This window comes from Jeotgalicoccus sp. S0W5, assembly GCF_011634875.1.
Lineage (GTDB): Bacteria > Bacillota > Bacilli > Staphylococcales > Salinicoccaceae > Jeotgalicoccus > Jeotgalicoccus marinus.
In genome coordinates this window covers 115,343-173,013 of the sequence record NZ_SIRQ01000002.1, presented here as the reverse complement: position 1 = coordinate 173,013, position 57,671 = coordinate 115,343, and the positions used below count along the sequence as shown (strand labels likewise).

The following is a 57,671-nucleotide window of genomic DNA, read 5'->3' as shown; positions in this document are numbered from 1 at the left end:
CTTATTTGATAAAGACCTGCCCAACCCGCTGGCAAATATTGATTTAAGAAAATACACGACATTTCCGAATACAGCAGGGGCGAAAACAGTGGAAGAAACTGTACGCATCGCAGAAATCGCAAGACATGCGGGTGTCTGTGACATGATTAAAGTTGAGGTTATTGGTGATGATAAGACATTACTGCCTGACCCAATTGCGACATACGAAGCGTGTCAAATACTGCTGGACAAAGGTTATACAGTCTGTCCATATATTTCAAACGATGTCGTGCTTGCAAAAAGACTCGAAAGACTTGGTGTTCATGCAATCATGCCGCTCGCTTCTCCTATAGGTACGGGACGCGGTATTAATAATCCATTGAATTTAAGATATATTGTAGAACAATCCAGCATCCCTGTTATTGTGGATGCAGGAATCGGTTCACCCAAAGATGCGTGCTATGCTATGGAGCTGGGTGCAGATGCGGTATTATTAAACACCGCTGTATCGAATGCCAAAGACCCGGTTAAAATGGCAGAAGCGATGAAGCTTTCAATTGATGCAGGGGTACTGGGTTATGATGCAGGACGTATTCCGGTTAGGTATTCTGCACAGGCCTCAAGTCCTGCTGAAGGACTGGAGTTTCTTTAATGGAGAGATACGACAGACAAATGAAGTTTAATGAATTTGGAGAGAATAGTCAAAAAAATCTGATGTCAGCCACACTGATGGTGATGGGCGCCGGTGCACTTGGAACACACGTTTCTGAAATGCTTGTGCGTATGGGTGCAGGTAAACTCATCATCATTGATATGGATATTGTTGAAATGACCAACCTGCATCGTCAGGCTTTATATACTGAAAAAGATGCAGAAGATATGACGCTGAAAGTTAATGCTGCCAAAGAAAAATTGTGTCAGATAAACCGTAATGTTGAGATTGTACCGATCAATGCAGAAATAAATTCCAGTAACATCTCCGCAATCTTAAGAAAGTATCAGCCGGATATTGTAATTGACAGTATGGATCATTTTGAAATTCGATTTCTGATTAATGAAGCCTGTCATAAGCTTGATATCCCCTGGGTATATGGTGCTGCTGTAGGCAGTAAGGGAAGTGTCTACGGGATTGATTTTAAAGGACCTTGTTTAAAGTGTTTGATGGAGACTCTGCCATCGACAGGGGAAAGCTGTGCAATCAACGGTGTGCTTCCTCCTGTAATTTCCCTCATTGCCAGTATGGAAGTTTCTGAAGTCATTCGTTATTTATCAGGAAAAGGTTTTTCCAAGCAGCTCATTACTGTAGATACTTTTAAAATCGGCTTTCAAACGATAAATATAGATGAATTAAAGAATGAAGACTGTGTGGTCTGTAAGAATCGGATATATGAACAGTTGAATAAAAATATGCTGGCCACTGTACAATCTAATTGCGGAAGTGTATATACACTCAGGTTCGACGAATCGGTTTTCAATCAGGAGCTGCCCGGTAAAATTATCAGGGCAAGTGCGTTTGTTAAGTTATTGACTTATAAAAAATATAAGCTGACCTTATTTAAAGATGGCAGAATGAATGTTCATGGCATCTCTCGAAAAGAAGAAGCCAATGCTTTATATCAAGAAATGATTGAGAAACTGAGTGAATATCCTGTATAAAAATATAGTGTGAACTATCTCAAATAGATGAGTTTTTATGGTGTTTTAGAAATAGTAGACTAAGAATTAAAAAGGCATCAGTTATTTCTATAGGGTGTTGAATTAGGTGAAGATACGGTCATCAGAAGGAACTATTTATTACAAATTTCGGTGGAACGTTAAGAGAAAACCTCATCAAAAAACGATACGCCGAGAGTTACCACAAATAACCCGTAGTTCAAAGTGATACGTTTTGAAGCTTATCACCGTTGATGCGTGTTAATTATAATTTATGCATAATGAATATAGACTTAATATCTGATTGACATTAGGTCTCTTTTTAGAAATTATAATTCACTAGCCATCAATTCTGCTTAGTCGACTACATTATCTAATGCTAGTTTTGAAGATCAAGTGGATATTCCGTATTTTTTATGTAGTCTTCTTAAAGTAAGTCTCATCCTTACTTGTGAATACTCTCTCTTATGTCAATAAACACTCAAATTTTCTTTGATTATTTTATTCAGTTCATACGCAATTGGTCTTTGGGTGTCGTCGCTCATTACTTCTTTAGCAGAATCATGAGAAGATAGCGTGTCGTTGTTTGTGTTTGTATGGGCAAGAATTTTTGCACTTGCTTACTATTTAGAGCAAAAGTGCAAAATAGTTGGAAGAAGGAGTATAAGAAAGAATTCTATAAAAACTGTCTAAAATACTGTTGACATACCATATGTTTTAAAGATTATGGAGTGGGTATATATTACTATTAAAATCTTTAGGAGGAATTTATTTATGGCAAAAAAAATTGCTGTTGTACTAGATAATTATTTTGAAGACGTTGAATACACAAGTCCAGTTGAGGCTTTAAAAAACGAAGGACATGACATTACTGTAATAGGAAAAGAAACAGGTACAGTAAAAGGTAAGTCTGAAGATACTGAAGTAACAGTAGATAGAGCGATTAGCGATGTAAAACCTGAAGATTTTGACGCATTACTTATCCCAGGGGGATTCTCACCAGATATGTTACGTGGAGATGAAGAAGGTCGTTTTGGGGAATTTACAAAACATTTCGTTCAAAATGAAATGCCTGTATTTGCGATTTGTCATGGACCACAGCTATTAATCGATACAGACTTATTAAAAGGTAAAAAATTAACAAGTTTCTTATCAGTTCGTAAAGATTTGGAAAACGCTGGTGCAACAGTAGTAGATGAATCAGTTGTAGTTTCTGATAACATCGTCACTTCACGTACACCTGATGATTTAGAAGACTTTAACCGTGAATCTGTAAATTTATTAAAATAAGCATTTTTTAAAGAGGAGACTATCAGTCTTCTCTTTAGTTTTATATAAAATAGTCATCATTAACGCAAATGAAGATATTCGTAGTAAGATGATTGATTTTATAAAGATTTATGTTTATAAGTCAAGTTAAGAGGAATATTTTAGTATGCTTGTAAATAATATTTAGAATGGAGTGTTATTTTATGAAAGCAGTCACTTATCAAGGACATAAGAACATGAAGATGGAAAATGTTGAAGATGCTAAGATTATTGAAACAACTGATGCAATTATAAAGATAACAGCATCTGGGATTTGTGGTTCAGACTTACATTTATATCATCAAGGTGATTTATTCATGGAACCTGGTTTTGTAATTGGACATGAACCGATGGGTATTGTTGAAGAGATAGGAAAAGATGTAAAAAAACTAAAGAAAGGAGATCGTGTGGTAATACCTTTTAATATTGGGTGTGGAGAATGTTTCTACTGCAATAACGACATGGAATCTCAGTGTGACAATTCTAATGAAACACCAGCGAACTGGAAATTAGATAATGGTGGACTATTCGGTTTTGGTAATCTTCATGGTAATCACTGGGGAGGACAGGCAGAATACTTAAGAGTACCTCATGCTGACTTTTCTTCATTTAAGGTTCCTGATAACAATCTAAAAGATGAGCAAGTTTTATTCTTATCAGACGTTGTACCTACTGCTTACTGGAGTGTAGAACACTCAGGCGTTAAACCTGGTGATACAGTTATTGTATTAGGTTGTGGCCCTATCGGTTTAATGGCGCAGAAGTTTGCGAAACTAAAAGGTGCAGAGAGAGTAATTGCGATTGACAATGTACAGCATCGTCTTAATCACGCAAAAAAGTACAATGGTGCTGAAGTGTATAACTTTGATGAAGAACAGGAAATAGGTAAACTTCTTAAAGAAAAAACACGAGGTGGCGCAGATGTTGTTATTGATTGTGTAGGGATGGATGGACAGCAATCGAGTCCAGAACAGGAGCTATCTGAGCATTCTCAACAACGTGGAACAATAAGTCCAATACTTACTGCTACTGAATCAGTAAGAAAGTTTGGGACAATACAGCTTACCGGTATATATGGATCACCTGCTGATAATTTCCCTATAGATTTAATATTTAACCGTGATATTACAGTAACAAGTGGACAGGCTCCTGTTATTCATCTAATGCCTAAACTTTACGAGATGATTAAAGATGAAGTATTTGATCCTACAGAAATTATTACACATACTTTCCCACTTGAAAAAGCAGACGAAGCTTACAAAGTATTTGATCAGAAGAAGGATAACAACATTAAAGTTGTATTTAAACCAGAATAGACTATAAAAACTTTTGTTCACGACTATTAAATTATTGGGTATTATTATAGGTGATATGTATGACTAACGGATATTTCAATGATGATTTTGATTCAATTTTCAGAAGAATATTCCAATATATGCAAGAATCTGTCAATAGTGGTACTAAAAAATATTATATCAATGGGAAAGAAGTTTCTCCGGACAATTAGCACAATTACGAAAACAGTAAGGTGGAAATTCTGCCGAGCAAAACGCGCGTGCATTTCAACAATCTAATTCTCAAAGACAAAATGATGAAGGTAATTATTTAGATCAAATTGGCCGTAATTTAACACAAGAAGCACGCGATGATTTATTAGACCCAATAATTGGTCGTGATAAAGAAATCCAAGAAACTGCTGAAGTCTTAAGTAGACGTACTAAAAACAATCCTATTTTAGTAGGTGAAGCTGGTGTAGGTAAAACAGAACTTGCAAAGCAGTTAGCAATTGATTTATTCGGTAATAAAGATGCATTAATTCGCTTAGATATGAGTGAATATAGTGATCAAACTGCTGTATCTAAAATGATTGGAACAACTGCTGGTTATGTAGGTTATGATAATAATTCAAACACATTAACAGAGAAAGTTAGACGTAACCCATACTCAGTTATCTTATTTGATGAAATTGAAAAGGCGAATCCACAAATCTTAACTTTATTATTACAAGTTATGGATGATGGTAATTTAACAGATGGTCAAGGTAATGTCATTAACTTTAAAAACAGAATTATTATTTGTATTTCTAATGCTGGCTTTGGTGAAGGAAATGAAGAGTTTGATGATATTATGGATGAAATGAAAAAATTCTTCCGCCCTGAATTCCTTAACCGTTTCAATAGTATCGTTAAATTCGAGCATTTAGGTAAAGATGCATTACAAGACATCGTGAACTTATTATTAGAAGATGTTCAAAAAACATTAGATAAAAAAGGAATCACAATGGATGTTACACAAGGTGTCAAAGATTGGTTAATTGATAAAGGCTACGACGAACAAATGGGTGCACGTCCGTTACGTCGTGTTGTTGAACAAGAAGTACGCGACAAAATCACAGATTACTACTTAGATCATACAGACGTAAAACATGTAGATATCGTACTTGAAAATGATGAAGTAATAATTAAAGGTAAGTAAACTGGTCCACTTAATAAAGGAATTTATATTAAAAAAGAGTCTGGAACATAAATCTAGAACAGCAATAAGATAATTTTAAATACGAAATTATCTTATTGCTGTTTTTATAATACCTCACTTTCCAAAGGTAATGGCTCAGCCTTAATCATCGACTGCCACTACTAACTATCAGAAGTCTTGTCATAAAAAATCGCCTACTTTCTTTGATTTAACAATAACCTCCCCCATAGGAGTTGTCCAATCAAGTGTGGACAATTCATTTAATAAAAGCGTTAGGCTGTGAGTAGATGACACCTGTATTGTGCTGGGGTCATCTTATTTACTCCCCATTGATATCGCTGATTATTATACTTTGCTTATAAAAAGGTCGCTATTTTTCCAAAGCGACCACATCATTTATGGAGTTTATCATGGAATTCTTCAAAAATTATTAAAATAGAGTATTGGATTTATTTCTTGATGCTCACTTTTTGCAGATGATAAAAACATTACGCCAAGCAATTTTTATAGTGATAGTAGATAATATCAACCATCCTAATTGGATAAGTGGGTCAAGCATCATCAGGCGCCAGGTTCTTTCAGTCATTTAGATAACTTTACAGATGAAGAAAGAGAAATGAGACAACTCAGAAAAGAAAACGAACAACTTAAGATGGGAAATGACATTCTAAAGCAAGAAGTGCTGATCATGGGACGAAAATAGATGTCATTCTTGAGAATGCCAATAAATATTCAGTATCAGCAATGTGTAAAGTCCTACAAATCCCAAGAAGTACCTAATATTATGAATTGAATAAATAGAATGTTGATGATTCAGAGGATGTCATCAGCCATAAAGGCGTGGAGGATATTTAATACGAATCGTCAGTGTTTTGGAACACGTAGAATTAAACATGAGTTAGATAAACTTGGATTCCAAGTCTCTCGAAGACGCATCGGTCGAATTATGAAAGCAGAAAGATTGGTATCGTTATATACTTCATTGAAATATAGATCGTATCCCTCACAATCCAATGAACGGAATATCATGAATAGACTCAGTAGAAATTTTATTAGACAGGCATCGATGGAGGTACTCGTCAGTGATTTAACTTATGTAAAAGTGTCTGGCAAGTGGCATTATATATGTGTATTTGTTGACCTGTTTAATCGTGAAATTATTGGACATGATGCCGGTCCAAATAAAGATAGCCATCTTGTGTCAGCAGCACTGAGTACCATTAAGCATGATTTAAGACAGGTTCAAATGTTCCATACAGACCGTGGCAAAGAGTTTGATAATGTGCTTAATACATTTGGTATTTAAAGATTACAGAGCATGAAAGGCTGTCCCTATGACAATGCGATTGTTAAGGCACAAAAACTGAATTCATTAGACAGTATCATTTTATATCTCTACAACAGCTGAAAAGTGAACTGTTTGACTATGTGAATTGTTACAACAATATTAGACCACATGGTGCACTTGGTTACATGATACCAAAGGAGTATAAGAAAGAAGTCTATAAAAACTGTCTGGAATACTCGTGACATACCACATATTATGTTTACACAGAGATGGTTATGTGAATAAACAGTATAGGAGGTTTTTCATATGAATAATAAAGTTATTGAAAATAAAGCGATAAAAATTTTAGATTCTTCTAATCTAGGTGTTTTGTCTACCGCGCACAACAACATACCTAACAGTAGGTATATGATTTTTTATAATGATGGATTAACTCTGTATTCTAAAACTGACATTGATTCTAATAAAATAGAAGAGTTTAAGAATAATCCTAGAGCTCATGTTCTAATTGGATATAGTGATACCAATGACCATAGTTTTCTTGAAATAGATGGAGAAGTGTCAATTTCCGAAGATCCAAAGATTATTGATTGGATTTGGAACAATCAAGACAAAAGTTTCTTTAATTCGAAGCAAGATGATAACCTTTGTATTATACAAGTGAAACCTAAGATTATTAAAGTTATGAATAGTAATGACCTTGATTCACCAGAAACAATAGTTTTTGATTAGGTCCACCGTCTGTAAAAGCGTTAATTTTTTGTGTTATATTATAAAACATTAATTCCATTATTAGTAAAAATGCGGTGAATACGTTATTATTCATTTTTTTCTAATGAAATAAAATTATATAATGAACAGCTTATTAGATACGCAGGATATGGTGACATTGGCGATCCAATATCTAAAGAAATTACTGATTTAGCATGTAAAATCGGGTGGGAAAAAGAGAGAAAAGAATTTGATGTTTTACCACTAATATATAGCGCCCATCATCAACCTATAACTTATTATGAATACCCTCAAGGCATCATAAAAGAAGTTAATATTAAACACCACCATTATCCAAATTTAGAAAAACTAAAGCTTAAATGGTACACTGTTCCGATAATCTCTAATATGGATTTAGAAATTGGTGGGATAAAATACCATACTGCCCCCTTCAATGGATGGTATATGGAGACCGAGATTGGGGTCAGAAACTTTACTGACGAATACCGATATAACAAGCTTAAAGAAATTGCGCAAGCTTTTAACCTCGATACTTCTAAAAATTCAACATATTGGAGAGACCGTGCTTTAGTCGAATTCAATTATGCTGTATATCACTCTTTTAAAGATGCCGGTGTTTCGATAGTTGACCATATCACTGCATCAAAGCAATTTAAACAATTTGAAAAGAAAGAAGAAATCGCAGGAAGAGAAGTCACAGGTAAGTGGAGCTGGCTGGCCCCTCCACTATCTCCATCACTTACTCATAATTATCATAAAGGATTTAACAATACTGTTAATTCACCAAGTCTAATGTATAAAAATGTGAATAAAAAGTGCCCATTTTATCAATAATCATTCTTGTTATTTTTACAATGATTAACTCCCATAGATACGATAAGCCGTATCTATGGGAGCGGTAAGGTGAGAGATTATTGCTCTCTCACAACGTTATAATTGAATATATATAATTTGTCTAATTACTTGAAAAAATCTCGATATGTTCTAAATATAATACTGCTGGGTATATTTTATTCAAGTCAAACTATAGGATATTCACAATGAAAATTCTTGATATATCAGCACTGTATTTCTTGAGATTTTTTTGGCTTAATTAGTTCAAATAACAGAAGATATTAGTAATGTGTAAAAGATGACAAAGTCAATATGTAATTGATTTTGTCATCTATTTTATTAATCTATAATGAAAATTTTATAGAGTGCTTTCTAACACACCATCGACCATTTTATATACAGCATCACAATACTCTGTTAATCTTTCATCATGAGTAACAATGATACATGTCTTCTCCCTACTGATTGTTTCTTCTTTTAATATTTCCATTACTTTCATCGCATTTTCTGTATCTAGTGATGCCGTAGGTTCATCTGCAAGAATAATACTAGGGTTAGTGTATAGCGCTTTAGCAATCGCAACACGCTGTTTTTGACCCCCAGATATTTCACTAGGTAACTGATTTTTCACTTCTGCTAGTGATAGATTATTAAGCAATTTTTCTAACTCATCATCTGTCATGATATCTTTATTATACTTCTTTAGTAATTTAAACTGTTGCTGAACAGAAAGAAATGGCACCAAATTACTAGCTTGAAGGATAAAGCCAATCTCATCCATTCTGAGCTTAGCTAAGCTTTTAGAATTCATACCTGTGATTTTCTGACCATTAACAATTACCTCACCTTCAGTTGGTGTTTGTAAGGCACCAGCCATGGTTAAGAAAGTACTTTTACCAGAGCCTGATGGTCCAATCAGTGCAATACAAGCTCCCTTGTCAAATTCAACCGAAGTTTTCTTAACTGCTTCTATACTTTGATTACCATCCTTGAACACCTTTTTCACATCTATAAATTTAAGCATACTATCCGCCTCTCTTAACCGATCGCTTTTAATGGATCTACTTTTCTAACGCTGATAACTGAAAATAAACTTCCCAACATAGCAACAACAATCAAGACCACCATATAAATAATCATTGTTAAATAATCGAATTCTATAGGCACTGCTGGTGGAAGGAAGATACCAGTTAATAAGGTAAGCGCCAATCCAACAAGCGTACCAATCATAGTCACAATTAGTGTTTGACCTAATACTGAACGTGCTAAATAACCATTAGTAAATCCTTGGGCTTTCAAGACACCAAATAGACTTGTCTTTTGTAATGTAAGCACATATAAGAATATTCCAATCACCGACGACGATATGATAAATAAAAATATAATCATAAAGTTTAGCGTTAATTGTTGAGGTAAATATCCAGGTAGATTCTCTATATATTCATCTATCGCTAATACTTCCATATCATCACTTAATTCTACGTTTTTCCAATTACTGTCCCTAACAACAAGTGCATTTATTAAGTCCTCACTTAACATTGGATTTAACTTTTCTATGGTCTCATTATTGGAAAATAAAAGTGAGGAAGAACGATATTGTGCACTTTCTGTAAATCCTGTAATTTTCAGCGTCTCTTCACTATTTGATAATTCAAGCGTATCTCCAATAGAAAAACCCGATTCCTTTAAAGAATAGTCGCCAACAACTTCATTTTCATTTGTGAAAATCTCTCCTTCCACTAAATCAGGAATTAGAAAGGAGCCTTCATCTAGGCCAAATACAATAGCATTATCTTCAACTGCACTATTAGAAATAATAACAGCAAGCTCTTTTAAATTTGCTTGTTCTTCAAATTTGTCTTTAATATCTTCTATTTTAATCATAGATTGTTGAACATTTTGATTTGCATCTGCATTTATAACAATCGCATCAGCCTCCCATTGTTCCACAGCTTCCTTATTTAAATTCATTAATCCATTTGCTAAACCCGAAAGCAATAGTAGCAAGTAACTTATCATTATTACAATGCCTATAATTAAACTAAACTTTAACTTATTTCTTATAATCTCATTCCATGCTAGATACATTAAAACACTCATTTCATTGTGATATTTAATTAGCTTTAATTATTTAAACTCCCTCGTATTGCCAGTATAACTTTATAGTTTTATTATCATATATTTAAAATTGTAGATTCTTGGAGATACTTCACATCATACTGATTAGAAAGTTTAATAATAAATCGCTTCAATTCTATATCTTTTATTTTATCATCTAAGAATAATGTTCTTATTTTTTTATACTCATACTTTTCTGTTAATGTGCATATTCTCTTGAAGTATCCCCACATATGATCAAATGTATTCACAATAGATCCTTTAGTAGGCTCCTCTTTCTTCGCTTCAAAAATCATTGATTCCAATAAATCCATAGAAGCTCCTTTATTCATTTCTTCTCTTATACGATTATAATATTTTTGTGAGTGCCACATAACATTGTACTTCTCTGACGCCCATTTTTTCTCAATTACATGTCGACCTTTCATTTTAATATCTCTCCTTTATCTAAGTTTATATTACAACGTGGTGGCACCTTATCATTACTCCACTTTAAAAAAAGTAAAGACTCATAATGAGTGTAGGCCATTTCTCCGCATACTTTTGTATCTTGATAAACATAAAAAGCAGGTAAACTTCTTTCAGAAAAGAGATGTTTGTTACTGTAGATGATTCTTTCTAAGTCTATAAGTTTTTCTTTAAAATTTGTAGAACGTACGCCTCCTCTTCTTTTATGTTCTTGATCATAAGACTTTAAAAGCTCAAAGGCATCCAATAAATAAGGGTGACCATTATTGTAAATAAATTTGACGATTGGATGTGATAAATATCGAGTATTAGCACTAATAATATTCATTTCAGCGAGACAAACTCTAATAATTTGATAAAGTTCTAACACTTGTTTTGATAAACGTCTGTTATCCAGGAAACGTGCACTGATATCATGATTTTGATGTACTCTAAAAATTTGCATTATTTTCACCTTCTTAATTGTAATAAGCATTTTACTTTCTTTGATTTAACAATAACCTCCCTCAGAGGAGTTGTCTAATCAAGTGCAGACAATTCACCAACTAAAAATGTCACTTGTAAGTAACACTCAGTAATTAGCTCTTCGTCTGAGATTTATAGTAAATAAAGAATGAAAACTAGTAAGAATAAGGAGCAAGAATATGGATATAAAGAATTTGAAATCAATGGTTAGACCTTATAATAATAATCCTGAACACCCGTACTACCGTCCATTTGTGGTTAAAAATATTGAAGAAAAATATGTAGTTTTTTAGTGGGTATTAACCCAGCTACTCCTATTTATAATAAAGAAAAGAACTTTGCGACGTCATTATATCCGTTGCTTACAAGCCTTGCCAACGCTTTTGGTATTAAGAACTCTAGTATGTACTTTGAAGATGGGACACCAAATATGGAGAGATTTGATTTTATATCCTAATTATTCTGATATACGTAAATTATCATGCATTCCGCATAGAAAAACTTGTCTTATATTTTGATGACGAAATCGTATTATAAAGAATCAAAAAAGACTGCCTCACTTGCATACAGTAAGTGAGGCAGTCAGGTAAAATGTTTCGTTAACCTTATTTGACATAGAGTCTTAGATTATCAATGAATGGACAGATTTATATCACGTATAGTACCGAGGGACCGTCTTATTCCATGTTTTATAAAAGCATTGCTCATTATTACTATAACCCGTCATTTCATTGTACAGGTAATAGTTATCAGCATCACAACTCATAACACTTTTTGTTACGACGTTTGTATCGATATCGCTATCTTTCACTTGTACAGTCCAGTCACATTCTACTTTAGCGGATAGAGGGTCACCTTCTTTTATTGTATATACATTATGGTTAGTAGATCCATAAGTGATATTTGTTTCGGTCAAAGTTCGTAGCCCCTCATCAGAAAAGTCATCTAACACCCACTCATCTGTTGTAAGTTTCTTGATGACATTCCGAGTCCTATAACCATCCCTGATAATTTCCTTTTCAAGGGGTGTTGCAGTTTCGGACTGCTCATATTTCAATCTTACCTCATTGAAATCAGTGATAACAGGAAGTAATAGTTCTGAATGAGAGAAATCGACTGTTAGATCCACGATTTCCTTGTCTGGCCATATTTGAGGCCAATATGTTGGTGAAATTGATACTTCGATGCTATGCTCTGCTTCAATTTGATAGCCAATAACATCTAATGGAATTTCTACATCGATGTATTCACCAACAGTGAGATCCTCTGGGAATTCATGACTTTTATAATGGTTGAGATTGAGTTGACCTTTTGTTACGAGTGTCTTTTCACCTGTAGGGTGTACATCCGTCACTCTTACGTGAAGATTTGCTTTTTCCTTATCGGATTTTACTCTTATTTTTGCAATGGGCTGGCCAACGATATTTATTGCAGTATTCTGTTGTGGCAACATGAATGATGTAGCCAATGCATTGTCAATTAATTGATCATCTGGAAGATCACCTTCCTGACCAAATGGACAGAATACTCCAGAATAAAGACCATGTTGTTGACGATTCAATAATGGAACTTCACCGTTGATATTTTCCAAAATATCAATTTCACTTGTTTCTTCATTATATAAGTCTAGCCACTTACCTTCTCGGTAATCATAGGTGGTCTTAGGTTTTACACCATCCTGTACATATACGAGAAAGGCATCTTTATGTGCGTCTTGGTCCCCTTCATCAGTCATCCAGCGATCGAGCCATTCAATGACCTCTTGAAGATAACCCATTTGAGGTCCTGGTATGGCCATGTCTGGAAATTCATGTGCCCAAGGGCCAACGATTCCTCTTTTAGGGACATCAAGATTATCCATTAATCGAAATAGGGCATTTGTATATCCATCTGCCCAACCACTCATGGTTAGGACTGGTATTTTGATGGCACTGTAATCTTCACCTATTGAGCCGTGTTTCCAATAATCATCTCGTGTTTGATGTGACACCCATTCTTCGATGAACGGTGGTGTATTTTCCATACGATTGAGCCACATATCATACCATTTTTCTCCCACATACTTCGGGAATGGTGGTCTCGCGTTGTAAGCAAACATAGTTGATGCCCACCAAAGCATGTCAGAGGCCATCATTGTACCACCTTTATAATGTACATCATCTTCATAGCGATCATCCGTAGAACATAGAGTAATGATTGTTTTCAGTGCAGGTGGTTGCAATGCAGCAAGTTGAAGCCCATTGAAACCTCCCCAAGACTTACCAATCATCGCAACCGAGCCGTTGGACCATTCTTGGTTTTCAATCCAAGAGATTACGTCCAGTGCATCATCTTGCTCCTGTTTTGGATATTCATCTTCGATTATCCCTTCAGAATCTCCTGTACCTCTGATATCTACACGGATGGAAGTGTAGCCCATGCCAGCAAAATATTTGTGACGGATTTCATCACGAAGGGCAGTGAATTCATCTTTCCGGTATGGAAGATATTCAAGTACAGCGCCTTTTGTCTTTCCAGATGTTTTAGGTTGCCATAGTTTGGCTGATAATTTTATACCGTCTGACATCTCTATCCAACAATGGTTAATAATTTCTACTTCGTACGGAAAGTCTGTTCTTTCTTGAATTTTAGTATAATCAACGTCGAATACACCCAATTATTTATCCTCCTCGTATATATGATCGTCGTTCTTCAACCATTTCATCAATGAAATGATAAGCAGTATATAGATGATGACGACTGGTACCGCAACGACAACGGCTGATGTCTGTACTACGTTCAATCCTCCAATTAACAGTAATGAAATGGACAACAAGGCCATGATGAGACCCCAAAGAATTGTATGCCATGTCGGAGGCTCAATACCTTCGTCTACTTTTATTGATGCAGTTGAAGCAAGTATATAAGACGCTGAATCAAGCGATGTTGCAAGGAAAATGAATCCTAGAATGACAAAAAATAATATCGCAATATAACTCATCGGTAATGTTTCAAGAACATTGATGATTGTTTCAGCATCCCCAAATTCTGCCATACTACCAAGGACATCGAGTTCTCCTGTCTGTTGAAGATTCATCGTATATCCTCCGAAAATTCCGAAATATAGCCAACTACCGATAGAACCCCAACCAAGGATGTGGAGTATCATGCTCTTCAAAGTACGCCCTTTTGATATACGAGCAATGAAAAGTCCCATAAATAGTGCAGTAGCAGCGAACCATGCCCAATAGAATACTGTCCAAGATTGTGGGAATCCACCGCCGCCAATCGGGTCAGTATAGAAACTCATTCTCAGAAAATTCTGCGCCATGATGCCAAAGCTGTCTGTAAAATAAGTTAATATGAAACTGGTTGGACCCACTATTATGACGAATATGGCTAATATAAGTGCAAGATATACGTTGATGTTACTGAGCTTGCGTATACCTTTATCGAGACCTAGGGAAGCACTTGTAATATAAATGACCGACCAGATTAGCATTATAATGATACTAAGTGCAATTGACTGTTCCACACCTAGAAGGTGGCCAATTCCAGCGGACACCATCGGTACACCTAGTCCCAGTGATGTACCAAGACCACCGACAAGACTCCATATGACAAGTATATCGATGATCTTTCCGATGATACCATCTGAATGTTTACCAAGCGCTCCTCTTACAGATTGACTGACTTTAAGTGACTTGTTCTTTTTATTAAAAAAGGAATACGCAATGACTATGGTCGGAAATGCGTAAATACACCATGCAGAGATCCCCCAATGGAACATTCCATACGCGACAGACCATTCTGCTGCAGTGTCACTGCCAGATTCAAAACCGAATGGTGGTCCTTGGAAGTAGTACATAGGTTCAATAATCGACCAGAACATGATACTGGTACCCATACCTGCACAGAATAGCATCGCTCCATAACTAAAATTTCCAAATCTAGGTTTTCCCTCTCCGAGTTTTACTCTTCCATACTTTCCAAAAGCTAGCCATAAAAGCAACACGAAAAGACCAAACGTCATAAACTGGAATATCCAATCCATTCTTGAGTTGATACCAGACAAAATATTGTCTAAAAGCGGTTCAGCAGATGATTGGAAAATGATTAAAAGTAATGTAAGTATTAACAGCACGACAATAGATGGCCAAAAAATTAAGTGATCTAATCTTGCTTTTTCTTTCATCAAATCCCTCCGTAAATTATCTATGTTAATTTTCAGAAATGATAATTTCATCATTTTCTAGCACGAGTATGTTATGTAAAAAACTTAACATAAACATTAATTTAAGGAAAGGTAATGTGATATTTAAATGCCTTTACGTTTTTCAATCCTTCAAGAGTCTAGATATTATATAGGAACATAAGGAAATCTGTGAAGGTATTATTGATAGGCTGATTGAAGGAGAAAACAAAGCTAGAGACCTAGAATTATAATATAAACCTCTCCTCTTACTCATTCATCAGTCAACCTTTGATAAGTCATGATGCGGCCTCTAAAGCAACGGTACTTGTTTTAGGTAAAACATTGGCAGCTAAAGGATTGGAGCGTGGTATTACGGTAAATATGTTGGCGTTTGGTGCTTTCACAGCATTGTCTGGAAGTATGGAAAACGAAGAAGGAAGCGTCAGGGAGAACGAATTGGAGCTGAACTGCTTTCACCTGCTGTTTTGTGGTTATCTCACAAAGATAATCAATATAATGGTAAAATTTTCGAAGTGGCAGCAGGAAGAGTCGCTGAGAACTTCTTTGGTTCTAACTAAGGCTACTGGGATAAAGATCTTACAGTAGAAAAATTATTTGAAAATGAAGAAGCTATTCTAAATCAAGATGGATATAAGAGTTTAGAAAATACTGTTGATTTATCGAAATGAATGACTGAATATAACACGGGCTGGTAGTATATATACGAAGATACCAAGGTTTGAAAATTACATTTAAAGTCGTTAGACTACATTAATTTAGAAGGATTATTCTGAAAACTCAAAGTGACATTCAATCAAATTGTTAAACGTCCGCATCGAAAAATGATAAGCCGAGAGTTACCATAAGTGATATGTGTTTCACTATCTACAAGTCATAAAAATTCACAACACAAAAGACACTGGTGACCAGAGTTAATTTTTATCCAACAAAAGCTGACCACGGGTAAATAAACTGAGAAAGGTGATAATATGAACTTCGAATTATTTAAATGTCTTGCAAGAGGTTATCAGAAAATCATGAAACAGGCCGCGAAAGTGCTGGACTGGTCACCCCCTCTCCTCCTCCGTGGTGAGGGAATACTTGATATATTGCCAGATACACTATCTGCCAGAAATTATAAAAAAGTCTTGATTGTGACCGACAAAGGCATACGGGATCTTGGCCTGATGGACAATCTTCTGTATGGTCTCGAGGTAAAGAATATCGAATACATTATTTACGACGGGACGGTGGCAAATCCGACAGATCAGAACGTCAGGGAAGCCGCTGCCGAGTACAATAAAAATAGATGTACCGCGATTATCGGTTTTGGTGGGGGTTCTGCACTCGACTGTGCCAAAGGTGCTGCGGTCGTTGTAGGTACAGGCAATGCTGACCTGCATAAATATCACGGTCTTCTGAAAGTACGTAAAAAGCTGCCACCGGTGATTGCTGTGCCGACGACATCTGGTACCGGAAGTGAGGGCACGATAGCAACAGTTATAACTGATAGTAAGCGCCATATGAAATATGCGATATCCGATACGGTGCTGTTGCCGGAAATTGCAGTACTTGATGCGGAACTTACATCCAATTTACCGAAGACGATTACTGCGCACACGGGTATGGATGCGCTCAGTCATGCAGTTGAAGCCTACATCAATCTGAGCAATACAAAAGATACAAGGAAAATGGCAGAAGTTGCGGTTAAACTAATCTATGACAATTTGCCGTCAGCCTTCCACGAAAATGGTGATAGAATTGCACGTGAAAATATGCAGTATGCTGCTTACATTGCGGGACGCGCATTTACGAGAGCTTATGTCGGCAATATCCACGCATTGTCACATCAGATCGGTGCAAAATATCCAGTAACACATGGTGAATCGAATGCAATTATCATGCCTTACGTATTAAAGGAATACGGAGATACCGTACATGAGAATCTGGCCAAACTGGCTGATTGTGCAGGTGTGACTGCCCCGGGTGATACTGACAAGGTAAAAACAGAGAAGTTCATCGACAGTATTCTAGAGATGAATAAAAATCTCGGCATCGGTAATCATATCGCTGATATCAAAGAGTCTGATATCGATGAAATGGCCGGCTACGCATTTGATGAAGCGAATCCGAATTATCCCGTACCAGTGATTTTCAGTAAAGAGAAATTTAAAGAGATGTATATGAAAGTGAAGTCTGGAGAAATGTAATAAAAGCGTACTAGAGCCTTAGCTCTAGTACGCTTTTATTTAACTTGAGTACTTTCTTTTGCTTGTAACTCGTATTTGTTTAATTGCTAATGTGTCCCTATACATTAAACATATGATTCTGTTAGCTCTAAAAACTCTTCAATATCTTTATGCACTGAATCCAGTGCTTGTTGCCAGAAGTCTGGTTTTCTTAGGTCAACATTTAAGTGTTTTTCAGCAAGGTCTTCTGTAGTCATGCTTGCAGTATCACGAAGCAGTGCAATATAGTCATCTTCACGTAACGTTTCGTCTTCTAAGAAACGGTTGTATATACCTAAGCTAAAGAAGTATCCAAATGTGTACGGGAAGTTATAGAATGGGACACCTGTAATATGAAAATGTAACTTTGTTGCCCAGAACATTGGATGGTATGAAGAAAGTTCATCTTGAAAGGCTTCTTTTTGTGCTTCTTTCATCAGTTCTTTCAGTCTGTTACTATCTACAGTTCCTTTTTGGCGTTCATCATAGAAATTGCGTTCAAAGATATAGCGTGCATGGATATTCATCATAAAAGTCGCACTTCTAGCAATTTTTTCATCTAGTAAGTTGATTTTTTCTGCATTTGACGTTGAATTTTCAATAGTTGCGTTTGAAACGACAAGTTCTGCAAATGTAGAAGCTGTTTCTGCAACGTTCATTGCGTAACGTTGGTTGAATAATGGTAAATCACGTAAGACATAGCTATGGAATGCGTGTCCGAGTTCATGTGCGAGTGTTGACACATTGCTAGTGCTACCGGCAAACGTCATAAAAATACGCGACTGTTTAGATTCAGGAAGGTTTGAACAGTATCCACCAGGGCGTTTTCCTGGACGATCTTCCGCTTCAATCCACTGCTCTTCAAAAGCTCGACGTGCCATCTCTGACATTTTTGGACTAAATGATTCAAAGTTATCGATAATAAATTCTGCCGCTTCATTGTAGGTATACTGCTTGTTTTTATAATCACCCACATCAACACTTGCTGAAACATCAAGCCATCCTAATTGATCAACACCGATGAGTTGCGCCTTTCGTTCAAAGTACTTTTTGAAAGGTGCTTTATTTTTTGTAATAGTATCCCACATCATATCAAGTGTTTCTTCTTCCATACGGTTGTAATCTAGTGGTACTTTCATATAATCTTTATAATCGTGAAGTTCATAGTCGTTTAAACGGAATCCTGATAAATGATTGAGTGTTGTAGAGAATAAATCAGCTTTCTCTTCCCATGTGTTTTCCCACGTTTTTAAAAGTTTTTCACGAACTTTTGGATTCTCTTCTGACTTCATCTTGTTTTCAAATTGACCGGCTGAATAATAAACAGTTTCGTTATCTTCAGTTACTGGAATTTGAATAGAAGCGACGAGTTGATTGTACATATTCCCCCAGCCCTGTAAGCCGTCTAATGATAAGTGATTGATGATTGTTTCTTCTTCTGTGGATAGTAAATCTTTTTCTTTTTGTCGTTTTTCTTCTAACGGGAAATGCATCGGTTTAAAGAAATCATCCTCTAACAGCTTTGTAAATTGGTCTTCAGTCAGGGCACTGATCTTTTTATTTAATATAATGTTCTGTGATGAGAGATCTTTAACTAAGTTACGAACTGCATTTAAATTCTGCATTGCTTTTTGATCGGTAACATCAGCAGATACTAAACCATTCGAAAAGCTCCCCATCTCACCAAGTGCGTTTGAAATTTTTTCGTAGTGTTGTAAGATCTCCTTCAGTGACGTAAAGTCGTTAGAATGTTCGTCTAGCTCCCAATTATCGAGTTCTCGAGAAAAAGCTGTAATACTTTCCCCTATTTCTGATAACCGCTTTTGAAAATCTTTTGATGCACTTCCGCCAGGAAATACACTCTCCATATCCCAATTGTTTTTGTAGTTCATCAATTTCCTTCCTTTCTAAAGTAAAATTGGTTACTTTAATCATACAGGAAATCGATGTAGAGAAACATCAATCACTTCAATAATGAAAAAGACTACCTAACTTGCTTGAGCAAGGAAGGTAGCCATCTATTTATTTTTATGAATTATTCTTCATCTTCTGTGTAACCTTCTTCTTGTATCAGCTTTGCTGATTTCTTCCTGTGAGTTTTAAATATTAGTACTGTTTATTGTTGTTGAATAAAATCTTCTGTTGTATAAATATCAACATTTAAAAAGTCTAGTGCGCTGATGAATGCATAGTGTGCATCCTCTGCTTTAATAACATGACCCTGATAAGTTAACTCACGTGAAGCACATGCATCTTCAACGACTGATACTTTATAACCTAAGTCCGCTACAGTTCTAGCAGTCGCATCAATACACATGTGTGTCATCATACCAACAATCACAACATGATCTATATTTTGAGCTTGCAACTTATCGTGTAGTTCTGTATTAACGAAACTGTTAGGAAATTGTTTTACAATAAGCGTTTCATTATCTTGAGGCTGTATAACTTCTCTAATTTCTGCACCTTCGGTATCAGGAGCGAAGAAACCCATTGATTCATCAGGTGCAATATGTTGAACATGGTAAATATTTTCACTACGATTTTCTCTAAACCATGTTAATATTTTTTGGCATTCTCTGCTGCATTTTCAGGATTACTTAATGGATATTTACCACCCGGGAAATAATCATTTTGAATGTCGACAATAATTAAAGCTGTGTTCATGTTTATCCATCCTTTACTGAATTTAATGTTCAATATTTAGATTAATTGGAAAGATAATATGGTACTAACTAATGTTCAAGTGTGAATTATTGTAGTTGGTATAGTGTAATTCATTTTGATATAAAAAGACTTCCACAACAGCCTTGTTATGGAAGTCTTTAATTATATTAGGCCAACATACCGCCATCGATCTATTATTCGGGTCAGAGTTCAATCATTTTTCAAACACTGCATCAACCACTTTTTCTGAGGCTCTTCCATCATCCCAGCTACAGAATCGTTCATAAAATTCGTTGTAGCGATCCTCGTATTTTTCATTTACTGCATCAATGTTTTGGATTGCATCCATCACCTCATCATTGTCCATGAGCAATGGACCCGGAAGCTCGGTCTCCATATCGATGTAGAAACCACGTAGCTGTCCTTGATATTTTTCAATATCGTAAGTAAAGAATAAGATTGGACGTCTAAGATTCGCATAATCAAAGAATACAGATGAATAGTCAGTGATGAGAATATCAGACATCAAGTATAGTTCGCTCACGTCACTGTAACTTGAAACATCGTATGCAAAGTCTTCTAAACCTGTTAAATCCATGTTGGAGGCAACAAGATAATGCATTCTGAGTAGAATGATGTACTCATCTCCAAATTGTTCTTTCATTCTATGAAGGTCGAGTTTCAGGTTGAATTTGTACTTACCAACTTTGAAATATTCATCATCACGCCACGTTGGTGCGTACAGAATAATTTTCTTATCCGTTGGTATACGGTTTATTCGTTTCAATCTATTGATCGTATCTTCATCATTATGGTTCGTTAAAATATCATTTCTTGGATAGCCAGTTTTCAGCATGGTGTTATTGAACCAAAACGCTCTTCTGAAGATATCAGCAGAATACTGATTAGGCGCAATTAAATAGTCCCATTTATTAGTTTCACGGTTAAAGTTTTTCTTATATCGTACGGCATTAGTACCTGGCATGTGGACATTATCCATATCACCAGCCAGTCTTTTAAGCGGCGTACCATGCCAAGTTTGCAGATATGATTGTTCTGGTCTTTTAATATATTTGTTTGGCATTCTTACATTACTCACGATATATTTGGCTCTAGCAATATAGTAATAATATTTGAGAGTGTTTCGTTTAACAGTCTTAGGATTACCAGGTATCTTGTTCGAGTTATTCATCACCCATACATAAATATAGTTACTCTTGTTTTTAAGCATGTATTCATAAATATATTTGGGACTATCGGAGTAAGATTTCCCTTGGAAACTTTCGAAAACAACGAGCTTATCCTTGGGCTTCATATAATTGAATATACGTTTATAAATTAATTCTTTCCTGCCCTTTCTTGAAGAGATTCCATTTTTAATATCTCTAAGAAAATGGTTCAAATTACTAAGTTTTCGGAAGCGACGTTTGTTGTTAGATTTTATAACTTTCACATCATTTTTGAGTATGAAATCCTTGTTTTTCAGTCGATCCGGATCAATTTTATTTATACTCTCTACTAGACCAGAAAAGTAGTAATCGATTGTGGTATCATCTCTGAATTCAGTCACCAAACGTTTTCTATAGAAGTTAAGGAGTTTGTCATCTAGATATTTTCGTCCTTCTTCACTCATATTATCTGATCTCAGCTGATTATAGACGCCAAAGAGATCAGGTGTGAGTTGTTCGAGAGAAGACTGTCTAAGTGTCGGGTTGTTAATTGGGTCATTCCCTCTTCTTCTGAAATAGATTGCTTCCTCGGCGTAAGGGACTATATCAATTTCTTCCATCAATGGAACCATAAAAGTGAGGTCTGAATAAGTTTTAAATTGTTCAGAAAATCTTAGATTCATATTATCGATAAAATTCTTTGAAATCAGATAGTTGATTGCAGATTCTGATCTAAGCAGGTTGTATCTTCTAGTTGAATACATTTTTATTTTATTTGTACCGGGTAGTATAATGACGGAACTTGTGCTGAAATCCGTCGTTTTCATTCTTCCACGAATCATCGGGAATTCTCCGATGCTGTCATGTAGTAGTTGCAACATGTTCTCGGCAATATAATCGTCGCTATCTAGGAAATACAGGTAGGCACCTTTTGCTTGTTCAATTCCGATATTTCGCGTGGCACCGACATAAATATCTGCAGGCGTATTAATAAATCGATACCTGTCATCATTTAAGTACTCATCATTAACGATACTTTTTAATGTCTCTATATCTGAGTGTAAGACGAGCGCCTCGAAATTTGTGTATTCCTGGTTTCTTAGTGACTCTAAAGCTGTATTAATATATTTTTCATTATTTTCTGCTGGAGTGATAACAGAAATTAGGTTATTCATTGTGATTGTTCCTTTCTAATACTTCAAGTAACGTGTCTGTTAGAGAAAACCATAGTTTCTGGTAGATTTCCTTGCTAAATTTTGTTTGAATTGTATTTTTTGCTTCATTACCCATATCTCTTGTTTTTTCAGGGTTCTTTAACATGTGTATCATTTTTTCTGATAAAGCATCTATATCACTTTTGTCTATGAGGAATCCATTTACACCATCTTCAATCATATCAGATGGTCCATATCTTATATTATAACTCACAACTGGCGAGCTATTTGCCATGCTTTCCATGACTGCAAGAGAGAAACCTTCGGCATTGGAGGTTAGGACTGACAAACCACCGCTTTGGTATATTTTTTCAGGATGCTCAGTATAACCTTTAATCAATACATTATCACTGAGATCGAGTGATTTTATCAAGTCTGCATATTCATCTTTTTGATCCCCAGATCCCCAGATTTCTAATTTAGCTTCTGGAACTTCTGTGACCACTTTTTTAAATGCTTGGATGGTATGGTCTATATTTTTAATGCTTGCAAATCTTGATACAATTACGACTTTAGACAAATCTCTTTTAATTTGAGTACTGTCTTGTTTCTCATTAATAAAAATGGATTTTAACCCTTTTGGCTTAGGTGCTTTCGCTTCATAATAATTTGGAATGACATGAACTTTATTCTCAAGTCCAAAACGGTTAACGATATCATGCTTCTGTTTGTCTGTCAGCACAATCAATGCATCGACATTCTTTATATTTTCTATTGCATAGCCATTTCGTTTATTTAACTCAGAATCAGGATTATCTGGATTTTTAAGGTGATTACTGTGCATGCGGAGTGATCTTACTGTGTTTGGATGCTTTAGTTTAACAAGTAATTCATCCGTGCTACGTGTATCTGAGATTGCCATTATTCTTTCATTTGATTCGTTCAATACACTTTTTAGCCAGTGAATTTTATGAGGTATGGTATCTCCAGTTGTCTCACTGATTATATTATTATTTGAGCCTAAATGGATGACCCGGCTGATCTTTCCAGTTGAAGGATCTTTCCAAAAATTCAAGAATGCTTTTCCTGTTTTATCGAAAAACAATTGTTGTCTTACCTTGTTTTCTTCAAAGCTGAAATACTGCACCCTAGTCATATGACCATAGTAGTTGTAATTTTCTCGTTTCACTCTATAGCGATTTTCATTAAAGTAGTCAATGAAATCTAGAGTATCGTCCTTACGTAGAGCGATATATTTTTCATATAGACCATTATTATAAAGTCTATAGGCATTATGATTTTTTCTCTGAGATATGGCATAGTGTTTTTCGTAATCAGATAATTTCACTTTAACTTTACGCATATTGATTTTATCTTTATTTCCGTATAGTGCCTTATCTTCAAACATATTACGTATGACGACATTATTACTTACTTTGCCCATCTCTTTGAGTTTTTTACAGATGATAGGAAAGCGCGGTTCATAGTTGAAAGTTAGTATCTGGGTATCATAACCAGCATCTGCAAAGGTACTCGCTTGTCTTAAAGATGCATGCGTGAGGCCACCTCTATTAATATCTATGGAGTTTAGCAGAATTATAATCCTAGGTTTCATAAAATCATCCTTATCTGATTCTCGTTCATTAATATACTATATTACTCTGATTATATTATAATCGTAAAATTTAAATGTGTATTTGGGTAAAAATGAGCGCTTCAAACTTACTTATTATTAAAATATGCTTGATAAATGTTAACACATTATACAATGTTTAATACCCTAAAAAGGAAAAGAGCAAGCAATTTCTTAATCAATTAATGATTAGAAACTACTTGCTCTTAAAAATTTTAGAAATATAGCTTAATTTAAGATGATATTACGAATTTTTGTTAGATTTTTTACGTCTAGAAAACAGAAGAATTGAGCCTAGTAATGAAAGTACAAGTGCAAATGTTGGAAGCAATGCATTTTGTGATTCACCAGTGTCTGGTAATTTTTCTTGACTAGTCTTAAATGTCATATCCTTATCGATATTAGGCTGACTGGATACTTTTTCTGTTTTAAACTTCTGTACTTCTAGGTTTGAAGCATCAACTTGTTGATTTACATATTCGAATGTAGAGATATTTTTTGAGTTTGAAGAACTTGACTGTTTTGTTTCTACTGTCTGTTCTATTGAATCTATGTGTTCAATTGATTCTGCAGGCTCAGTCGGCTCCTTTGGATCTGTCGGATCTGTTGGCTCCGTTGGTTCGGTCGGATCCGTCGGATCGGTTGGTTCTGAAGGGTCAGTTGGCTCTACAACTTTAGTACCTACTCGAATAATTTTGTTTACAGGGCTAGAAGTTGAACCAGTTTCGGGATAGTTTTCATCAATATAAGACAATGATTCCTCTGGATCTTCACTTATACTATCATCAGTAACAATCTCTTCAGGACTATCATTTATTTCTTCTGTATTTTGAGGTTCTTCGATATTTACTTCTTGCTCACTGACAGTCTGGTCTATAGACGGTGTTTCCCCAGTGGGTACTTCTTCTGTTTCTGTAATTGAATCTGCTTCATTAACTTCTACATTATTTGTTTCTTGTGTAGTCACTGCTTCTTCTACAGAATCTTGACTTTCAATTTCTTCTGTAGGTATAACTGCTTGTTCGGTTTGAGTAGTGGAATTAGATACGGCATCTTCTGTTGTTTCTTGTTCTTGTGGGGTAACATCTTCAGAAGTAAGGGGTGTAGCATTGTTTTCTTCTATAGAGGTAAGTGCTTCATCAGTTTGATTAGTTGAGGTGAGTTCAGTAGTTTCTAAATTCGTATCTTCCGTAGTTTCAAGTGTGTTATTATCAGCAGTCACTTCATCAGCTTGTACAACAAGTGAACCACTTAGAAAGATTAAAGTACCTATGATTAGGGACCCTACACCAGTTTTAAACTTACGGATTGAGTAACGATTCAGTTTCTTATTTTGTTGGTTGTTTTCCATGTTTCATCTCCAGATTCAATGTATAGGAAATTATTGGTTATATATCCTAATGTATCTATTAAGTATTTTTTGAAGAAACTGTCAATTACAATATTTTCTGATTATAAGAAAAGAAGAATTAGAAGGCTTATATGACAAGGGATTTGACTGAATTTATCAACTTTAAGCATTTAAAAACGTAAAGTTGAAGGAGGCTATTTAATCATTTGTTTGAACTGAGGATAGACGAAACATTCTAGTAGAGGACTAAAATATTACTTAGAATTTAGATAAGTAATTGCATTATAAAAATAGTTGTATAACTAAAATAGAGACTACCTCTAAAAAGGTAGCCTCTGTCTTAGTTACGGAAGAAGATCGAACTTACAAACTAGTCTTCCCACCATTTATTTTTCTCTTTGGCATATGTGATAGAAAGCGTTCGTCTCTCTTTTTCTTTCACATTTCTTGATCGTTCTTCAAGCTTAACACGGTCGTTACTTAAAGTTTTAATGAACGATATCATTAGCATTATAAATATGATGATTAAAGGTACACCAGCTACTATAGAAGCTGTTTGTAATAGATTTAATGCATCGTCACCACTAATGAGTAATAGTGAAAATGGTAATAGTGATAAAGCAAATGCCCAGAATAAACGGTTCCAACGATATGGCTCATCTTCTATAGATGTTTGAGTTGCACCAGCGAGAATATATGAACCTGAATCGAATGTTGTTGCTAGATATATAATTGCTGTGATGACAAAGACAGCAATTACTAATTTACTTAAAGGCAATTGGCCTAAGACAGCCATTATCGCACCTGGCCCACCTTCATTACTCAGTACTTCTGTTACAGAAAATGTGCCTGATAATTCTAACCATAAACCGTAGTTACCTAGTATTCCAAAGAATAATACACTTCCTAAGGTACCATAGACGATAGTACCTAAGATCACTTCTTTTAAATTTCTACCTTTGGAAATACGTGCAATGAATAATCCTACGAATGGCGCATATACTAACCACCATGACCAATAAAATACTGTCCATGACTGAGGGAAGTTTTCTTCAGGTATATCTGCACCAACGCCACCAAATGGTTCGAGCCAGGTTGCCATTCTAAAGAAATCAGTAATCATTAATCCGAGGCTAGATAGCGTTGTTTCCATTATGAAAACAGTTGGCCCTAAAATGAATACAAACAATAATAAGCCAAATGTTAACCAGATATTAATATCACTTAAAATCTTAATTCCGTATTTAAGTCCTGAATACGAACTAACTGCAAAAATTAATGTAGCGACTACTAATACACCAATGCGAATTGCCATGGTATCTCCGTCGATATTAAAAATCGAACCGATACCGGCTGCAATCATTGGCGTCCCTAAACCGAGTGTTGTACCAGCTCCGCCGAGTAAACCAAAAATAAATAATACGTCTATTATTTTACCGACCCAATTATCTGCATGCTTACCGAGTATAGGTCGACAAGCGTGACTTATTTTAATTATAGGTACTTTTTTAACATATAAAGAGTAAGCGATTGGCAAGGCTGGTAGTACATATATTGCCCATGCAATAGGACCCCAGTGGAACATACCATATGTAGCAGCATAGTTGACAGCTTCTTCACTTCTTGGTTCTAAGTGAAACGGTGGTGCATCGTAGTAGTATGCCCATTCAATCACACCCCAATATAAAATACTTGAACCAATACCAGCACAGAATAGCATTGCTGCCCAGCTAAGCGTATTAAACTCTGGCTTTTCTGATGCTTCTCCTAAAGTCACATGACCATACTTACCAAATGCGATGTAAAGTACAAAAAGTAAAACTGCAAGACCAATGCCTAGGTACACAGTTCCTAATTGACCAGTCACAATCTCATTTAAAGACAGAATAACCTGTTCACTGACTTCTGGGAAATAGATTAAAGGGATTACTACAGCAAATAAAACAATAACAGCCAATATAAAAGTTCCCCAATCCATTGTTTTAAAATGTTTCATAAAAAACCTCCATTATTTAATCGATTACCTAATTGTAAGTCGTTTTAAGACTAACAAAGTAACTAGCTTTTTCAAATTGACCGAAGAAGATTAGTTTCAATTATAGACATTATAGATTTTATTTTCTTATCAAAATTTCGTGTATTTGAGTGTGAAAGTGGTTAAAATTTTTTAAAATTGTAGTCTTAAGGAGTTCATAAGAGAAGTCTTTACGAGTGTATTTTATGAGTATGATATGTTTTAAAATATGATATTCTACAATTCTGATAAAAGAGTGCCATTATTTAATGACGAGATACTTACTATTTACAAGGCATTATAAAACTCTATTACATTATCTTCTGGATCAAGGATATGGAAGCATCTTATACCCCATATGTCACGATTAGTCGGTTCTGTGATTACATTTGTTTTAGACTTAAGGTCTTCATAAGTTTGGTCAACATCATCTACTTCAACTACGATAACTTGTTTATGGTTTTTATATTCAGTTTCATCGTTGAAGTTCAGGGCTTTTATCATATGTTCTTTTATAAATATGGATAAATAAACTTCTCCCAATTTAAAGTCAGCATAGTTAGAGTTTTCATTACCAAAAACACATTCTAATCTCAAAGTTTCATTATAGAAATTAAACATGCTTCGATAGTGATCAGTTAATAACCTAACATTTGTTATTTTCATGTTAAACCACTTTCCTTCTAGAATTTCTTCTTTTTTAATACCACTCTTTATAACTTGTTAATCTCTATATTTTTAGTTCTGAACCTTTATTTACTTAATAGCAAACAGAATTATTTATACCCCCCTACAGTATATGGTATAATTCACTTAATGAAGTAATTACAAAGAGGTGAAATTTTTGGAACATAATGAAAAACATTACGAACATGGTGACAAAAATCATCACCAACATGACGAACATACACAACACAACCATGATAATCATACTGGTCACACTCATCATCATGGAAATTTTAAGGTGAAATTTTTTGTTTCACTGATTTTTGCGATTCCAATTATTTTATTTTCCCAAATGATGGGAATTGACTTGCCGTTTCAATTTACCTTTCCAGGATCTGATTGGATTGTCTTAGTACTAGCGACAGTTTTATTCTTCTATGGTGGACAACCATTTTTAGCGGGTGCGAAGAGTGAAGTAACTAGTAAGAAACCAGGTATGATGACGCTCGTTGCTCTCGGTATTTCTGTTGCATATTTTTATAGTTTATATGCTTTCTATATGAATCATTTTACTGATGCAACATCTCATACAATGGACTTTTTCTGGGAACTAGCAACACTGATTTTAATAATGTTACTTGGACATTGGATTGAAATGAATGCAGTTGGAAGTGCTGGAGATGCACTTAAAAAAATGGCTGAGCTCTTGCCTAATACTGCAATTAAGGTAGTAGAAAATGATGAACGACAAGAAATAAACATATCAGATATTATGATTGATGATGTTGTTGAAGTTAAGGCAGGAGAAAGTATTCCAACAGATGGTTTGATTGTTAAAGGGCAGACCTCGGTTGATGAGTCTCTAGTAACTGGTGAGTCTAAAAAAGTTCAAAAAGAATTAAATGACAGTGTAATCGGAGGTTCGGTAAACGGCTCTGGTACCATTCAAGTTAAGGTAACAGCGACTGGCGAAGATGGATATTTATCACAAGTTATGGGACTTGTAGATCAAGCCCAAAATGATAAATCTAGTGCGGAACTTCTATCTGACAAGGTAGCAGGCTATTTGTTCTATTTTGCGGTTAGTGCTGGTTTGATTGCTTTTATTATCTGGCTTCTAATCAATAATGATGTCGATTTTGCACTTGAGAGACTTGTTACTGTACTGGTCATCGCTTGTCCACATGCCCTTGGATTAGCAATCCCATTAGTCACGGCGCGCTCTACATCTCTTGGTGCACAAAATGGTTTAATTCTAAAAAATAGAGAGGCTGTGGAAACAGCGGGAGATATTCATTATGTCATGATGGATAAAACCGGTACTTTAACTGAAGGTGTATTCTCAGTAAATTACTATGAAAGTTACGTAGATGAATTAAATGATGAAGATGTATTAAGTAAGTTTGCATCATTAGAAAGTCAGTCTAATCATCCACTAGCAAAAGGGATTGTGGATTTTGCTAAAGAAAAAGACACCTCATATTCTACTCCTCAGGATGTAAATAATATCCCAGGGGTTGGTTTAGAAGGTATGATTGAAGATCAACATTATAAAATAACGAGTGCCTCTTACCTTGATAACAATCAGATTGACTATAATAAATCACAGTTTACAGAGCTGGCACAACAAGGCAACTCAATTAGTTACTTAGTCCAAGATCAACATTTAATCGGCATTATTGCTCAGGGTGATAAAATTAAAGAAAGCTCTAAACAAATGGTTTCTGATTTAAAATCAAGAAATATTACACCGGTTATGCTTACAGGTGATAATAAAGAAGTAGCTGTAGCAGTTGCTAGAGAATTAGATATTAACGACGTTCATTCAGAGTTAATGCCTGAAGATAAAGAACGTATTATCCAAGACTATCAAGCGCGAGGTAGTAAAGTCATGATGGTGGGAGATGGTATAAATGATGCACCAAGCTTAATTAGAGCAGATATCGGCATGGCAATTGGTGCGGGTACTGATGTTGCAGTGGAATCAGGCGATGTGATACTCGTTAAAAGTAACCCATCTGATATTATTCATTTCCTATCTCTTTCTAAAAATACGATGAGAAAGATGGTACAGAACTTATGGTGGGGAGCGGGATATAATATCGTAGCGGTACCACTCGCTGCAGGTATCTTAGCATTTATGGGTCTCATTCTGTCTCCTGCTGTAGGTGCAATTTTGATGTCTCTGAGTACAATTATTGTGGCTATAAATGCATTTACTTTAAAATTAGAATAGATGAAATAAGCCCCACTTAAGTTAAGAAATCCAACTTAAGTGGGGCTTATTATCGGGAGGCTAAAGTTATTGTTCGCTAAAGAATGTGTAGAGTGCAGATAGTTCATCATTACTAACTTGATCTTCACTGAAGGCAGGCATCTGTCCTTGACCATTCCTTACAATTTCTTCGAAATCATCTTGACTTAAGCTCGTTCCTGCAAGTGCTGGACCCATATTACCTGAGAAATCTTCACCATGACAAGATGCACAGTTATCTCTCGCAATGCCTTCAGCGTCAACGTCACCACTCGCTGCACTGCTATCTTCTTCTGTTGAAGCATCTTCTGTACTTTCTTCATCTGCACCGCCACATGCTCCGAGTACAAGCACCATAGACAGACCACCAGCCATCAACAATCTTTTGAAATTCATAAACTGACCCCCTAATATTTTTAAAGATACTATATATTTAATATACCCAACTTTTATAAAAATAGGTCAATTTATGTTTTTAATATAGAATGTTTGACTTTCATTTTAGGTGTAAACACAATGGTTACATGAGGTGGTTGAAATGAAAATTAGCAGTCGTTTCACAGTTGGTGTTCATATACTGACTTTAATTAAGATTGAACGAGAATATACATTGTCTTCAACTCAGATTGCAGAGAGTGTAAACACTAACCCTGTAGTTATTAGAAGATTAATGGGTAAACTAAAAGAAGCGGGTTTAATAGAAGTTTCACGTGGAAATACAGGTGCTAAACTTTTAAAATCATTAGATGAAATCACATTGTTTGATGTGTACAAAGCTATAGAAGTAGTAGAAAGTGGACATCTTTTTCAAATTCATGAAGATACCAACCCTAAATGTACAGTAGGTGCTAATATTCAAATGGTCTTGGAAGTAATTTTAGAAAGTGCTCAAGGAGCAATGGAAGCAGTACTAAAGGATGTAACTTTAGACAATATTGTTAATAAGATTCTAGTGAATAACAGATAAACTTATCCGTCTTTCTATATTGTAACTGTAATTGTTACAGTTACAATTATTGAACGTTATTTAATTCATTCAACCCACTCTACTATCTAAATTTAAAAACTTAGGAGGAAAATTTATGAAAATTGGAATCATCGGTGCAAGTGGAAAAGTAGGTAGTCTAGTATTAGAAGAAGCACTTGAAAGAGGACATGATGTAACTGCAATCGTTAGAAATGCTTCAAAAATAATAAATGACAATGTGGAAGTTGTAGAGAAAGAAATATTTGATATTACTTCAGAAGATTTACAGAACCTAGATGTTGTTGTTAACGCATTTGGTGCCCCACTTGGTGAAGAAGAAGCACACGTTACAGCAGGTCGAGCATTGATTGAAGCACTAAAAGGAACAGATACTAGAGCGATTATCGTTGGAGGTGCAGGTAGTTTATACGTAGACGATGCACAAACAACTAAAGTGATAGATACTCCAGATTTCCCGGAAATTTTTGTTCCAACTGCGAGCGGACAAGGTAGAAACTTAGAAGACTTACAGAATTCAGAAGGTATCACTTGGACATTCTTAAGTCCATCAGTTGATTTTAATGCAGAAGGTCCTAAAACAGGTAAATATGAAACAGGTAAAGATAACCTAATGGTTAACTCTAAAGGAAATAGTTACATTAGTTATGCGGACTATGCTTCTGCACTTGTGGATGAAATTGAAGAACCTAAACATATAAATGAGCGTTTTACATTAGTTGGAGAAGAAGAATAAGAAAAAAGTTAAAAGGCATAACAGAATTAAATCTGTTATGCCTTTTTGTATATAACATCACTAATCAGCCTGCATACCACCATCAACATTGTACATTGAGCCTGTAACAAATGATGCTGCATCAGATCCAAGAAAGTATGCAACTTTTGCTACCTCTTCAGGTGTACCAAAACGGCCAAATGGAATGCCTTGTTTAAGTGCTTCACCTGATTTTTCAGGTTCTCCTGGTGATAAGTTATTTTGAATATCTGCTAGCATATCTGTATCAATAGCAGCAGGTGCAATCGCATTGACTCTTATGTTATGCTCTGCTGCCTCTAATGCTGCAGTTTTAGTTAAACCTGCTACGGCATGTTTGGATGCGATATAGCCTGGCATGCCTGCAGAACCAATGTATGCCGTATTAGAAGCGGTATTAACAATGCTGCCATATCCTTGGTTCTCCATTTGTGGAATCACATGTTTTAAGCCGAGAAAAACACCAGTAGTGTTAATTGACATAATCGTATCAAACTCGCTCTTATCTAATTCTTTAATCGGCTTAAGTGGACCATTAATTCCTGCATTATTATAGAAAATATCGATACGATCAAACTTTTCAATTGTTCGTGCGACATATTTTTTTACGCTGTCTTCATCTGTGACATCACCAACTATAAGTTCGATATTGTCACCACCGAGGTTATTCTTAGCCGCATTCAATGCTTCTTTTTTTAAATCTACTAGGACGACTGTATTACCGTTGTCTAAGTGTTCTTTCGCAATAGCTTGACCAATTCCGCCGGCGCCACCTGTAATGAGCACAATCTTATCTGTCATTATTGCAATTCTCCTTTTTCATTTAGTAATTCAAGTATAGAAATAATTAGAAAGAATAATCAAAATATTAGCTTATTATTTTGGGTATAATAAATTGAAGTGTTCTAAGATACTCATTTTAAGGAGGACGATTATGAAGTATATCGCTCTGTTAAGAGGTGTCATGCCGACAGGTAAGAATAAGGTAATGATGGCAGATTTAAATGAAGTTGTTTCTAAAGCGGGTTACGATAACGTAACAACCTACATTCAAAGTGGCAATATCATTTTTGATTCTGATAAATCAGAAGAAGAAATTAGCAGTGATATTCATGAGACGATTAAGAATGATCTCGGGCCGGAATTACCTGTTATTGTGAAAACTGTTGATCAGCTTCAAATGATTGCAGATCACAATCCCTATAAAGAAGAAAAATATAGAAATAGCGTTTTTTATATCGCTACAAGTATGTCTCAAATAGATACTGAGAAACAAGGAGAAATACAGGCTCTGTCTAAGGAGGGAGAATATATCACTTTTACTGAAGAGGCGATATATTATTATTTGTCTAACGGTATGAATAATGCCAAGATTAATAACAATTTCTTAGAAAAGAAATTGGGAATTACACTAACTACACGGAATCAAAACACGATTGAGAAAATTATTGGAAGGGTAAAGACTAACTAATCAATGATGTAAAGTTGTAGATTAGAAATCTTACAGGAGTGATACTGTATGTTGGCATATGTATGGGCAGAGGATCAAAACAGACTTATTGGCAGTGGTGACAAGTTACCATGGAGATTACCTAATGACGTAAAGTTCTTTAAAGATATCACCATGCGTGGTGATGTTGTAACGGGGCGTAAAACGTATGAAACAATACCAAATAGACCTTTAAAAGATCGGAGAAATATTGTCCTCACCTCGGATGAAAACTATGTGGCTGAAGGTGCGATTATCGTTCATTCTAAGGAAGAGATATTAGAAATTGATAAACAGGAAGCACGTGATTTGTATATCATTGGTGGCGCTAAATTGTTCGAACTATTTGAAGATGAGGTGGATGAACTCTTCAGAACAGTGATACACGATACTTTTGAAGGTGATGTATATTTTCCAGAGTCATTTGATTACTCTAAATTCGAATTGGTTTGGAAAGAAGAAGGCATAGTAGATGAAAGAAACAAACATGAACATACCTTTGAGCAATGGCGTAGGAAAAAATGAAAAGTAATCCGTATGTTCTTTAAATAGTTAACATACGGATTTTATTTATTGATATATTAATTATCTTCACGTGCATTTCGCCAATAGCGATAAGACACCCAAGTTGATATCAGTACTAATACCCAAGCCCCTACTAATATGATGCCATTGAATAATGATTGGTTGGCAGCGAAGGCACCGAGGGCAACCAAGGAGATTTGTCCTGGTATAGATGCAACAAAAGTTGCTGCTACAAATGCATACTGATTAACCCCAAGTGCACCTGCCCCATAGTTAACAGGCCAGTATGGTAGGCCTGGCATCAATCTTGCCGTACACATCGCTAAGAAGCCTGCGTTACTCAAGTATTTTTTAACAGTTGTCCCATACCGACCCAAGAGTTTAAACGTGAGATCTTGTCCTGTAAGTCGGGCTAACCAGTAGCCAAGCCATGATCCAATCATCACACCTGTGAAGGAGAATAAACTACCTGCAATGACACCGTATAATGAGCCTGCAACAAGCGCTGGTATTGTTACGGGAATTGGTGTGATCGCAATGAGTGCTGTTATCCCTATAAAGACTAACCAACCAGCCCATCCATATCCTTGAATCATATCTCTTAATACGGCAGGTTCAGGCACATTGACATTAAAACTCAACCAAATTAATAGGCCGATTACACCTACTGTTGCTAATAAAGAGATGGTAGATCTTAAAGAAAACCCATCTGATTGTTCTTCTGGATTCATGAAATTTTCCTCCTTTCACAGGTATAAAGTAGTAATTATTATTAAGAATCTATTTTTATCTAACATTATATACTTCTGAAGTGACATTATAGTCACAGTTATTGTAAAGCATGTCGACATAAGTTACGATACATCTTGTTAAAAATTAAGAAACGAGATGAAAAAATAAATACTTTAAACAAGAGGATTGATGCTTTAGATTATTTACGTGGATTTGCCTTGTTAGGTATTATCCTAGTCAATGTTGGCGCAATCATCAGTGTACAGAGCCCGCAGACTGAACTTGATATTCTATATAGAAAACTTTTAGATTTTTTTGTAGAAAGTAAGTTCTTTACCATCTTTTCGACATTTTTTGGTATAGGCTTTTATATTTTTATAAATAATGCAAAAAAGAAGTCTCAAAATATTTACATGTTGTACTTAAGAAGAATCGTTGTCCTTGCAGTATTTGGTCTATTACACATGCAACTTCAGCCGGGTGAAGCGTTGCTTAGCTATGCGATTTTCGGATTAATATTACTCCTGTTCTCATTTTTGAAAAAGGAATTGAATGTAATCCTTGGCCTGATACTGTTAGTTGCTTGCCTGTACTTTGACGTGAAAATTCTGGCTGCACTTGCTTACTTTATACTAGGTTATGCATTTGCACAATATGGTTTAATCTATACATTTACAAAAGCGAAAAGAAAATGGCCGATTGTTGGTATCCTTTCTGGTTTAGCTAGTGTGGCAGCAGTCCTAATTATGCAATCATACTACGTTTTACCTCATATTGACTTAGTTGAACAAACAAGTCGAACATTTGAAGAGTACCCAGATCAAGTGAACTCATATAATCATATCGTATTTATGCTATCACCAGTGCTGACAATCTTTTATGCAACATTAGTGATCAGCTTATTAAACACTAATCTCGGAATGAAATTACTTTCGCCCCTAAAATATTACGGACGAATGGCATTAACAAACTACATCGGTCAAACAGTTCTAATTTGGCTAGCAGGTACAATATTTTTTGATGGACCAACTCGCCTTATTTACACACTATTCCTTTGCATAGGCATATATGTCATCCAGTTAATCTTTACCTACTACTGGTCGAAAGTCTTTAAGTATGGGCCTTTAGAGTACATTTGGAGATGCCTAACTTACTTGAAAATTATGCCGATAAAATAAGAAAGAGCAGTCAAAGACTGCTCTTTCTTTATTTGTCATCGGGTGTGACGGACTGATACAGGACTGCTGTATCAGTCAGCATCCGTCCCTAATTTATTATTATTGTGCTGTAAAGCCACCGTCGACAGTTAGGGTGTTCGCTGTCATAAATGATGAATCGTCTGATGCTAAGAATAAAGCAGCTTTAGCCATCTCTTCTGATGTACCTAATCGTCCGATAGGTGTGACATCTGATAGTGATTGCTTCATTTCTTCATGAATAATTGGTGTATCAATGAAGCCTGGGCATAAGGCGTTTACTCTAATATTTTCAGAGGCATACTCAACACCGAGAGAACGCGTTAAATTAATTACGCCACCTTTTGCAGCATTGTAAGCAGCACTACCGGCTGCACCAATCCAACCATACATAGAAGCTGTATTGATAATATTTCCGCTACCTTGTTTTCTGAATAAGTCGATTGCAAATTTCGAGAATAAGAATACTGCATCTAGGTCAACATTAACTGTCTTTCTATACTCATCATAAGATACTTCGTGTGTTGGTTTAGTTGCACCTATTCCAGCGTTGTTAAATAATATATCTACTCGACCAAATTTTTCAATTGTCGTATCAAATACCTTCTTAGCATCTGCTTCACTCGTTACGTCCGCTTGTACGAAAACTGTATCTCAACCGATTTCTTTTGCAACTGTTTGTCCTTTATTTTCATCAAGATCTACGAGCACGAGTTTAGCGCCTTCGTGGTTAAATAACTCTACAGTCTTAATATGTGATTTTATTCATATTATACAAAATATTTTCTAGAATACTAAGATTGCCCACTTTATATTCTGGGTACATGAAAGTATACACCGAAGGGAGTTTTTATTCATGGAAATTAAGAATGTACAATTAGAAGCAATCCCTGATTTCGAGCATCAGCTTGGACTAGAAGACGTAAAATATTTAACACTATGTACTGAAGAAGGTATCTTTGCCCACTTAAAAGGGGTAGCGACAGAAAATGAAGATGAAATTGAAGTATCTTTTGGTTTTATAAATGAATTCAACGAAAGTATTGCTAAACAATTATATGAGAAGTTTATAGAACAAAATATTTCCGAGGAAATAGTGTTTGATCCAGCTAGTGAAGCTGAAGAAGCATTTGTTGAATCATTATAAAAATAAGCCGTACGTTGTAAGTCAACGTACGGTTTTTGCGTTATTATACACTTTTTTCCTGAATATTGTTATCAGGTATCAACAATACTTCCACATCATTTTCGAGTTCAGTTTTCTGATGTGGTGTTTTTACCCATACGCCCTGACGATGCCATGTAAACAAGCTAAGCATTTGAACTAATAAATCTGTATAGATATACCACTGCATTGCTAAAGTTACTTTTATAAAATTATGCTTACCAATTCGTTTAAATACACTATAGACAGGTAAAATTACAAAACTATACAGTATGAGTAATATATTAAAGCCATAAATGTAGAAAAAGTAATGATTCAGAATTTCAAAAGTCATTGTCAGATTCTGAGTAAACGATAGGTATTGTAGACCTTCCATAAATAAAGAGGTCACATCTAAAAACATTAATAAAATGAACATTAGAATAATATGAAATGCTTTACCCATACTCATTAAGAATACAATTTTATCCAAGTATTTTATGTTCAAAGTAGTAATGAATTTAATCGTTAATGGAATTACATTTTTAAAAGCAACATACCAATGACCTTTAATCCAGCGGTGTCTTTGTATCATGCTAATTTTAGCAGATTCTGGTTTTTCATCGTAAATACTTGTGTAGTCATTCCAGAGAATTCTACCACCCTCCTTAACAATTTGAATCTCCATTTCTAAATCCTCAGTTAGAGACTCAAACTTAAAACCACCATTGTTAATCAACCAATCAGTACGAATGAAAAACCCTGTACCACCAATTGAATTTGGTAATCCGAGACGATACTTTGCAGCTTGCGAAAATCGATTGTTCGTCCAGAAGATAATGCTGTATGCTAGACTGACCCATTCATTGTAATTCTTTGTATCTAAATAGGTTTGAATCGCTTCTGGTTTGTCTTTGGCAATATACTGTGAATTGACTTCTTTTAGAATGTGAGGATCAACAAAATTATCAGCGTCTAAAACCATAACTAAATTATATTTATCTTTGACATCATTAAAACCAAGCTCCTCTAGAGCATATTGTATGCCGGCAGGCTTACCCACACCAACTCGCTTAAATCTCTGTTGAATTGTATCTACAACCATTACCCCGTGATTTCTCGCGATTTCAGTCGTTCTATCTGTAGAGTTATCACTCACTACACAAATATCGAAAAGAGAAGAATCGTAGTTTATCGCCTTTAAATTATTTAAGGTTTGTGAAATTACTGTTTCTTCATTGTGAGCGGCAACAAGAATAAGAAAACGAGTTTCATCATCAATAATCTCATAATCTTTCTTTAAATTTTTATAACCAAATAGAGATATCACTGAGCTATATAAATAAGTGACCATAAAGTAAAATGATAAAATCGTTGCGCAAAAAAATAAAATTGACGTAGTTATATATAAATAATTTTCCATTGTTTCCCTTTCTTTGATATATAAGTTTTTGTCAGCCTATATAATTATACTCAATTGGACAAGGGAAAATTCAGCCTTTAGACTGATTTTTGAGGTTCTAGAAGAAGTAAAACTATTTAGAATTAGAAGTTAATTGCGTTAATTTACCACATAGGATAGTTAGGAGTCTATAACTAACGATTATAAGCAACAAAAAACACCCCGCTCTCACGAGGTGCTCTGAATTAAGCTAGATACATAGCTCTAAATTTATCACTTGGCATCTTGCATTTATCATCTTTAAAAACTCGGTGACGATTTTTCGCAATCCATCTATAAAGCTTATCTCTTAAATTTTTCGGAACGATATGGGCAATGCTCACAATTTTGAATAATGGATGAAGTGCTGTCGTAAGTTGAATAACGGCATCGGAATAGTAGTACAATTGGTTATTATCTATAAATATTAGGCTGTCGACATTAGGATTTAAGTCCACATTCTCTATAGTCCACTGGCTATTGAAATCCGTAATATACAAGTCTTTATCGTTATTGATAAAAACAACGAACTGGATTAACCGACTGCACATGTTGCAGTCACCATCATAGATTAAGATTTTCATATAACCACCTTAAAGGTTCAAAATTCTCTTTACTTCATTCTAACAAATTAGTTCTAGACAGCAGACTAACTTGTTTTTACCTTACTTATAAAAGTCTTCTTGTAGGCGTTTCATTATCATGAATTTCGCCACATCTCCACCATCGGCGGCAGCATTGATTAATTGTCTTGCAAAGTTAGCTTTAGTCTCCCCACTGACAAATAGCCCAGAAACGGAAGTTTCACCAAATTGATCTGTTATGATTTGCCCTTTTTTCATCACGGTCTACATCTAGATTCTTAAGGAATTCATAATCTGTATCCCATTTCATGGAAGCAATCATGCCACCAATTTCTTCGCTTGTATTGTCTTCAAAGATTAAGCTTTCGACTTGATTATCTTGACCAGTCATCTCTGTAATCACAGCGTCTTTATAGGCATAACCTTTTGAGTCAAACAGCGCTTTAAGTTCTTCGGTCAACACATCATTTCCATTGGTACAGATTAATAGATCATCACTCCAATTAGATAGAAGCATGACAATATGGTCAATTGACATTTCATCCACCATTATAGCGATACGGCGATGTTTCATTTCATAGCCATCACACCATGGGCAGTAGAATACTGATTTACCATAAAACTGTTCGAAGTTTTTAATGTCCGGGTAAAATTCTCTTATTCCAGTTGCCAGAAGCACTTGTTTACTTTCGTAGCTTGTTTTTTCTGTCGTCACTTTAAAAACTCCATCTTCTTTGACGATATTCACTACTCGATCTTCAACTGTTTCAATATCTTCGTATTTTACTAAATCTGCTTTGGCACTTTGTCTAAACTCATCTGGTGATACACCATCTTGTGTTAAGTAGCCATGTGATTCTGTCGTTACCTTGTTTCTAGGTTAGTTATTGTCTATGACTAAGGCTGCTGTCAAACCTCGTCCAAAATTTAATGCTGCACTTAAACCTGCGGGGCCACCGCCAACTATAATTACATCGTACATATTATTCCACCTTTATATATATTATAGAGTCTTTATATCCATTATAACTCGATTAAAAAAACGAACTGAAGAATCAAATCGTTTTTTTAAACTAAAGAAGCGATGCTTTTACTTTTTAATGATTGAATCATATCATTTTCAACACTCATCATTAAACGATGAATCTTACATTCATCACCATGATTAAAGCTGTCCTCTAAAAGAGAGGGGTGTCCATCAATTGCATGGATAATATCGTAGACTGAAATATCCTGCCAATCCTCTGGTAGAGAATAGCCACCTTTAGCCCCACTACTCGCTATGATATATCTTTGTTTAACTAATCGAGCGAGTATTTTTGAAAGGTATGTTGTCGATACTTTCAGTTTCTTAGATAGGTCTGCAACTGGGAATTTTTCATTCTTATCTTGTTGGCTAGCTAAAAAAGCCATAACATGTAATGCATAATCTGTTCCTCTAGAAAACTTCAAAGCCTTACACTCCTTTCTGGATATTATGAGTCTATAATAACGGTATAAGTTTAATGATGCAAGGAAAAGATTTAATATTGTTCATATTGAGTTCATATACGACCAGTACTATGTAGGTATTACTAAAAAAGAAAAAGGAGCATTTTTTTGAAAAGTCCAGTTAAAATTCTCTTGGTTGCAGCAGGCTTATTCGGCTTAATTGGTTCAGTCATGGGTGCACATATGGCGGGTTCTGGTTCATATGCACTTCGACCAATTCACGCCCATATTCTCGTTGTAGGTTGGTTAAGTCTATTTTCTTGGTCAGTCTTTTACCAGGTATTTAATGTGAAATACAATGGTCTTGCAAAATTCCACGTTTGGACTGCAATTATTGGAACGACAGGTCTAGTATTAGGTATGTTTGTTAACAATGTTGCTTCTCTCGGCTTACCAGAAGTCCTTTCATTGATTCTCTATATTGGTGGCGGCGTTACATTGTTACTCAGCTTTATTACATTTTTTGTACAGACACTCTTATATCAGTCTAAATAATAAAATACCGCCATCAGGCGGTATTTTTTATATAGCTCTATAACGTCTAAACGAAATATAACGGTTAATGACATACTGGACTAGTGTTGCAAACATTGTCGCGAATATTTTTACTAATATCGCATTCCATCCTAGGGTCTGATGGAAGAGAAAGACGAGTAGAGAGACAATAACAAAGCCTATGATCCCAGCACTTAAGAAAGAGATATAGCGTTTGAAAAATTTGCTGGAAGCCTTGAAATTAAAATAGTAGTTGATTAGGAAATTTGTCGTGACCCCGACAAACGTACTAATCAGATTTACAAGCTGAACATGAATATCTGTAAAAGTATACAGGATGTAAAACAGCCCTAAATCCAGCACACCTCCAACACATGCAATTAAAATATATTTAAAAAATTCTACTCTCTTCATCAACGACACCTACCTATATTTCGTTGAAGTATAGCATAATGAAGGCCAATTTTCTAAGGGATTGAAGTTATAAGTGGAATACTTGTCGTTATGATAGGATTACAATGTATATTAAAATGGTATCTATTAAAGGAATTGAAGGGATGAAGTATGGTGCGAGTTGTTGTAACGGGCATGGGTGCCGTAACCCCGATTGGTAATAACGTAAAGGATATGTGGCAAAGTATTAAAGATAATAGGCATGGTATTGGACGTGCGACAAAAGTGAATCCAGAAGATTACAAAACGACACTTGCTGCAGAAGTTAAAAACTTTGATCCAGAGCATGTGATCAGCAGAAAAGACGCGAAAAGAATGGATTTATTTGCGCAATATGCTGTGGTAGCGGCTAATGAAGCGTTTGATATGAGTGGTTTTACAGTTACTGAAGAGAATGCTTACGATGTAGGTGTCATCGTTGGTACCGGATCAGGGGGTTATCTCGCTATGGAGGATAATGTGAGAAAACTACACGATAGAGGTCCGAACAAAGTAGAGGCACTCTTTCATATCAAAACACCAGTCAATATGGCAGCTGCAAGTATTGCCATGCATCTCGGAATAAAAGGAGACTCAATGGCAGTATCATCAGCATGTGCGAGTGGTACTCACTCTATCGGTGAGGCATTTCATAAAATCAAATCTGAACAACTGACCGCTTGTCTTGCAGGCGGTGCGGAAGCTACGTTAAATGATTCTTCTTATAGTGGTTTCTCAGTCTTAAAAGCGATGTCGACAGAGTCGGATCCAGACCGAGCATCTCGCCCATTTGACAAAGAACGTGACGGTTTTGTTCCTGGTGAAGGTGCGGGGATTTTAATGTTGGAATCTCTAGAATTAGCCGAGGCGCGTGGCGCTAAAATCTATGCTGAGATTGTTGGTTATGGTGCGACAACGGATGCATACCATGTAACAGCACCTCGACCAGACGGGCATGCTACTGGTACAGCAATGAAAAAAGCAATCAAGATGGCAAATATCTCAGCTGCTGATATTTTATATATTAACGCCCATGGTACGAGCACACCAGCCAATGATTTAAGTGAAACGAAAGCTATAAAGTTTGCGCTTGGAGAAGCAGCTTATAATGTAGCTATATCTAGTACAAAGAGCTACGTGGGGCATATGTACGGTGCTTCTGGTGGTGCTGAAGCGGTAGTGACAGTTCAATCATTGATGCATGATTTTATACACCCTACACTAAACTTAAGGAGCCATGACCCAGAATGTGATTTGGATTATGTACCATTAACTGGTCGTACTCAAACGATTCAATATGCACTCTCAAATTCCATGGGTTTTGGTGGACATAATGGTTCTCTATTGTTCAAAAATTGGAATGATTAGAAAGAGATATTTTCTAGGAGGAATTGCGAATGAAGATAGCAGTACTTTGCGATAGCTCAGCTTATTTACCTCAGTCGCTTCGAGAGCGAGAAGATGTGTTCCAAGTTGAATTTACCTTAGCGCTCCCAAATGGTGAGGTAATTACAGAATCAACTGATGAAGTCCATTTAAATGCATTCTTTAAAACATGGATGCAGGATACAAAAAATCAACCTAAGACCTCTCAACCATCGGTTCAAGACTATCATAGAGCATTTAGACAAATTATCGGAAAAGGTTATACCACTGTCATTGGAATATTTTTAAGTTCTAAAGTAAGCGGGACTTTTCAAACTGCCGAGGCAATTAGTGAAGAATATAGAAATCAGTTAACGATTCATAACATTGACTCTCTAGGGCTGTCAGTTAATATGGAACAGTTAATTATTCAACTCACAAAAATGATTGATGAGGATAAGCCATATGACACGATTAAAGAAGCGCTCACATGGTTAATGACCTCGAGTTGTTTTTTTGCTGGACTTGAGAAAAGTGATCACTTTATAAAAGGCGGACGAGGAAAGTCTTTAAAACCTGTTGCAGAGAAATCCCTAAAAACCTTCCCAGTATTAGAATATGTACAGGATGATACACCTTTGTTAAGAGAAACATATCGGACTACAAAACAACGAAATAAGGGATTGGCTGAACTTGCTTTAGCTTACAGTAAAGAGTTTCCTAATCACCAAATACAAATCAGTATTGGACATACACTTTCAGAGCACAAGGCACTCAAATTAAAAGCAGCAATTCAGTCAGTATTACCTGAACAAGTCATTCAAACTAGACTGATTGGTACAGCCTTTTGTTCTCACCTCGGTCAAGGTGCCCTATCACTCGGTTTCATGCCAGTTTTTAAAGAGGTGGACTAGATGATAAGGATTGCAGTTGATACAGTAGGCGGAGATTTTGGAGTCAATACAACAGTCTATGGTGCTTGCCTAGCTATGGAAGAACAAAAAGACCTCAGCTGTCTATTTTTTGGTTCACCTCGTGAAATCAAGGCAGCTCTCCCTGAATTTTCGGACATGAACCGTATAAAAATTATCGAGTCGAATAATGAGATTACAGATGATGATCATGCATTAAAAGCAGTCAGAAGAAAGCAGAACTCTGCTTTAGTTCGTGGTATAAAGGCCGTCAGTGAAGGACAGGCAGATAGCTTTATATCTGCAGGATCTAGCGGTGCAATCTATCTTGCCAGTATGTTTTATATTGGAACTATTGAAGGTATAGAACGTCCGGCAGCAGTCTCTATATTACCAACGGTCTCTAAAGAATCACCATACTATCTTTTGATTGATGCTGGTGCGAACATTGCGAGTAAACCGAAGTATTTAAGTGATTATGGTCAATTTGGTAGTGCGATTGCTAAACAATTACTTGACGTGACAGAACCAAGAGTGGGACTTTTAAATATTGGTACCGAACCATCTAAGGGTGATGATTTTAGGAAGGCCGCCTATGCTAATCTAGAAAATGAGCAGACTATCAATTTCATAGGAAATGTAGAACCGACAGATATTTTAAAAGGTACGAATGATATCGTACTGACAGACGGCTTTACTGGTAACATTCTGCTGAAATCCGTAGAAGGCACTAGCCAAATATTATTGAATGATTTATTGGCAGTTATAACTACAGAAGAATCGTTGGATAAGAAGACATTAGCCGTGGTCGAACGTGCTATTCAACAGAGGGTTAATAGATTCACTAATGAAGATATCGGTGGTGGTTTTATCTTGGGAATTAAGGCGCCAATTGTAATCACACACGGCTCAGCTGATGAGAAAATGTTTAAAAACAGTGTATTAACTGCAGCACGTTTAGCAGTGAACAATGCGTTTAAAGATTATTGATGGTACTATGGAACTAACCAAACAATGTGGGGAGGCTGTATTCTTGGATAATGAAGAGAAAAAGGACCCTCAGAATGAACATGAGAGCGGCTTGAACATGCAGTGGTTTGCGATAGGAATTGCTTTTGGGCCTGTGATTGGGATGTTTATAGGTATATTTATTGATAATCTTGCCTTAGGAGTTGCCTTGGGTATTCCCGCTGGTATCTTATTAGGCGTTATTTTGGGAGCGATTGACCCCAAAGGTGAAAAAAATAAGAATAATAGTAAATGAATAATGATATGCTCCCCCTTAAGTAGACACTTAAAAAAGTGAAAACTTAAGGGGGAGCTTTTTTTGAAATCAAATATAGTGCACACAACTAGTGAATTATTATATTACATTAATTTTTTCTTACTTGTCTTGTTTGTAATCCATCTAATGAGTAAGGCTAAGGTAATAAATAGACCTATATAACCAAACAGTGGATAGACAGTGTTTACTAAGTCAGCAAAGCCTACAAAGCTAAATAGATAGCCTAATATTAGTAAAATGAATAGTAAGAGTCTATATGGTTTACTATTTGGAGCAGTAAAGCGATTTAGTAGTGGATATAACATACCCACACAGCTGTTAAAAATGACGGCAACCATTACGGTAGCCATTGTATACATTAATACGGGATGGATTTGTTCTGCCATGAGTAGAGTCGGTAATTCAACCGTATTTGCTTCTTGGATGTTACTTAAAATACCTGCCACCATTATTAATAGTAATACTGAGAAGATAACTCCGCCGTATAAAGCACCACGTCGAGCAATTTTATGTCTGTCTGCTTCTGCACCGACGATAGTTAAGAATGAAAAACTGTTACCGATAATTAAACCACCATATGTGATAGCGTCCCACCACCAAGATCTTGTAGGTGTGGTAGAAATATCAGTGTGTTGGTTTACCTCACTGAATGGTACGCTCGGATTTAAAATATTATAACCTGCAATAACTAATACTGTTATTACGAGTAAAGGCGTGACTGCGCCTAATATAGAAAGTATGCTGTCGAATTTAACTTGTAGTACGACAAATAAGAGTAACACAATAATAAGTGATCCGAGCCAGGTTGGTACACCAAAGCCATCATAAAAGGCTGCTCCACCACCTGCAATCATTATTATAGTTGTTCCGTAAAGTAAGAAAATGAGTAGGTAATCAATGATTCGACCTACTATAGGACCAAACATTGCATTTAAAGATATGTCATAAGATTCCGCTTCGAGTCGATAACCGACTTTTGCAACTTGTCTTGTTGCAAAGATAACAATGAGTCCGGAAATTATAGCTCCAACAAGGCTGAACTTTCCATAATTCACAAAAAACTGTAGGATTTCTTGTCCAGTTGTAAAACCTGCACCTACGATAAAACTGAGATAAGCAAAAGCAATTCTGATAGAGTCTTTATTAGCAGTGCTGATAATATTCCTCCTCTAGAGTTTTGAGTCAACAATAAATTGTGTTAACATACTTTAGTTATAAATAAATGCTAATAAGCCAAATATTTTTATTTTGGTGGATATCAAGCCATTTTATTATGCTATAATTTGATACTAAACGTGGTTATGTACCCATGAACATGGAGGTGTGGATATGGATGACAGAACTATACTGGACTATTTAATAGAGAATAAGAGTAAAATGACAAAGAAACATCAGGCTATTTGTGATTATTTATTAGAAAATCATTCAGAAATTAGTATGATGTCAGTAAAAGAACTTGCACAAGAAGTGGGTGTTGGAACAACTACAGTCTTACGTTTTACTCAAGATTTAGGATATAGTTCGTTTTTTGATTTAAAGAAGCAGTTCTTTGAAATTCACAAAACCTATGCATCCAAGTGGAGTCGTATTCAATCGTCATTTGATGTGGATCAAGACGAAAACTCTGATAAGTTGATTGAAGATATTTGGAGTGAAAATATTAGTGTATTAAAGCGTACTTTAACACCACAACTTTTAGACAGCGTACATGTGGCTGTAGATCTATTAGTTGAAAGTAAGCATATTCATCTTGCTTGATCAAGACCTTATAAAGCAATGGCGATGTATATGGAAGCTTTACTAACAGAATTTGAACCTAGAGTACATCAATTGTCTATGGATATAGATAATATTTTAGACCGATTAATATTACTTAATCATGAGGATGTTATTGTAGTTATTGCCTTCTCTCCATATTCCAATCGCATGATAGATGTTGCGGAGATTGCCCATAAGAACGGTATTCCAGTGATTCTTATTACAGATGAATTATCAAATCCGATCAGTCAGTATGCCAAAATTATAATGAAGGTAGATACGAGTATCAAACACTTCACTGTAATTTCTTTAGTGACATTAATTGAAGCAATCGTTGTTGAATACGGTAGTAGGCTCGCACCCCAATCAGGTGATAATGTAGAGACATTAGCTGATTTATTAAAAGAAAAGTCTTACTTGACCGGTGTAGATTTAAATTTAAACTCTAAAAAATTTAAGGGGTAAAACTTTATGAAAGCACACATCGCCCTCAAAGAAATTGAGGACTGGGTAAAAGACAAACTCATACATGAGACAACTGGCCATGATTGGTATCACATTGAAAGAGTGACGAATCTGAGTAAAGAATTACTGAAGTCTGAAGATGCAGATACCTTTACTGTAATCGCTGCGTCCCTTCTTCACGATATTCCTGATGAAAAATTAGAGGATGACGTTGAGACCTCAATGAAAAATATAAAAGATTTTTTACTAAGTCTTGATATTGAGGAAACAGTTATCGATAAAATTCTAACAATCATTAGCACAATATCATTTAAAGGTGGTCATGGTGATAAGCTGACATCTATGGAGGCATGCATTGTTCAGGATGCCGATAGACTGGATGCTATTGGGGCAATCGGCATTGCGAGAACCTTCCAGTACGGCGGTGCGAAGAGGCAAGCTATGTATGACCCAGAGGTAGAAGTCAGAAACGATATGAGTGCAAAAGAGTATAGAAAAGGAAACTCTACATCTATCAATCACTTCTATGAAAAACTGTTACTATTAAAGAATAAACTGAACACTGAACGAGCTAAAGAAATTGCACAAGAGAGAGAAGACTTCATGAAATTGTTTCTGGATCATTTCTTTAAAGAATGGAATGGTGAGTTTTAAAGAGGGGTGTAAACTATGGAAACAGTATATCTAGCTGGTGGTTGTTTATGGGGTGTACAAGCCTTTGTAAAAACACTTCCGGGTGTTATACATACAGAAGCAGGACGCGCGAATGGTTCTACAAACACATTAGAAGGTGATTATGATGGTTATGTAGAATGCGTGAAAACGGAATTTGACCCTGATGTCACCTCCGTATCAGATTTAATGAATTTTCTTTTTGAAATTATTGATCCGTTTAGTATTAATAAGCAAGGCGTCGATGAAGGTCCTAAGTACAGAACTGGTTTTTATAGTGAAGACATTGAACACTTAAAGGAAGCTAAAACTTTTATAGAGGTTCGCCATGACCGAGAAGAAATTGCGGTAGAAGTTGCTCCGTTATTAAATTATGTAAAAAGCAGTGAAGAACATCAGGATAGATTAGATCATTACCCTAACGATTACTGTCATATTCCACAGATACTATTAGAAAAGTATAAATGATGTGAAAATAGACGTAACGGCACTTCGTTACGTCTATTTTATTACACATTTATTATATTTGTTCTAGAGCTTGATTTAAGTCGGCTTTGATATCTTCTACGTTCTCAAGACCTACTGATAATCTTAAGAGGTTTTCAGGAGAAATGGTTAATTCTTTTTCAACAGACGCACGGTGCTCAATGTAAGAATGCGTACTGCCTAAACTTGTTGCTTGAACAATCATTTCTACACTATTCGCAACCTTCAGAGCGTCATCTGCCCCACCTTCAACTTCAAACGATAAGAGCCCGCCGAAGCCGGACATCTGTCCCTTAGCGATATCATGACTTGGATGATTATTTAGTCCAGGATAATGAACAGCTTTAACCTTGTTGTGAGATTCTAAAAATAGGGCCACATCCAAGGCATTTTTAGCATGTGCATGGACTCTTAAAGATAAAGTTTCTATACCACGAAGTGCCAACCAGCATTCAAATGGAGATGGTACCCCACCTTTATTGGCTTGATGGAGTCTCATATTCTCTAACATTTCACTGCTTTCTTTCGCAATAACTGCACCTAGGAGCACATCACTATGACCACCAATGTATTTTGTAACAGAATGCAGTGAAAAATCTGCACCTAAGTCAAGTGGTTGTTGGAAAACAGGTGAAGCGGTCGTATTATCCACTACGGTAATCGCACCAACACCCTGAGCTAAGGATACGACTTTTTTAATATCAGTGATATTTATTTGTGGATTAGACGGTGATTCAATCCATACTATACCTGTTGGTTTCTCATTGATTGCGGTTTTAAGTGCTTCGCCATCAGTCATATCGATAGTAACTATGTCGAAACGCTGTCCAATATCCGTCTTTTCTATTAATAATTTAACACCGAAATACATCTCGTTAGGTAAGACGATTCTTTTAGGATACTTTTTCGGTAAAGATTCAATGACTGCGGTTATTGCTGCCATACCCGAAGAGAATGCGATTGCATCATAACCGTTTTCTAAGGCGGTCAGACATTCTTCAAGGAATCTTCTATTTGGATTTTTACTGCGGCTATACATTGTCTCATTAATATATCCACCATCACCTTGTCTTTCGTAGGTCGAAGATAGGTGTATAGGTGCTGTTACAGCACCAGTATTTGGGTCAACACTACGACCAACATGTATTGCTTTTGTTTCAAAGTGCATGCTATCCCCTCATTTCTTTAGATGAAATCATTCTACACTTTATTATCTGAATAATCACTAAAAGCAGACAAAAAAGAGACTCCAGATCATCTGGAGTCTCTTTGGTTATATAATGGTAATCTTACCACCAGTTGTTTGCATTACGGAATTGGATAGCGTTATCGATTGAACCATAACGTCTTTCAGCGTAGTCAAGCATACCTGCAGTTTGATCTGCTACTGAACCAGTTCCCCAAGATTCTTTAGTTTGACCAAGACCTTGGTAGCCGTTTGGACTTACTGCGTTCGGGTTACCACTTGATTCTGGAAGAACAATGTTATTCCACATAGCTTCAGTACCACCTGCAGCTAAGAATTGTGATTTAGTTGAACCATTTGAAGATGAAGTAGATTGAGTTGGAGCAGGAGCTGCTGGCTCAGATACTTGTTGTTGTGTTTCTTGAACTTCAACTTCTTCTACAGCAGGTGCTGCTTGTTGGTTTTGTGTGTTGTAGTTAGTGTTGTTTGTTTGTTCAACTTCTTGAACTTCTTCTACTTTAGGTGCTTCTACAGTTTCGTTAGTGTAGTTAGTCGCTGTAGCGTTACCGTTAGCACTGTATGCCCAAGAGTAGTTCGTTCCATCTGAAGTAAAGTCATAGTTCACATTGTTTAATGTGAAGTTGTAGTCATATGCACCTTCATGGATTGGAGCTGCATTTAATTCAGCTGGGTTATTTTGAACTGTTTGTGCAAGGTCTTCTTTATTGATTGATGATGCATCTACGTCTTGATCTGCTACTACGCCTGTTACGCCTAAACCTAAAGCTAATGATGTTGCTAATATTGTTTTCTTCATTTGTTTTCTTCCTCCAAAAAAATAATTTTAAAATTTCAATGCCTATTCTTTAACTGTCGTTCTGTCGACATGCACTGTATTTTTTACTGTCTCTCTAGGACAGTTACTAATGTATCACATAAATTGATTACGTATGTTACAACGCAATAATAATGCAATTACAGTTAGAGACAGCTTTGTAACATTGAAATATTCCTGTATTATTTCAGACTATTGACATTAGGATGTCAAAAATTTGGGAAAGAATTTCTGCCTACTATCCTTCAAAACGACTCATCTTATTGATTTTTTCTTCATATGCAGGGAATTTATCTTTTAGCCACATGGTAAGTAAAATGATGAGATAAAGTCCAATTGAAATTACGGCTAACAATGTTATTACAGTTGAAAACTCTACGTTAAATGATTGATTAAAGATGGCATCTTTGAAACCAGAGACGATATAAGCCATCGGTAAAATGTTAAATAGTGATTGGTAGAAATTGTTGGCCGTTTCTATAGGGAAAGTACCACCAGCAGATGACAATTGTACAATTAAGAGAACAATACCAAGGAACTTACCAAAGTTCCCGAATATATTAACCAGCGTTGCAATCATAATAATGGAAACAAGTGACCACATGATCATTGCAAGGTAAAATCTCCAATGGCTATGAATATCGATTTGCATTCCCCAGACTACTGCCGCATATAAGAAACTTGAAATGACAACAGAATGTGTAATGAACAATAGACCACGGCTAATCCAACGTGAAAAGACGGAATGCTCTTTATCGAAAACCTTATTCATAGGATAGACTACGTTTAAAGTTATTGCACCTATAAATAGACTGACTGCAATAATGAGTGGTGCAAATCCTTGAGCATAGTTGTCTGTTTCCACTGTTGTTTCCGATGTGAATTCGATTGGGTGAGTGATCGCATCTGCACCTTCTGAAGTAAAGGTTAGACCTGACTCATCCATCTGATTTTGTAGCGTTTGGAATTGACTTTGTATTTCTTGTAAGCCACCTGATAGTTGCTCTGATCCTGCTTTTAATTCATCGACACCCGTAGTCATTTGGTTGATGCCATTATTTAATTCACCTGCGCCACTTTCTAGCTGACTTTGTGCATCAGTAATTGGTGCACTATAGTTTCCAAGTAATGGAGCTACTTGATTGAGTTGACTAGAGAATTGTTGTTCACCTGTATATAGGCTATTTGCCCCGTCTTGTAGTTGTGTTGACGATCCTTGAAGTTGGGCGATACCTTGATCGAGTGTAACTGCCCCATCGGTAAGATCATTGATGGCTTGTTCTGCTTCTGTGCTTTTTTCTGATACTTGAGCAATCTCATCTATTAAGGTAGACGTGTAAGTACCAGTAATTTCTTTTTGGATGTTGTTTTCTAATTCTGCCCCTGCTTGTTGTGCCATAATAGAACCAATAAAGTTATAACCAGGATTGGTATGAAGTGTTAAATTCACTTTCTGAGGTTCATCACTTAAAAGAGATGAAGCATTTGATGAAGCATCTGAAGGAATGACTAAATAACCATAAGCTTCCCCACTTTGTACAGCTTTTTTTGCTTCATTTAAGTTCGTGAATTTCCAATCGAATTGGTTGTTATTAGAGAGCTCCGTTTCGATATTACTTCCTATATTTATATCATCTGTCCCGTCATCCTCATTGACAATATGAAAGGCAAGGTCTCCTGTCCGGTCATACGGATTCCACATCGCCCCGAGAAAAGTGACTGAGTAAATAACAGGGAATAAAGAAATGAAAAATAGCGTTGCGATTAATAAAGGTTTTTTGAGTATAAATTTAAAATCCTGAAACATTAAATCATCCTTAATTATTTTATGTTAAACTTATCGTACACTGTGTACAATAAATCATTATATGAGTGTCAAAATATTATTCAATAGACGATATTCATTTATGTGTGAGATAACCGACACTTTACCTAGAAAGGTTGATTAAAATTGAAAAAAGATTTAAGAGTTCAAAAGACCTTACGTGCGATAGATCAAGCTATGGTAGAGCTTTTAAAAGAGAAAAGTTTTGAAAATATAACAATACAAGATATCAGTCAAACTGCAATGATTAACCGAGGAACATTTTATACGTATTATAAAGATAAATATGAAGTGATTGAAAGTTACCAGGCGAAGATGATTGATGATATAGACCATCTACTTTATAAAAATATAAGTGGTAACAATCTTAGAGAATTAAGTGATCAACAACTTCAAGACACAATTAAAGGATTTTTTACTTATTTGAAGGATAATAGAGAAAGGGTGCTTGTCATTGCTGCAGGGATAGGAACAAGTGCACTTTCAGAGTATTTTTCACGACATATGTTTGAATTCTATAAAGCCAAAAGTCAGGAGTTTGGTGTAGAATTTAATAGTGAAGTGGATGAGGACTACTTAATCACCTATATTATCCATGCACATATGGGACTATTATTAAAATGGTTAACAGAAGGTTGTGAAGTGCCTGTATTTAAGATGGCGGACTTTATTGAACAATTTACAGTAAAAGGTGCATTCAAAGCAATTGGAATTTAACATGATTTGTGAGATTTTATGCATATTCTGATTTACATCAGGGAATACGGTAAGTGATACCTTGAATTATTTGTTATATTAAAGATAAGTATTTAGGGAGGTGTACGTATGTATAAAAATATTTTACTACCATATGATTTTGGAAACTCTTTTGACAACGTGCCAAAGGAATTAGACAAGTTAACTAGTGACGATGAGAAGTCAATAATCACTATCTTTAATATCATTACAGAAAATGAAATGTCCAGTGATGTGAAGTTTAATGGCAAACGCTTTAATGAAATTGTTGAAGAAAAAACAGAACAACTTAAACCATTTACTGATGAATTGGACAAGTTGAATTTAAACTATGAGATCCGTTTTGAAGTTGGTCGTGTTATTCCTCAATTGCTAAAGGAAATTAATGCCCATGACTACGATATGATAGTGATGAGTAATAAACGATCTAAAAGAGATATCAAGCATGTTCTTGGCCATGTGACACACAAAATTGCAAAAAGAGTCAACACACCTGTGATGATCGTCAAATAAGTAAAAGAGAGGATAGTAAATATGTATAAAAAAATATTAGTACCTTTTGACTTTGGAAACTCTTTTGTTAATGTTCCTGAGCAACTTCAAAAATTATCTGGTTCGAGTAAAGAAGCTAAGATTACAGTGTTTAACGTAATTGCAGAAAATGAGATGGCTGATAATGTAAAGTTTCACGGGAAACATTTTGATGAAATTGCTAAGGAGAAAGAAGCAGACATTCAATATTTCAAGGATGAGCTGGATAAGTATGATTTAAATTACGAAATTAAATTTTCAACAGGTAGAGTACTCCAAGAACTAAAGAAAGAAATTGAGAATGGAGATTACGAAATCGTTGTAATGAGCAACAAGAGATCAAGAATGCAAATTAAACATGTACTTGGTCATGTGACGCATAAGGTAGCGAAACGCGCGAATATTCCGGTCATTATTGTTAAATAATAGAATGTGAAAATATGCCGGGAAACCGGTATATTTTATTTAATTCAAAAAGTAGAGAGCTGGTTAACTATGACAAATTCTAAAGATGTAATATTAATCGGAGCAGGCATTATGAGTGCGACCCTAGGAACGTTTTTAAAAAATCTAGAAGGTGAGTGGAATTTAAAAATGTTCGAGCGACAAAATGCACCTGCTTTAGAAAGTTCTAATGAGCTTAATAATGCAGGTACAGGGCATGCTGCCTTATGCGAATTAAATTATACAGTAGAACAAAAAGATGGCAGCATTGACGTTGAAAAGGCAAAAGAAATTAACGAGCAATTTGAAATTTCTAAGCAGTTTTGGTCTTATCTCGTAAAAAATAAGGCGCTGGATGAACCTGAGTCTTTCATTCGTCCGCTCCCACATATCAGCTTTGTACAGGGAAAAGAGAACGTTAATTTTCTAAAAAATAGATATGAAGCTTTAAAATCACTACCAATGTTTGAGGGATTGACCTATACGGAGAGCCATGAGGAAATCGGCCAATGGATTCCACTGATGATTAACGGCCGTGACAAGGCTGAAAGTATAGCGGCAAGTAAAGTGGATTATGGTACAGATGTGAATTTTGGTGAATTAACAAGGAAGCTTGTAACGAATCTACAAACGCAGCCAAATACAGCGGTTAGCTTCAATCATGAAGTTGATGGTTTTCGTCGTTTAGATAATGGGAAATGGGAAGTCAAAGTGACGAATTTAGAAACTGGAGCGACGGAGTTTCATTCTGCTGATTACATCTTCATTGGTGCAGGTGGGCATGCGATACCGCTTCTACAAAAGACGGGCATCCCTGAAAGCCGCAATATTGGAGGTTTCCCAATTAGTGGTGCATTTTTAGTGTGTAATAATCCTGATATTGTGAGTCAACATGGAGCCAAAGTGTACGGTAAGGAGCCAAAAGGTAAGCCGCCAATGACGGTACCTCACCTGGATAGACGTTATATTGATGGTAAAGAAAGCTTGTTATTTGGACCATTTGCAGCAATCGGTCCTAAGCTTTTAAAATATGGCTCTAACACGGATTTATTTAAATCAGTGAATCGCTTTAACTTGCTGACTATGATGTCGGCAGGATTGAAGAATATTCCACTTGTACAGTACTCAATCGAACAAGTACTCATGAAGAAAGAGAATAGAATGGAAGAATTGAGACGTTTCGTACCTGATGCGAAGGATGAGGACTGGGATCTGCATATCGCAGGTAAACGGGTCCAAGTCATTAAAGATACGAATGAATATGGGCGTGGTTATATACAATTTGGTACTGAAGTTGTAAACTCACAAGATCACAGCGTGATTGCCCTACTTGGAGAATCTCCAGGCGCTTCCGTATCGGTACATGTTGCCTTAGATATTATCGACAAAAATTTCCCGGCTTATAAAGAAAAATGGTTAGATAAATTAACAGAAATGATACCATCTTATGGTCAGTCTCTAATCAGTGATTCAACCCTGTTAAAAGAAATTAGGAATAATAACGATAAAATACTCAAACTAAATTAAGAACTGATGGAGGATTCCTCCATCAGTTTTTTTCTTCGCATATGATATTTAGTAAGTCTTCTAAAGCGGATTTTTCTGAACCTGACAAGTGAGCGAATGCTTCACTTATATCTTTTGTATATACTGGGTGAATTTCGTTGAATACTGATTTACCCTCGTCGGTCAAAATCGCCTTACAAAAGCGCTTATTATCAGCCTGTATTTCTCTACGAACTAAACCTTTTTTCTCTAATTTATTTACAATATACGTAATGCTACCACTGGGTATCATCAATTTTTCACTTAAGGTTTGTATGTAATGTGGCCCATGCTCAAATAGGCATTCTATTACGAGTAAATTTTCAAATGTGAGTCCTTGATTCTTAATATGAGTTCTTGCTTTATCATTTAGTATTTTTGAAGCGGTCATCAATGACTTATATAAATGTAAATCTCTCTCTTGAACTGACATAAGACATCCTCCTCTTTTTAAATAGATAAAGCCCTCATCTCGTAAGAGATGAAGGCGGCTTAAAATTCTATGAGTGGCCGTTTAAAAGGTTTTTAACTTTTTCAACATTTAATTTAGCAGGTGTTACATCTATACCGTCTTCATTTTGAATCGTTATTGAAGTGATATTAGAAGAAACCTGACCACGAATTTCTTTAAGATACTCTTGTCTTAATTCAGCACGTTCTTCAATTTCTGCCTCTGTTAAACCTACTGTACGGTTCTTTTGAGCAAGCTCATTAATGCGTGTCAAACTAGAAATCATGCGTATTTCTCCTTCCTTCTTTTAATATCCTATTACTAGGCTATATAAATCCTAACATTAGGATGTTATATTGTCAATACTGAACATAATTAGATAGTATTTTCTGACTATTCAATATATAATTTATATATTCAACTAAAAGGGGGTTACATATAATGCAAAATTTCAAATGGTTTTTGGTAATACTTGTTGTCATATTACTTGGAGCTTGTACCAATGATAGTGAGGTCGATGTTGAGGGAGAAGAAAGTTCTACTTCAGAAAAGACAGGGGATGTGGTTGTAGGATTTGACCAAGACTTGTCGACGATTGATCCTCATGGTACGAATGATGTCATTGGAATCCAAGTAAGGCGTCACCTCTTTCAGACCTTAGTTGCAAGAAATCCTGATATGAGTCATAAAGCAGGTCTTGCTAGTGAATGGTCACAGGTGGATGAAACGACATGGAATTTTAAATTAGTAGAAGACGTGACATTTCACAATGGATCAGCGTTTACTGCAGAAGATGTTAAAGCATCTTTAGAGCGTGTTGTTGACCCGAGTGTCGGTGCACCGACACAATTCTTGTTTGAAATGATTGAAGAGATTGAAATTGTTAACGATCATGAACTTAATATTATTACGAGATATCCATTTGCTCCACTGCCTGATAACTTAGCACATACTGCTGGTAGTATTATGAGTAAAGAAAGTATCGATGCCGATTATGAACAAGCTTTAGAACAGGCAGGCTCAGATGTAAACTTGGATGAATATTATGAGCTAAGAGATGAAGGTGGAGATGACTTTACGGCCCTATCTGATGAGATATCAGCCTTTACAAGCGAGCATATTTCAGCAAATCCAGATGGTACGAACTATGTGAAATTTAAAGCAAGGGCACCTGGACAAAACATAGAACTCGAACGCTTTGATGACTTTGCCGGTGATAGTTTAATTGATAACCTCACCTTCGTTATTATCCCAGAATCTGGTTCGATGATGGCTGAGT

Annotated in this window: 60 protein-coding genes and 4 pseudogenes (2 of these 64 running past the window's edge); 34 read left to right on the top strand and 30 right to left on the bottom strand. The window is 35.7% G+C overall.

Going from position 1 to position 57,671, the window contains the following annotated elements; genetic code table 11:
* From EYB29_RS01665 to EYB29_RS01620, 11 genes and pseudogenes are all read left to right on the top strand, one after another.
* On the top strand, nucleotides 1–631 hold the 3' portion of the coding sequence (locus EYB29_RS01665) for a thiazole synthase (RefSeq protein ID WP_026867270.1). Its footprint begins 137 nt before the window's first position; the window shows 631 of its 768 coding nt (coding positions 138–768); its start codon lies off the left edge, out of view; its stop codon occupies nucleotides 629–631.
* On the top strand, nucleotides 631–1,635 hold the full coding sequence (locus tag EYB29_RS01660) for a HesA/MoeB/ThiF family protein (RefSeq protein WP_166626380.1): 1,005 nt from the start codon (nucleotides 631–633) through the stop codon (nucleotides 1,633–1,635). Before EYB29_RS01665 ends, EYB29_RS01660 begins: the two co-directional genes overlap by 1 nt.
* A gap of 771 nt (nucleotides 1,636–2,406) precedes the next feature.
* Nucleotides 2,407–2,922, top strand: coding sequence for a type 1 glutamine amidotransferase domain-containing protein (locus EYB29_RS01655; protein ID WP_166626379.1), 516 nt, complete (start codon nucleotides 2,407–2,409; stop codon nucleotides 2,920–2,922).
* A 182-nt stretch (nucleotides 2,923–3,104) separates the two neighbouring features.
* Nucleotides 3,105–4,256, top strand: a complete 1,152-nt coding sequence (locus EYB29_RS01650; protein ID WP_026867254.1) for a zinc-dependent alcohol dehydrogenase — start codon at nucleotides 3,105–3,107, stop codon at nucleotides 4,254–4,256.
* Nucleotides 4,257–4,315: 59 nt separating this feature from the next.
* A complete protein-coding gene (locus EYB29_RS11725) occupies nucleotides 4,316–4,447 on the top strand; it encodes a hypothetical protein (protein WP_425402331.1) in 132 nt (43 codons plus the stop codon).
* Between the two features lie 155 nt (nucleotides 4,448–4,602).
* Nucleotides 4,603–5,415 (top strand): annotated as a pseudogene (locus EYB29_RS01645) (AAA family ATPase); the annotation flags it as partial.
* A gap of 538 nt (nucleotides 5,416–5,953) precedes the next feature.
* Nucleotides 5,954–6,118, top strand: a complete 165-nt coding sequence (locus EYB29_RS01640) for a hypothetical protein (protein WP_156889179.1) — start codon at nucleotides 5,954–5,956, stop codon at nucleotides 6,116–6,118.
* A 117-nt stretch (nucleotides 6,119–6,235) separates the two neighbouring features.
* A complete protein-coding gene (locus tag EYB29_RS01635; RefSeq protein ID WP_166626378.1) occupies nucleotides 6,236–6,721 on the top strand; it encodes a DDE-type integrase/transposase/recombinase in 486 nt (161 codons plus the stop codon).
* A 65-nt stretch (nucleotides 6,722–6,786) separates the two neighbouring features.
* Entirely contained in the window at nucleotides 6,787–6,945 is a 159-nt protein-coding gene (locus tag EYB29_RS11690; protein ID WP_084145810.1) for an IS3 family transposase, read from the top strand.
* Nucleotides 6,946–7,009: 64 nt separating this feature from the next.
* The gene (locus EYB29_RS01625; RefSeq protein ID WP_026867256.1) at nucleotides 7,010–7,435 is read left to right on the top strand and encodes a pyridoxamine 5'-phosphate oxidase family protein; all 426 of its coding nucleotides are present in this window, start codon (nucleotides 7,010–7,012) and stop codon (nucleotides 7,433–7,435) included.
* 111 nt (nucleotides 7,436–7,546) lie between these two features.
* Nucleotides 7,547–8,269 (top strand): annotated as a pseudogene (locus EYB29_RS01620) (nitric oxide synthase oxygenase); the annotation flags it as partial.
* A gap of 358 nt (nucleotides 8,270–8,627) precedes the next feature.
* On the opposite strand, the gene EYB29_RS01615 reads toward EYB29_RS01620, so the two are convergent.
* The 6 genes from EYB29_RS01615 to EYB29_RS01590 all read right to left on the bottom strand — a co-directional run bounded on the left by EYB29_RS01615 (nucleotide 8,628) and on the right by EYB29_RS01590 (nucleotide 15,494).
* Nucleotides 8,628–9,293, bottom strand: a complete 666-nt coding sequence (locus EYB29_RS01615; RefSeq protein WP_166626377.1) for an ABC transporter ATP-binding protein — start codon at nucleotides 9,291–9,293, stop codon at nucleotides 8,628–8,630.
* Between the two features lie 14 nt (nucleotides 9,294–9,307).
* Nucleotides 9,308–10,357 carry an ABC transporter permease gene (locus EYB29_RS01610; protein ID WP_166626376.1) on the bottom strand — a complete coding sequence of 350 codons (1,050 nt, stop codon included), beginning with the start codon at nucleotides 10,355–10,357 and terminating at the stop codon, nucleotides 9,308–9,310.
* An 86-nt stretch (nucleotides 10,358–10,443) separates the two neighbouring features.
* Nucleotides 10,444–10,815, bottom strand: a complete 372-nt coding sequence (locus tag EYB29_RS01605) for a DUF1722 domain-containing protein (RefSeq protein ID WP_026867259.1) — start codon at nucleotides 10,813–10,815, stop codon at nucleotides 10,444–10,446.
* Entirely contained in the window at nucleotides 10,812–11,300 is a 489-nt protein-coding gene (locus EYB29_RS01600; RefSeq protein WP_166626375.1) for a pyrimidine dimer DNA glycosylase/endonuclease V, read from the bottom strand. The genes EYB29_RS01605 and EYB29_RS01600 overlap by 4 nt, the downstream gene beginning before the upstream one ends.
* Nucleotides 11,301–11,972: 672 nt before the next feature.
* Nucleotides 11,973–13,976, bottom strand: a complete 2,004-nt coding sequence (locus tag EYB29_RS01595; protein ID WP_166626374.1) for a CocE/NonD family hydrolase — start codon at nucleotides 13,974–13,976, stop codon at nucleotides 11,973–11,975.
* Complete coding sequence (locus EYB29_RS01590) at nucleotides 13,977–15,494, bottom strand: BCCT family transporter (RefSeq protein WP_026867263.1); 1,518 nt, start codon at nucleotides 15,492–15,494, stop codon at nucleotides 13,977–13,979.
* Nucleotides 15,495–15,836: 342 nt separating this feature from the next.
* Here EYB29_RS01590 and EYB29_RS01585 point away from each other — a divergent pair, with 342 nt between their 5' ends.
* Both EYB29_RS01585 and EYB29_RS01580 read left to right on the top strand, forming a co-directional pair.
* Entirely contained in the window at nucleotides 15,837–16,100 is a 264-nt protein-coding gene (locus tag EYB29_RS01585) for a hypothetical protein (RefSeq protein ID WP_205710581.1), read from the top strand.
* Between the two features lie 383 nt (nucleotides 16,101–16,483).
* Nucleotides 16,484–17,704 carry an iron-containing alcohol dehydrogenase gene (locus tag EYB29_RS01580; protein ID WP_247351624.1) on the top strand — a complete coding sequence of 407 codons (1,221 nt, stop codon included), beginning with the start codon at nucleotides 16,484–16,486 and terminating at the stop codon, nucleotides 17,702–17,704.
* 104 nt (nucleotides 17,705–17,808) lie between these two features.
* On the opposite strand, the gene EYB29_RS01575 is transcribed toward EYB29_RS01580, so the two are convergent.
* From EYB29_RS01575 to EYB29_RS01545, 7 genes and pseudogenes are all read right to left on the bottom strand, one after another.
* Entirely contained in the window at nucleotides 17,809–19,614 is a 1,806-nt protein-coding gene (locus tag EYB29_RS01575; protein ID WP_166626373.1) for a M3 family oligoendopeptidase, read from the bottom strand.
* A gap of 224 nt (nucleotides 19,615–19,838) precedes the next feature.
* A pseudogene (locus tag EYB29_RS01570) lies at nucleotides 19,839–20,389 on the bottom strand (cysteine hydrolase family protein).
* A gap of 214 nt (nucleotides 20,390–20,603) precedes the next feature.
* Nucleotides 20,604–22,733 (bottom strand): bifunctional glycosyltransferase/CDP-glycerol:glycerophosphate glycerophosphotransferase, encoded by a 2,130-nt coding sequence (locus EYB29_RS01565; protein WP_166626372.1) that lies wholly within the window; start codon nucleotides 22,731–22,733, stop codon nucleotides 20,604–20,606.
* Nucleotides 22,726–24,327: a glycosyltransferase gene (locus tag EYB29_RS01560; protein ID WP_166626371.1), complete on the bottom strand. Its 1,602-nt coding sequence runs from the start codon at nucleotides 24,325–24,327 to the stop codon at nucleotides 22,726–22,728. Before EYB29_RS01560 ends, EYB29_RS01565 begins: the two co-directional genes overlap by 8 nt.
* 262 nt (nucleotides 24,328–24,589) lie before the next feature.
* On the bottom strand, nucleotides 24,590–25,696 hold the full coding sequence (locus EYB29_RS01555) for a YSIRK-type signal peptide-containing protein (protein WP_166626370.1): 1,107 nt from the start codon (nucleotides 25,694–25,696) through the stop codon (nucleotides 24,590–24,592).
* Between the two features lie 370 nt (nucleotides 25,697–26,066).
* On the bottom strand, nucleotides 26,067–27,692 hold the full coding sequence (locus EYB29_RS01550; RefSeq protein ID WP_166626369.1) for a BCCT family transporter: 1,626 nt from the start codon (nucleotides 27,690–27,692) through the stop codon (nucleotides 26,067–26,069).
* Nucleotides 27,693–27,998: 306 nt separating this feature from the next.
* The gene (locus EYB29_RS01545) at nucleotides 27,999–28,376 is read right to left on the bottom strand and encodes a VOC family protein (RefSeq protein ID WP_166626368.1); all 378 of its coding nucleotides are present in this window, start codon (nucleotides 28,374–28,376) and stop codon (nucleotides 27,999–28,001) included.
* A 178-nt stretch (nucleotides 28,377–28,554) separates the two neighbouring features.
* Between EYB29_RS01545 and EYB29_RS01540 the strand changes: the two genes are divergently transcribed.
* Nucleotides 28,555–30,612: a heavy metal translocating P-type ATPase gene (locus tag EYB29_RS01540; RefSeq protein WP_166626367.1), complete on the top strand. Its 2,058-nt coding sequence runs from the start codon at nucleotides 28,555–28,557 to the stop codon at nucleotides 30,610–30,612.
* A gap of 66 nt (nucleotides 30,613–30,678) precedes the next feature.
* On the opposite strand, the gene EYB29_RS01535 is transcribed toward EYB29_RS01540, so the two are convergent.
* On the bottom strand, nucleotides 30,679–31,026 hold the full coding sequence (locus EYB29_RS01535) for a c-type cytochrome (protein WP_166626366.1): 348 nt from the start codon (nucleotides 31,024–31,026) through the stop codon (nucleotides 30,679–30,681).
* A gap of 142 nt (nucleotides 31,027–31,168) precedes the next feature.
* Here EYB29_RS01535 and EYB29_RS01530 point away from each other — a divergent pair, with 142 nt between their 5' ends.
* Both EYB29_RS01530 and EYB29_RS01525 read left to right on the top strand, forming a co-directional pair.
* Entirely contained in the window at nucleotides 31,169–31,597 is a 429-nt protein-coding gene (locus EYB29_RS01530) for an Rrf2 family transcriptional regulator (protein ID WP_166626365.1), read from the top strand.
* A 115-nt stretch (nucleotides 31,598–31,712) separates the two neighbouring features.
* Nucleotides 31,713–32,351 (top strand): NAD(P)-dependent oxidoreductase, encoded by a 639-nt coding sequence (locus EYB29_RS01525; RefSeq protein WP_166626364.1) that lies wholly within the window; start codon nucleotides 31,713–31,715, stop codon nucleotides 32,349–32,351.
* A gap of 60 nt (nucleotides 32,352–32,411) precedes the next feature.
* On the opposite strand, the gene EYB29_RS01520 is transcribed toward EYB29_RS01525, so the two are convergent.
* On the bottom strand, nucleotides 32,412–33,170 hold the full coding sequence (locus EYB29_RS01520) for an SDR family NAD(P)-dependent oxidoreductase (RefSeq protein ID WP_166626363.1): 759 nt from the start codon (nucleotides 33,168–33,170) through the stop codon (nucleotides 32,412–32,414).
* 133 nt (nucleotides 33,171–33,303) lie between these two features.
* On the opposite strand from EYB29_RS01520, the gene EYB29_RS01515 reads away from it, so the two are divergent.
* Together EYB29_RS01515 and EYB29_RS01510 are read left to right on the top strand one after the other, a co-directional pair.
* Entirely contained in the window at nucleotides 33,304–33,840 is a 537-nt protein-coding gene (locus EYB29_RS01515) for a DUF1697 domain-containing protein (protein WP_166626362.1), read from the top strand.
* A gap of 48 nt (nucleotides 33,841–33,888) precedes the next feature.
* Nucleotides 33,889–34,383, top strand: a complete 495-nt coding sequence (locus EYB29_RS01510) for a dihydrofolate reductase (RefSeq protein ID WP_026865972.1) — start codon at nucleotides 33,889–33,891, stop codon at nucleotides 34,381–34,383.
* Between the two features lie 56 nt (nucleotides 34,384–34,439).
* Here EYB29_RS01510 and EYB29_RS01505 read toward each other — a convergent pair whose 3' ends face one another.
* The gene (locus EYB29_RS01505) at nucleotides 34,440–35,114 is read right to left on the bottom strand and encodes a TVP38/TMEM64 family protein (protein WP_166626361.1); all 675 of its coding nucleotides are present in this window, start codon (nucleotides 35,112–35,114) and stop codon (nucleotides 34,440–34,442) included.
* Between the two features lie 135 nt (nucleotides 35,115–35,249).
* Here EYB29_RS01505 and EYB29_RS01500 point away from each other — a divergent pair, with 135 nt between their 5' ends.
* A complete protein-coding gene (locus tag EYB29_RS01500; protein ID WP_240921811.1) occupies nucleotides 35,250–36,293 on the top strand; it encodes a DUF418 domain-containing protein in 1,044 nt (347 codons plus the stop codon).
* A 99-nt stretch (nucleotides 36,294–36,392) separates the two neighbouring features.
* On the opposite strand, the pseudogene EYB29_RS01495 reads toward EYB29_RS01500, so the two are convergent.
* A pseudogene (locus tag EYB29_RS01495) lies at nucleotides 36,393–37,076 on the bottom strand (SDR family NAD(P)-dependent oxidoreductase).
* Nucleotides 37,077–37,167: 91 nt separating this feature from the next.
* On the opposite strand from EYB29_RS01495, the gene EYB29_RS01490 reads away from it, so the two are divergent.
* Nucleotides 37,168–37,458: a hypothetical protein gene (locus tag EYB29_RS01490; protein WP_026865969.1), complete on the top strand. Its 291-nt coding sequence runs from the start codon at nucleotides 37,168–37,170 to the stop codon at nucleotides 37,456–37,458.
* 43 nt (nucleotides 37,459–37,501) lie between these two features.
* On the opposite strand, the gene EYB29_RS01485 is transcribed toward EYB29_RS01490, so the two are convergent.
* The 6 genes from EYB29_RS01485 to EYB29_RS01470 form a co-directional block, all read right to left on the bottom strand.
* Nucleotides 37,502–38,809: a glycosyltransferase family 2 protein gene (locus EYB29_RS01485; RefSeq protein ID WP_166626360.1), complete on the bottom strand. Its 1,308-nt coding sequence runs from the start codon at nucleotides 38,807–38,809 to the stop codon at nucleotides 37,502–37,504.
* A gap of 293 nt (nucleotides 38,810–39,102) precedes the next feature.
* Nucleotides 39,103–39,480, bottom strand: coding sequence for a thiol-disulfide oxidoreductase DCC family protein (locus tag EYB29_RS01480; protein ID WP_166626359.1), 378 nt, complete (start codon nucleotides 39,478–39,480; stop codon nucleotides 39,103–39,105).
* An 81-nt stretch (nucleotides 39,481–39,561) separates the two neighbouring features.
* Nucleotides 39,562–39,738, bottom strand: coding sequence for a hypothetical protein (locus tag EYB29_RS11555; protein ID WP_240921810.1), 177 nt, complete (start codon nucleotides 39,736–39,738; stop codon nucleotides 39,562–39,564).
* Nucleotides 39,701–40,195 carry an NAD(P)/FAD-dependent oxidoreductase gene (locus EYB29_RS11550; protein ID WP_240921809.1) on the bottom strand — a complete coding sequence of 165 codons (495 nt, stop codon included), beginning with the start codon at nucleotides 40,193–40,195 and terminating at the stop codon, nucleotides 39,701–39,703. The genes EYB29_RS11555 and EYB29_RS11550 overlap by 38 nt, the downstream gene beginning before the upstream one ends.
* Before the next feature lie 165 nt (nucleotides 40,196–40,360).
* A complete protein-coding gene (locus EYB29_RS11545; RefSeq protein ID WP_240921808.1) occupies nucleotides 40,361–40,462 on the bottom strand; it encodes an FAD-binding protein in 102 nt (33 codons plus the stop codon).
* 86 nt (nucleotides 40,463–40,548) lie between these two features.
* The gene (locus tag EYB29_RS01470) at nucleotides 40,549–40,932 is read right to left on the bottom strand and encodes an RrF2 family transcriptional regulator (protein WP_166626358.1); all 384 of its coding nucleotides are present in this window, start codon (nucleotides 40,930–40,932) and stop codon (nucleotides 40,549–40,551) included.
* 147 nt (nucleotides 40,933–41,079) lie between these two features.
* Between EYB29_RS01470 and EYB29_RS01465 the strand changes: the two genes are divergently transcribed.
* The gene (locus EYB29_RS01465; RefSeq protein WP_166626357.1) at nucleotides 41,080–41,466 is read left to right on the top strand and encodes a hypothetical protein; all 387 of its coding nucleotides are present in this window, start codon (nucleotides 41,080–41,082) and stop codon (nucleotides 41,464–41,466) included.
* A 27-nt stretch (nucleotides 41,467–41,493) separates the two neighbouring features.
* On the opposite strand, the gene EYB29_RS11685 is transcribed toward EYB29_RS01465, so the two are convergent.
* Nucleotides 41,494–41,880 (bottom strand): GtrA family protein, encoded by a 387-nt coding sequence (locus EYB29_RS11685; protein WP_026865965.1) that lies wholly within the window; start codon nucleotides 41,878–41,880, stop codon nucleotides 41,494–41,496.
* Between the two features lie 150 nt (nucleotides 41,881–42,030).
* Here EYB29_RS11685 and fabF point away from each other — a divergent pair, with 150 nt between their 5' ends.
* From fabF to EYB29_RS01440, 4 genes are read left to right on the top strand one after another with little or no spacing between them, the layout of a single operon-like run.
* Nucleotides 42,031–43,266 (top strand): beta-ketoacyl-ACP synthase II, encoded by a 1,236-nt coding sequence (gene fabF / locus EYB29_RS01455; protein WP_166626356.1) that lies wholly within the window; start codon nucleotides 42,031–42,033, stop codon nucleotides 43,264–43,266.
* A gap of 29 nt (nucleotides 43,267–43,295) precedes the next feature.
* Nucleotides 43,296–44,177, top strand: a complete 882-nt coding sequence (locus EYB29_RS01450; protein ID WP_166626355.1) for a DegV family protein — start codon at nucleotides 43,296–43,298, stop codon at nucleotides 44,175–44,177.
* Nucleotides 44,178–45,164 (top strand): phosphate acyltransferase PlsX, encoded by a 987-nt coding sequence (gene plsX, locus EYB29_RS01445; protein ID WP_166626354.1) that lies wholly within the window; start codon nucleotides 44,178–44,180, stop codon nucleotides 45,162–45,164.
* Between the two features lie 43 nt (nucleotides 45,165–45,207).
* Nucleotides 45,208–45,438, top strand: a complete 231-nt coding sequence (locus EYB29_RS01440) for a glycine zipper domain-containing protein (protein WP_166626280.1) — start codon at nucleotides 45,208–45,210, stop codon at nucleotides 45,436–45,438.
* 104 nt (nucleotides 45,439–45,542) lie between these two features.
* Here EYB29_RS01440 and EYB29_RS01435 read toward each other — a convergent pair whose 3' ends face one another.
* Nucleotides 45,543–46,514 carry a YkvI family membrane protein gene (locus tag EYB29_RS01435; protein ID WP_371807491.1) on the bottom strand — a complete coding sequence of 324 codons (972 nt, stop codon included), beginning with the start codon at nucleotides 46,512–46,514 and terminating at the stop codon, nucleotides 45,543–45,545.
* 274 nt (nucleotides 46,515–46,788) lie between these two features.
* Between EYB29_RS01435 and EYB29_RS01430 the strand changes: the two genes are divergently transcribed.
* Genes EYB29_RS01430 through EYB29_RS01415 form a run of 4 tightly spaced genes read left to right on the top strand, consistent with a single transcriptional unit; the run spans nucleotide 46,789 to nucleotide 48,822 of the window.
* Nucleotides 46,789–47,217, top strand: a complete 429-nt coding sequence (locus EYB29_RS01430; protein WP_166626353.1) for a MurR/RpiR family transcriptional regulator — start codon at nucleotides 46,789–46,791, stop codon at nucleotides 47,215–47,217.
* Nucleotides 47,218–47,235: 18 nt separating this feature from the next.
* Complete coding sequence (locus tag EYB29_RS01425) at nucleotides 47,236–47,682, top strand: MurR/RpiR family transcriptional regulator (RefSeq protein WP_166626352.1); 447 nt, start codon at nucleotides 47,236–47,238, stop codon at nucleotides 47,680–47,682.
* Nucleotides 47,683–47,688: 6 nt separating this feature from the next.
* Nucleotides 47,689–48,336 carry an HD domain-containing protein gene (locus EYB29_RS01420; RefSeq protein WP_166626351.1) on the top strand — a complete coding sequence of 216 codons (648 nt, stop codon included), beginning with the start codon at nucleotides 47,689–47,691 and terminating at the stop codon, nucleotides 48,334–48,336.
* A gap of 15 nt (nucleotides 48,337–48,351) precedes the next feature.
* On the top strand, nucleotides 48,352–48,822 hold the full coding sequence (locus tag EYB29_RS01415) for a peptide-methionine (S)-S-oxide reductase (protein WP_166626350.1): 471 nt from the start codon (nucleotides 48,352–48,354) through the stop codon (nucleotides 48,820–48,822).
* 52 nt (nucleotides 48,823–48,874) lie between these two features.
* Here the strand turns inward: EYB29_RS01415 and EYB29_RS01410 are convergent, their stop codons facing one another.
* The 3 genes from EYB29_RS01410 to EYB29_RS01400 form a co-directional block, all read right to left on the bottom strand.
* Nucleotides 48,875–50,008 (bottom strand): trans-sulfuration enzyme family protein, encoded by a 1,134-nt coding sequence (locus tag EYB29_RS01410; protein WP_166626349.1) that lies wholly within the window; start codon nucleotides 50,006–50,008, stop codon nucleotides 48,875–48,877.
* 121 nt (nucleotides 50,009–50,129) lie between these two features.
* Nucleotides 50,130–50,843 (bottom strand): aggregation-promoting factor C-terminal-like domain-containing protein, encoded by a 714-nt coding sequence (locus EYB29_RS01405; RefSeq protein WP_166626348.1) that lies wholly within the window; start codon nucleotides 50,841–50,843, stop codon nucleotides 50,130–50,132.
* Nucleotides 50,844–51,099: 256 nt separating this feature from the next.
* The gene (locus EYB29_RS01400) at nucleotides 51,100–52,668 is read right to left on the bottom strand and encodes a YhgE/Pip domain-containing protein (RefSeq protein WP_166626347.1); all 1,569 of its coding nucleotides are present in this window, start codon (nucleotides 52,666–52,668) and stop codon (nucleotides 51,100–51,102) included.
* A gap of 144 nt (nucleotides 52,669–52,812) precedes the next feature.
* On the opposite strand from EYB29_RS01400, the gene EYB29_RS01395 reads away from it, so the two are divergent.
* From EYB29_RS01395 to mqo, 4 genes are all read left to right on the top strand, one after another.
* Complete coding sequence (locus tag EYB29_RS01395) at nucleotides 52,813–53,403, top strand: TetR/AcrR family transcriptional regulator (RefSeq protein ID WP_166626346.1); 591 nt, start codon at nucleotides 52,813–52,815, stop codon at nucleotides 53,401–53,403.
* A gap of 108 nt (nucleotides 53,404–53,511) precedes the next feature.
* On the top strand, nucleotides 53,512–53,934 hold the full coding sequence (locus EYB29_RS01390; protein ID WP_166626345.1) for a universal stress protein: 423 nt from the start codon (nucleotides 53,512–53,514) through the stop codon (nucleotides 53,932–53,934).
* 21 nt (nucleotides 53,935–53,955) lie between these two features.
* Complete coding sequence (locus tag EYB29_RS01385; protein WP_026865952.1) at nucleotides 53,956–54,378, top strand: universal stress protein; 423 nt, start codon at nucleotides 53,956–53,958, stop codon at nucleotides 54,376–54,378.
* A 69-nt stretch (nucleotides 54,379–54,447) separates the two neighbouring features.
* On the top strand, nucleotides 54,448–55,923 hold the full coding sequence (gene mqo, locus EYB29_RS01380; RefSeq protein WP_166626344.1) for a malate dehydrogenase (quinone): 1,476 nt from the start codon (nucleotides 54,448–54,450) through the stop codon (nucleotides 55,921–55,923).
* Between the two features lie 22 nt (nucleotides 55,924–55,945).
* Here the strand turns inward: mqo and EYB29_RS01375 are convergent, their stop codons facing one another.
* Both EYB29_RS01375 and EYB29_RS01370 read right to left on the bottom strand, forming a co-directional pair.
* A complete protein-coding gene (locus tag EYB29_RS01375) occupies nucleotides 55,946–56,374 on the bottom strand; it encodes a MarR family winged helix-turn-helix transcriptional regulator (protein WP_026865950.1) in 429 nt (142 codons plus the stop codon).
* A gap of 67 nt (nucleotides 56,375–56,441) precedes the next feature.
* A complete protein-coding gene (locus EYB29_RS01370) occupies nucleotides 56,442–56,678 on the bottom strand; it encodes a DUF896 domain-containing protein (RefSeq protein WP_026865949.1) in 237 nt (78 codons plus the stop codon).
* A gap of 155 nt (nucleotides 56,679–56,833) precedes the next feature.
* On the opposite strand from EYB29_RS01370, the gene EYB29_RS01365 reads away from it, so the two are divergent.
* Nucleotides 56,834–57,671, top strand: partial view of an ABC transporter substrate-binding protein gene (locus EYB29_RS01365; protein ID WP_166626343.1) — the 5' portion only. Its footprint extends 827 nt past the window's final position; 838 of the gene's 1,665 nt are visible here — the first part of the coding sequence; its start codon is at nucleotides 56,834–56,836; the stop codon falls past the right edge of the window.

What these genes read in the sequence shown, in the direction of transcription:
- EYB29_RS01660 (WP_166626380.1), top strand. Translation starts at nt 631, where the DNA reads ATGGAGAGATACGACAGACAAATGAAGTTTAATGAATTTGGAGAGAAT.
- EYB29_RS01655 (WP_166626379.1), top strand. Translation starts at nt 2,407, where the DNA reads ATGGCAAAAAAAATTGCTGTTGTACTAGATAATTATTTTGAAGACGTT.
- EYB29_RS01650 (WP_026867254.1), top strand. Translation starts at nt 3,105, where the DNA reads ATGAAAGCAGTCACTTATCAAGGACATAAGAACATGAAGATGGAAAAT.
- EYB29_RS11725 (WP_425402331.1), top strand. Translation starts at nt 4,316, where the DNA reads ATGACTAACGGATATTTCAATGATGATTTTGATTCAATTTTCAGAAGA.
- EYB29_RS01635 (WP_166626378.1), top strand. Translation starts at nt 6,236, where the DNA reads ATGTCATCAGCCATAAAGGCGTGGAGGATATTTAATACGAATCGTCAG.
- EYB29_RS01625 (WP_026867256.1), top strand. Translation starts at nt 7,010, where the DNA reads ATGAATAATAAAGTTATTGAAAATAAAGCGATAAAAATTTTAGATTCT.
- EYB29_RS01615 (WP_166626377.1), bottom strand. Translation starts at nt 9,293, where the DNA reads ATGCTTAAATTTATAGATGTGAAAAAGGTGTTCAAGGATGGTAATCAA.
- EYB29_RS01610 (WP_166626376.1), bottom strand. Translation starts at nt 10,357, where the DNA reads ATGTATCTAGCATGGAATGAGATTATAAGAAATAAGTTAAAGTTTAGT.
- EYB29_RS01605 (WP_026867259.1), bottom strand. Translation starts at nt 10,815, where the DNA reads ATGAAAGGTCGACATGTAATTGAGAAAAAATGGGCGTCAGAGAAGTAC.
- EYB29_RS01600 (WP_166626375.1), bottom strand. Translation starts at nt 11,300, where the DNA reads ATGCAAATTTTTAGAGTACATCAAAATCATGATATCAGTGCACGTTTC.
- EYB29_RS01590 (WP_026867263.1), bottom strand. Translation starts at nt 15,494, where the DNA reads ATGAAAGAAAAAGCAAGATTAGATCACTTAATTTTTTGGCCATCTATT.
- EYB29_RS01580 (WP_247351624.1), top strand. Translation starts at nt 16,484, where the DNA reads ATGAACTTCGAATTATTTAAATGTCTTGCAAGAGGTTATCAGAAAATC.
- EYB29_RS01575 (WP_166626373.1), bottom strand. Translation starts at nt 19,614, where the DNA reads ATGAACTACAAAAACAATTGGGATATGGAGAGTGTATTTCCTGGCGGA.
- EYB29_RS01565 (WP_166626372.1), bottom strand. Translation starts at nt 22,733, where the DNA reads ATGAATAACCTAATTTCTGTTATCACTCCAGCAGAAAATAATGAAAAA.
- EYB29_RS01560 (WP_166626371.1), bottom strand. Translation starts at nt 24,327, where the DNA reads ATGAAACCTAGGATTATAATTCTGCTAAACTCCATAGATATTAATAGA.
- EYB29_RS01555 (WP_166626370.1), bottom strand. Translation starts at nt 25,696, where the DNA reads ATGGAAAACAACCAACAAAATAAGAAACTGAATCGTTACTCAATCCGT.
- EYB29_RS01550 (WP_166626369.1), bottom strand. Translation starts at nt 27,692, where the DNA reads ATGAAACATTTTAAAACAATGGATTGGGGAACTTTTATATTGGCTGTT.
- EYB29_RS01545 (WP_166626368.1), bottom strand. Translation starts at nt 28,376, where the DNA reads ATGAAAATAACAAATGTTAGGTTATTAACTGATCACTATCGAAGCATG.
- EYB29_RS01535 (WP_166626366.1), bottom strand. Translation starts at nt 31,026, where the DNA reads ATGAATTTCAAAAGATTGTTGATGGCTGGTGGTCTGTCTATGGTGCTT.
- EYB29_RS01530 (WP_166626365.1), top strand. Translation starts at nt 31,169, where the DNA reads ATGAAAATTAGCAGTCGTTTCACAGTTGGTGTTCATATACTGACTTTA.
- EYB29_RS01525 (WP_166626364.1), top strand. Translation starts at nt 31,713, where the DNA reads ATGAAAATTGGAATCATCGGTGCAAGTGGAAAAGTAGGTAGTCTAGTA.
- EYB29_RS01520 (WP_166626363.1), bottom strand. Translation starts at nt 33,170, where the DNA reads ATGACAGATAAGATTGTGCTCATTACAGGTGGCGCCGGCGGAATTGGT.
- EYB29_RS01515 (WP_166626362.1), top strand. Translation starts at nt 33,304, where the DNA reads ATGAAGTATATCGCTCTGTTAAGAGGTGTCATGCCGACAGGTAAGAAT.
- EYB29_RS01510 (WP_026865972.1), top strand. Translation starts at nt 33,889, where the DNA reads ATGTTGGCATATGTATGGGCAGAGGATCAAAACAGACTTATTGGCAGT.
- EYB29_RS01505 (WP_166626361.1), bottom strand. Translation starts at nt 35,114, where the DNA reads ATGAATCCAGAAGAACAATCAGATGGGTTTTCTTTAAGATCTACCATC.
- EYB29_RS01490 (WP_026865969.1), top strand. Translation starts at nt 37,168, where the DNA reads ATGGAAATTAAGAATGTACAATTAGAAGCAATCCCTGATTTCGAGCAT.
- EYB29_RS01485 (WP_166626360.1), bottom strand. Translation starts at nt 38,809, where the DNA reads ATGGTCACTTATTTATATAGCTCAGTGATATCTCTATTTGGTTATAAA.
- EYB29_RS01480 (WP_166626359.1), bottom strand. Translation starts at nt 39,480, where the DNA reads ATGAAAATCTTAATCTATGATGGTGACTGCAACATGTGCAGTCGGTTA.
- EYB29_RS11555 (WP_240921810.1), bottom strand. Translation starts at nt 39,738, where the DNA reads ATGAAAAAAGGGCAAATCATAACAGATCAATTTGGTGAAACTTCCGTT.
- EYB29_RS11545 (WP_240921808.1), bottom strand. Translation starts at nt 40,462, where the DNA reads ATGTACGATGTAATTATAGTTGGCGGTGGCCCCGCAGGTTTAAGTGCA.
- EYB29_RS11685 (WP_026865965.1), bottom strand. Translation starts at nt 41,880, where the DNA reads ATGAAGAGAGTAGAATTTTTTAAATATATTTTAATTGCATGTGTTGGA.
- fabF (WP_166626356.1), top strand. Translation starts at nt 42,031, where the DNA reads ATGGTGCGAGTTGTTGTAACGGGCATGGGTGCCGTAACCCCGATTGGT.
- EYB29_RS01450 (WP_166626355.1), top strand. Translation starts at nt 43,296, where the DNA reads ATGAAGATAGCAGTACTTTGCGATAGCTCAGCTTATTTACCTCAGTCG.
- plsX (WP_166626354.1), top strand. Translation starts at nt 44,178, where the DNA reads ATGATAAGGATTGCAGTTGATACAGTAGGCGGAGATTTTGGAGTCAAT.
- EYB29_RS01430 (WP_166626353.1), top strand. Translation starts at nt 46,789, where the DNA reads ATGGATGACAGAACTATACTGGACTATTTAATAGAGAATAAGAGTAAA.
- EYB29_RS01425 (WP_166626352.1), top strand. Translation starts at nt 47,236, where the DNA reads ATGGCGATGTATATGGAAGCTTTACTAACAGAATTTGAACCTAGAGTA.
- EYB29_RS01420 (WP_166626351.1), top strand. Translation starts at nt 47,689, where the DNA reads ATGAAAGCACACATCGCCCTCAAAGAAATTGAGGACTGGGTAAAAGAC.
- EYB29_RS01415 (WP_166626350.1), top strand. Translation starts at nt 48,352, where the DNA reads ATGGAAACAGTATATCTAGCTGGTGGTTGTTTATGGGGTGTACAAGCC.
- EYB29_RS01410 (WP_166626349.1), bottom strand. Translation starts at nt 50,008, where the DNA reads ATGCACTTTGAAACAAAAGCAATACATGTTGGTCGTAGTGTTGACCCA.
- EYB29_RS01405 (WP_166626348.1), bottom strand. Translation starts at nt 50,843, where the DNA reads ATGAAGAAAACAATATTAGCAACATCATTAGCTTTAGGTTTAGGCGTA.
- EYB29_RS01400 (WP_166626347.1), bottom strand. Translation starts at nt 52,668, where the DNA reads ATGTTTCAGGATTTTAAATTTATACTCAAAAAACCTTTATTAATCGCA.
- EYB29_RS01390 (WP_166626345.1), top strand. Translation starts at nt 53,512, where the DNA reads ATGTATAAAAATATTTTACTACCATATGATTTTGGAAACTCTTTTGAC.
- EYB29_RS01385 (WP_026865952.1), top strand. Translation starts at nt 53,956, where the DNA reads ATGTATAAAAAAATATTAGTACCTTTTGACTTTGGAAACTCTTTTGTT.
- mqo (WP_166626344.1), top strand. Translation starts at nt 54,448, where the DNA reads ATGACAAATTCTAAAGATGTAATATTAATCGGAGCAGGCATTATGAGT.
- EYB29_RS01375 (WP_026865950.1), bottom strand. Translation starts at nt 56,374, where the DNA reads ATGTCAGTTCAAGAGAGAGATTTACATTTATATAAGTCATTGATGACC.
- EYB29_RS01370 (WP_026865949.1), bottom strand. Translation starts at nt 56,678, where the DNA reads ATGATTTCTAGTTTGACACGCATTAATGAGCTTGCTCAAAAGAACCGT.